Source organism: Thalassospira lucentensis MCCC 1A00383 = DSM 14000 (assembly GCF_000421265.1).
GTDB classification, from domain to species: Bacteria; Pseudomonadota; Alphaproteobacteria; order Rhodospirillales; family Thalassospiraceae; genus Thalassospira; species Thalassospira lucentensis.
In genome coordinates this window covers 1-57,671 of sequence record NZ_ATWN01000002.1, presented here as the reverse complement: position 1 = coordinate 57,671, position 57,671 = coordinate 1, and the positions used below count along the sequence as shown (strand labels likewise).

Sequence of the window (57,671 nt, the reverse complement as noted above, 5' to 3'; positions counted from 1 at the left end):
TGCGTGATCTTGCCCATCAGATCGTGCGCGACGGCGAAGGTGCGACCAAATTCATCACGGTAAATGTCACCGGTGCGGTCAGCGAAAAAGAAGCTAAGATTGCCGCCAAGGCGATTGCAAATTCGCCGCTGGTCAAAACTGCGATTGCCGGTGAAGACGCCAACTGGGGTCGTATTGTCATGGCGGTTGGGAAATGCGGTGTCACTGCTGATCCCAACAAACTGACCATTTCAATTGGCGGCATTGCCCTGGCCAAAAATGGCGAGCGCGTCGAAGATTACGATGAAACCCCGGTTGAGGCGCATATCAAGGGTCAGTACATCGATATCGTTGCCGATCTTGGGTTTGGTGATGGGGCGGCCACCGTCTGGACCTGTGACCTGACGCATGGTTATATTTCGATCAATGCTGATTACCGTAGCTGATCATCTTAACTGATCACTGGCCACGACCAACCACACAAACAAAATGCCGCCTTTGACAGGCGGCATTTTTCGTTTTGCGCTGGATCGATCAGAGGTGTGATCATCTGCGTCCGGGAATATTGCCGTTCAGAACCAAACCAACATTTGCCCCTTCAAGTTCAACGTCGCTTAAGTCTGTATCGCCAAAGGCAACCCCGGCAACGTTTGCCTTTGTCAGGTTGGAACCCTTCATTTGTGCTTCATCGAAAACCGAGTTCCGCAAATCGGCCTGTTCAAAATTCGTGTTTGTTAAGTCCGCGCGCCACATCGTACCTGTCTTGGCACCTTTTTTGTCGCGCTGATCAATCCCGCCGAACTTCACCCCTTGAAAAATGGCTTCGCTGCAATCGGAATTGGCCATTCGAACGCCATCCATCACAGCCCCATTCATACGGACTTTCTTCATGTCCGCGTCGCGCATGGAGCACATTGCAAGGATGGTATCGACGAACAATGCCCCGCGCAGGATACATTTATCAAAGCAGGCACCCGACAGGTCCAAACCGGAAAAATCAAGCCCGGTCAAATCCCGCCCAACCGCAATCATGGGCGCACCGTTTTTCCCGTCTGATAGCAGCCACTCGCTATGGCCATTTACCAGATCGCGAATATCGTCCACCAGTGGTGCTGACGACGTTCCACCACCGATTGAATTTGATGTATTGGATTGGGACAGGTCGACATTCGTCATGTCAACGTTGCGAAGGTTGGCCCCACTTAAATCCGCACCGACCAGATTACATTCCGCAAGTTTTGCCCCCTTAAGGTTCGCATTGCGTAGCTTTGCCCCATTGAGGTTACAGCCGGTTAAATCGGCACCTTCGAGGTTCACAGCAAACATATTCGCATCACTAAGGTCGGTCTTTGAAAGGCTCGCCCCTGACATTCTGGCACCGGTCAGGTTAGCCCCCCACATCATCGCCCCTTCAAGATCGGCACTGGTCATGTCAGCGGCCTTACTGACCGGGCGTTCCTGCGAACCTTCGACAATCACCATAATGCCTGCCCGCAGATCAATGCCGCTCAGATTGGCGTAGCGCAGCTTGGCGCGCGCCATGTTCGCACCGCGCAGATCAGCCCGCTGGAAACTCGACCCTTCAAGATCGGCCTCGACAAAGTTGGCGCCAAACAGATCACAAAAATCAAAACAGACTTTATGGGCAGTCGCTTGAATGAAATTCGCACCGGGTAGAATGGCGTCCTGAAGGCTGATTTTGCTCATTTTTATGCGCGACAGATTGGCACTGCGCATTTGCATGCGCCGCCCACCTGGCTTTTGATTGAGATACAGTTGATGCATTTTGATGGCATCAATCAGATCCGAACGCGAATCCATCTTGCAAATATTCCCCGACCACTAAATTACCATTTTTGAATTAAGCAGACAGAATGCAACAGTTTCGCGGTAACGCAATGCTTTTAACGCCTTGCAAAACCGTAATATTCCTTTGATGTCAGAGATTCGTTTTTAATCGGGCATCGCATGACACCCCGAAAGCCAGCAATAGCAAGGCACTGCCAGAGACCTATTCAGGGATGGTTCCCGTCAGGATTGCACCGATATTTGCACCGCTTAAATCAACATCGCCAAGATCAGTATCACCAAAAGAAACACCCGAAATATTGGCGTTCTTCAAGCTGGCACCTTTCATCTTCGGTGCATCGAAAACAGCATTGCGCATATCGGCTTTTGAGAAATCGGTACCGCTTAGGTCCGCACGCCAAACCGAACCGGTTTTTTTACCCTGACCATCAAGCTGCGCGACACCGCCAAACTTGGCGCCCTGAAAAACAGATTTGGCGCAAACTGCGTTTGACAGTCGAATGCCGTTCAAAATCGATCCGTTCAGCCGTGCACGTGATAAATCTGTATTGCGCATTGATGACATCGCAAGAATCGTATCAACGAACAACGCGTTGCGCAAAATACAGTCATCAAAGCAGGCCGCCGATAAATCCAGTCCGGAAAAATCCATTTCGGTCAGATCACGTCCGGTTGCATTCAAAGGCGTTCCGGTCTGTCCGTTGCTAGCCAGCCATTCGCTATGGCCATTGACCAATTCTCGAATATCATCGGGCAAGGGGGTAACGGCTTTGCTGCCAATGGAATTGGCGATATTGGCCTGTGAAAGGTCAACACCGGCCAAATCGACATTACGCAGGTTCGCCCCCGTCAAATCGGTGCCAACCAGAAGGCTGTCCTTAAGCCGTGCACCTTTGAGGTTGGCATTTTTAAGCTTCGCCCCCGACAGGTTACACCCGGTCAAATCCGCACCCGCAAGATTGACCGCAAACATGTTGGCGTCGCTCAGGTCTGCATCGACCAAGCGTGATCCCGACATGTTGCTTTCGGCAAAATTCGCCCCCGAAAGCATCGACCCTTCCATGTCCGCGTTGGCTAGATCGGTGGCGCGTTTGACTTTTCTTTCGCGCCCGCCGTCAACCACCACCATCACACCGGATCGAAGGTCAGCCCCCTTAAGGTTGGCATTGCGCAATTTGGCGCGCGCCATGTTCGCACCGCGCAAATCAGCCCGGACAAAGCTTGACCCTTCAAGGTCGGCTTCGACAAAGTTGGTGCCAAACAAATCACAAAAATCAAAACAGACGTCGCGGATGGTTGCCTGAATAAAATTCGCGCCTGGCAAAACGGCATCTTCAAGACTGATTTTGCTCATCTTGATGCGTGACAGGTTGCCATTGCGCAACTGCATGCGACGGCCCCCAGGCTGCTTCGTCACATAGAGTTGGTGCTTCTTAATGCCATCAATTAATTCTGCGCGTGATGTCATTTATTGGGCCGAATCCCCGGTCATTTAACAGTCGTATTCTACGTTAATTAGAATATTCTTTAAGTCTAGTCCTACTCGCGCATCAACAGTCTTACAAAATCTGACATTTACATAAAATATCGCGTATTTATAAATATTTAGCCGCCATATCATATACAAACGCGTAGGGCGGCAGCACCTTTGACAGCGCGACTATAGGCACAGCAGTCTCATAAACACGATATCGTTGCCACCACCCTATTTTACAGTGGTCCGTATTGGCGCGATTCGCAATAATCCCAAAGTCGCGGGTTCCCCAAGCCGTCTTGTCATACGTCTGATCAAGGACCATCTGCAAAAGATAGCTTTCTCCAAAATTGCAGCGCAGGGTCAATGCATCACATTCTGTTTGTCGACGACGACGCCAACGTTTTGCAGGGGCTCCGACGGCGCCTGACGTCTGTCCGGCCAGACTGGGAACTTCATTTCGCTCTTCGCGGTGCCGAGGCACTGGCCATGGCAAAAGATCAATCCTTTGATGTCATTGTCACAGACATTCAAATGCCGGAAATGGACGGGGTGACCCTGCTCGAAGAAATGCAGAAAATCCAGCCCGATGCCATGCGGATCATTCTGACCGGCCATGCCAGCAACGATTCCTATTTGCGCACTATTGGTCCGGCCCATCAGTTTCTGAGCAAACCCTGTAACAACCAGACCCTGATTGATAGCATCGAAAACGCCCTTGGCCTGCGCCAGCGGCTGCAAAGCCCGGAAATGCGCACATTGGTGGCAAATTCGAAAAGTCTGGCATCGCCGCCTGATACCTATCTTCAGCTTCAGACCTTGTTCGAGGACCCGAACTATTCACTCGACAGCCTGTGCGAGATTGTCGAGTCTGACATTGCCCTGACCGCCGAAGTCCTGAAACTGACCAATTCATCCTATTTTGCCATCACGCAAAAAGTGTCTTCGGTGTCCCATGCCGTGCGGATGCTGGGGCTGGAAACGCTTAAGGCGCTTGCGCTATTTGTTGGCATGTATCGGGGGTTTGACGGACCAAACAGCCAGATTACAAACCTCAAACGCCTATGCCATCGAAGCCAGCAAATCGGCGTCACCGCGGCCCTGATTGCCGAATATGAAAAACTGCCGCGCGAAGTGTGCCATGCCGTCCCATCAATCGGCATGCTGAGCCATATCGGTACCCTGATCCTCTATGCCAATCGCCCCGATGAAATGAAGCTGGTGACCGACCGGGTTGAACAGGAAAACATCCCGATTGAAAAGTCCGAAGAAGAACAGTTTGGTGCAGGGCATCCTGAAATCGGGGCATATCTTTTGGGGTTATGGGGGTTTCCTGCCCCGGTCATTCAGGCAGTTGCCTATCACCACCGCCCGATGGACTTGCCTCATAAGGAAATGAATGCAGTTACCGCAATCTATGTCGCGCAACATTTGACCCGCGAGATCGCCATTATTGATGCCGGGGGTGCGGTCGAAAGCGACATTGATTTGACCTATCTCGAACAGATCGGAAAAGCGTCACGTATCGAGGAATGGACCAGCATCGCGCGGATCGTCTCGGGAAAATACAAGCAACTGACCAACGATTAAGCCGCACGCGATCAACAAACGCCCAAGACCAACTGTGGTTAACGTGGCCCGAACAAAATGATCCCGGCCCCCAACAGGCAGACTACCATCCCGGTGATATCCCATCGGTCGGGCACGGCCCGCTCAACAGTCCAAAGCCAGAAAACAGATGCGGCAATATAGACCCCGCCATAGGCGGCATAAGCCCGCCCGGCAAAGGCCACATCAACACGGGTGAGCAACCAAGCAAAGATAATCAGCGACGCAATCCCCGGAATCACCCAAAGAACCGACTTGCCCGATTTCAGCCACGCCCAAAAGGCAAAGCATCCGGCAATTTCGGCAAGTGCTGCTGCGATATAAGCCGCAACGGTCTGCATCACGCCCCCTTTGGCTCAGTTCCTAAAATGCTGGGTGCAGGTCACCGGCATATTTTCCGGCCCAGTTGGTCAGAACCGGTGTCAGATATTTTTTTAGCGTTTCGGCCTTGGCATCATCAATCACGCCATGCTGACGCAGGATCGCGCCCATTGCGACCTCGGCACCGCGTTGCGTGCCATCATCGATTTTAAGTGCCACACCAAGTCCCTGTTTTGGGAAGGCGGCACAATAAACGCCCTCGGCTCCGACCTTGACCAGTGCGTCTTCACCGCATTCTTCCATGATCCCGGTACAGAAACGACCGGTCCCGGCCACCATAAACGGTGCTGCGGCACAGCCCTTACGGATGCGTTTGATCGCCTCAATGCGTTTGGCGTCCAGCCCCGATGGATCGGCCATCCGCGCCATGGCCAGACCAAGGTCACGCAACCGCATGCCAATCACCGGAATGCCACAGCCATCAATGCCGCGTGGAGTCGCAGACAAGTCGCAATCCCCCATCTCCTCAAGCACCTTGATCAGGCGTTGCTGAACCGGATGAGACTCGTTGATATAGCCTGCCGGGGTATCGCCCAGATGCTGGGCCGTCGTCAAGAACCCGGAATGTTTCCCCGAACAGTTGTTATGCGCCTTGGTCAAGGTGACCTGATCACCAGCTTGTTTGATCCCGGCGGGTGGATGGATAGAATAATGCGGCGCACATTCAAGCGTTTCGACCGACAACCCGATATGTTCAAGCCATGCCTTAACCGTAGTAGCGTGTTCTTCCTCGCCATTATGCGATGAACAGGCCAGCGCAATATGCTTGTCCTCAAGCTTGAACGCGTCCGCCGCCCCGCTTTCGACCAAGGGGATCGCCAGCAATGGTTTGATTGCGGAACGTGGATACATCAGCGCGTCAATATCGCCGCCCTCGGCCACCACCGTGCCATCGGCCTTCATCACGACATATCTCCCGCGATGGAAACTTTCGACCATCGATCCACGGGTGGCTTCGACAAGGATCGGGTTGGCTGCGTGCGACATCATTGTGCTCCGGCATTGGTGGGACAGGATCAGAACGTCATCTTCCTATGCCCAAACCCGCCCCCAAAAGCAAGCACAGCACACCATGCACGCCAAACTTGGCCAATGCGGTCAAATGGCCTTTGGCAAGGGGATTGCTGTGTGATTCTTATATTCTTTGAGCACCAAACTGGATTGCACATCGCGCACATTGGGCATTGAAAGCAACTGATGAGTGACAAAATCACCAAAACTTTCGATGTTGCTGGCCACCGCAACCAGCAGGAAATCCTGCCGCCCGGTCATAGCCCAGCAGGACAGGATTTCTGGAAGATCATTCATCGCATGGGCAAAATCCTCTGCCCCGGCTTCGGTGTGGCGTTGCAGGCGTACCTGAATGGTCGCCAGAACGCCAAGCCCGACCTTTTTGCGGTCCAACAGCGCCACCTGTCGGCGGATTACCCCGGATGCTTCAAGCTGTTTGACCCGTCGCAAGCACGGGGACGGCGACATGCCGACCTTTTCGGCAAGTGCGACATTGCTGATCCCGGCCTCATTTTGCAGAATCTGCAAAATACGGATATCAGTCACGCTTAAGCTCAGGTCGGTCATTATGCACCTTACATTATTAACTTTCGGTCACTTTCATTCAATCATAGCGCAAAATGGCATTTTATTCGCCAGAAAATGACATGGATTTTGATGTAAAATATCCGCTGTAAATTGGCATCAAAACCCGAAAGAGGACCAGCCATGACTCAGGGAAACGATCTGCGAGGCGATTACAGCCACATCGAAGATGACTATACCATTGCGCAAGACTGGCAAGCGTATCGCGAGGCTGAACATGACCTATGGCGTAAGCTTTATGCCCGTCAATCGGCCATTCTGCCCGGCTATGCCGCCGATGATTACATTGCCAATTTGTCAAAGCTGGATGCGGCCGACGGCATCCCGCATTTTGGCCGGGTCAGTGAACAGCTTTTTGCCGCAACCGGCTGGCAACTGGTTGCGGTTCCGGGGCTTGTGCCGGATGAGGTGTTTTTCGATCACCTTGCCAGTCGCCGCTTTCCGGTGACTGTCTGGCTGCGCACGCCAGAAGAAATGGATTATCTGGTCGAACCCGACATTTTCCATGATTTCTTTGGTCATGTGCCAATGCTCTATGACCCGGTCTTTGCCGATTATCTTGCTGCTTACGGTGCCAAGGGGCCGGAAGCCATTGCCACAGGCGGGCTTAAAAACCTTGCGCGGATGTACTGGTACATGGTCGAGTTTGGCTTGATCATGACCGATCATGGCTTGCGGGCCTATGGGGCAGGCATGTTGTCATCGCAAACCGAAACTATTTACTCGGTCACAGACCCGACGCCAAACCGGGTGGGCTTTGATCTTGAACGGGTGATGGCGACCGATTACGCAATTGATGATTTCCAGAAAACCTATTTCGTTCTGGACAGTTATGATCAGTTGTTTGATGCGATGAAAACGCCCCTCGCCCCGATCTATGAGCGATTGGTCAGCACACCGTCGATCAATCCAGAAACCACCTTATCAACGGATCGGCTGTATCACGTTCATGGTGATTCAAATCGCACCATCGAACTTGGCAGAGCCCGCCAGATGCAACAACGCCCTGCGTAACAGGCAGGGCGCGTTCGCGTCATGAGATCTGAATTGGCAAGGGTGTTAACAGGTGCTGATGGCTTTGCCGAGCACGCGGTTAAGCTGTTCAAGCACCACGGTCGGGCTGGCATCCTTGCTGATGAAGTCGGCCGCACCCAGCGCATCTGCCTGTGCGCGGGTATCGGAATCATAATGCGCGGAAAAGAAGAAGACCGGTACATTGGTCGCATTGGGATACCGGCGGCGGATTTCACAAAATGCTTCAAATCCGCTCATGCCGGGCATTTCGATATCCAGAATGATGGCGCGCGGATAAAGCCCGTCAAGCTGATCAATCAGATCATCGGCACAGTCAAAACTTGCCACGTCATATCCGGCACGGCGCAGCACCGTTTCAAGGGCTGCTTTGGCACTGGGACTGTCGTCGGCAAAGGCAACAAGCCCGTCAGGACTGGCTTGCGACGGCATGGCGCTGAGCGCGTTCATGGATGGCGATACTCCGAGAATTGGGACAAGCACAAATTGACAGATGAAAATGTCAAATTGGTTAAACCGCCCAAATATTTGCGCCTGCGTGCCCTATCTTTTCCATGTTCAGGCCAAAGTATAATGCAGACCGATGGCACGCGATCTGTTTGCTGCTGACCTTTTGGCACAAAAAGCAGCCGGAATTCCGCGACTTGACGCTACGGAACGAAGATCATTCGGCTTCCCCCTCCTTCTAAATAGGTATTTCCATGCCTATTTACGGAATTAAAGCCAGATGCTATAAACCGCCATGTCGCAACGACGATATGGCAATATGGTCGGGAATCCGGGCAACCGGTACGATTATGTGAATGCGGTTTGACCCTAGTATCATTAATTCGGAAACGTTCCGACCGGGAGAAAGCATGACAGACCCGCTTAAGCTGGCATCCGAATTTCCGTCTGCTGATTATGCAGCTTGGCGCACCCTCGCCGAGGAAGCCCTTAAAGGGGCGTCGTTCGAGAAAAAGCTCGTCACCAAAACACTCGACGGCTTTGCCCTTCAGCCGCTTTATACCAAGGGCGATCAGGATGCCGACACCCGTCTGATACACGACGTGCTCAGCGCGTCGGTAGAACCACGCGAAACAGTCGCCGGCTGGGACATTCGTCAACTTCATACGCATCCCGACCCCATCGTCACAAATGCCGCGATCCTCGACGACCTTGAAAATGGTGCGACATCCATCTTGCTTAAGCTTGATGCGGCCGCACGCAAGGGACGCGAAATCAGTTCGGGCGAGGTCGGCGTGGATGGCATTGCCATTCATTGTCTGGCCGATCTTGAATGCGCATTAAGCGACGTCTACACCAACCTTGCGACCATCGCACTTGATGGCGGGGCCGCCGCCATTCCAGCTGCGGCCATGTTGGCCGCCCGCATGACCGATGAAGATGGTGCGAGTGAAGCCGCCCCGGCCTTTAACATTGACCCCATCGGAACGCTTGCCAGCACCGGAACCCTGCCCTGCTCCACCGATGACGCATTACGCCAAACCGCAAACATCACTGCCGAACTGATTGATCTGTTCCCGATGGGCACGGCAATTTCGGTCAATGGCGCGCCCTATTACAATGCCGGTGCCACCGATGGTCAGGAACTTGCCTGTTTGCTGGCATCTGGTGTCGCCTATTTACGCGCGCTGACCGATACCGGCATGGCGGTGGATCAGGCCGCCGGTGCGATGGCGTTTAACGTCGCCATTGGCACGGATTTCTTTGCCGGGATTGCCAAGCTGCGCGCCTTGCGCCTGATGTGGACCCGCATTCTGGCCGCGTCTGGTGCCGAAGATGCATCAATTTCGATCAATGCCGTCTCGGCCGAAATGGCGATGAGTAAGGTCGATCCGTGGGTCAATATGCTGCGCACCACGGTGACAAGCTTTGCCGCGGGTCTGGGCGGGGCCGATAGTGTCGTCTGCCTGCCATACGATCATTTAATCGGCCTACCCGATGGGTTTACCCGACGTATTGCACGCAACACGCAATTAATCCTGCAAGAAGAAAGCAACGTTCACCGCGTGATTGATCCGGCGGGGGGCGCATGGTTTATCGAAAACATGACCCGCGATCTTGCCAAGGCCGCATGGGCCAAGTTCCAGTCGCTTGAAGCATCCGGTGGCATTGTCGCTGCCCTTGCCAACGGCAGTTTGAAAAAAGACATTGAAGCCGTTTGGCACACGCGTGAAGAACGCGTCGCAAACCGGCGCGATCCGCTGACCGGTGTTTCGGAATTCCCCAATATCTCTGAGACCAAAGTCACCTGCGATGCGCCCGACCTCGATGCCATTCAAACCAATGGCAAGGCCCGCCAAACCAAATACACCGAAACGGTTGGTGCGACACTTTCCAGTTTGATGGAAGCCGCACGTAAAGGTGCAACCATCGGCCATATGTATACCGATCTTTATGGCACCAGTGCCGCGACGACGGTTCCGGCCCTGACCCCGCATCGTTTGTCCGAACCGTATGAGACATTGCGCAAACGTGCGGATGGCTACAAGACCAAAACAGGCACCTTCCCGCAAATCTTTCTGGCCAATCTGGGCAAGGTTGCCCAGCACACTGCGCGCGCGATGTTTGCCCGGAACTTCTTTGAAGCCGGGGGGATTGAGGCGATCACCAATACCGGCTTTGCCGATGCCAAGTCAGTTGCAAAGGCCTTCACCGCATCGGGTGCCAAAATCGCGGTGATTTGTGGGTCTGACCCGCAATATGGCGATATGGCCGCCGATGTTGCCCGTACCCTTAAGACTGCCGGGGCATCACTGGTCTATCTTGCCGGTCATCCGGGCGATGCGCGGGCCGGATATGAGGCCGCGGGTATTGATGACTTTATTTACGTCGGCACTGACGTTCCTGATATCTGCCGAACGGCAATGGATCATTTATCTGGCGCACGGGGAGATAAATAATCATGACCCGCATTCCTGATTTCTCCGACCTTCCGCTATTTGACGGCGCAACGGCCGCGGCCAAAGACCCGTTTGAGGCAACGTCCTGGACCACGCCCGAAGGCATCGACGTCAAACCGACCTATGGCCCGTCTGATCTGGACGGTCTTGATCACCTTGATACCATGCCGGGCATGCCGCCGTTTTTGCGCGGGCCTTACCCCACCATGTATGTCCAGCGCCCCTGGACCATTCGCCAATATGCCGGGTTCTCGACCGCCGAAGAATCCAACGCGTTTTATCGCCGTAACCTTGCCGCCGGACAAAAGGGCCTGTCGATTGCCTTCGACCTTGCCACCCACCGCGGCTATGACAGCGACCATCCCCGTGTTGCCGGGGATGTCGGCATGGCCGGTGTGGCGATTGACAGCATCTATGACATGCGCACCCTTTTTGATGGCATTCCGCTTGATGAGATGTCGGTATCGATGACCATGAACGGTGCGGTTTTGCCGATCATGGCGCTTTATATTGCGGCGGCCGAAGAACAGGGCGTTGCGCGCGAAAAGCTTTCGGGCACCATTCAGAACGACATCCTCAAAGAATTCATGGTGCGCAACACCTATATCTATCCGCCCAAACCCTCGATGCGGATCATTTCGGACATCTTTTCGTTTACGTCGCAAAACATGCCGAAATTCAATTCAATCTCGATTTCGGGCTATCACATGCAGGAAGCCGGGGCGACCGCCGACCTTGAACTGGCCTATACCCTGGCCGATGGCATTGAATATGCCCGTGCGGGGCAAGCGGCAGGACTTCCGATTGATAAATTTGCGCCGCGTTTATCGTTCTTCTGGGCGACAGGCATGAATTTCTTTATGGAAATTGCCAAAATGCGGGCGGCGCGCATGATCTGGGCCAAGATGATCAAACAGTTTGATCCACAAAACCCAAAATCACTGTCGCTGCGCACCCACAGCCAGACATCCGGCTGGTCGCTTACCGCACAGGATGTGTTTAACAATGTCATCCGCACCTGCGTCGAGGCCATGGCATCAACCCAAGGCCACACCCAGTCGCTGCATACCAATGCCCTTGACGAAGCCTTGGCTCTGCCGACCGATTTCTCGGCACGGATTGCACGTAATACGCAGCTGTTTTTGCAACAGGAAAGCGGCACCACCAATGCCATAGATCCATGGGGTGGATCCTATTATGTCGAACGCCTGACCCGCGATTTGGCCGAAAAGGCATGGGCCCATATTGCCGAGGTCGAAGAACAGGGCGGCATGGCCAAGGCGATTGAGGCCGGCATTCCCAAAATGCGCATCGAAGAAGCCGCCGCACGCACACAGGCCCGCATCGATAGTGGTCGTCAGACCCTTGTCGGGGTTAATAAATACCGCGTTACTGATGACCGCCCGGTCGATGTGCTTCAGGTCGATAACGCTGAAGTCCGCCGTCAGCAGATTGCCAAGCTTGAACGTCTGCGGGCAGAACGTGACGATGGCGCGGTAAAAAGTGCGCTGACGGCGCTGACAAATGCCGCCGACAGTGGCGAAGGCAACCTTCTTGAACTTGCCGTTCAGGCCGCACGCGCCAAATGCACAGTCGGCGAGATTTCCGATGCGCTTGAAAAGGTTTATGGCCGTCATCAGGCGGTTATTCGCTCTATCGCAGGTGTCTATAAAACCGAAGTCGGTGCGGATAACGAGGCCCTTGCCAAGGTAGATCGCCTGATCAAAGTATTTGAGGAAAACGAAGGTCGCCGTCCGCGTATCCTGATCGCCAAAATGGGCCAGGACGGGCATGACCGGGGTCAAAAAGTCATTGCCACCGCCTTTGCCGATCTTGGCTTTGATGTCGATATCGGCCCGCTGTTCCAAACACCCGAAGAAGCCGCAAAACAGGCGGTCGAAAACGATGTTCATATTGTCGGTGCCAGCTCGCTTGCCGCAGGTCACCTGACACTGGTGCCGCAACTTCGTGCGGAACTTGATAAACTGGGTCGTGAAGACATCATGATTGTCGCGGGGGGCGTCATCCCGCCACAAGATTTCGACAAACTGTTCGAAGCCGGGGCCGAGGCGATCTTCCCACCAGGAACGGTGATTGCCGAAGCGGCATCCGACCTGCTAGAAAAGTTAAATCAAGCGGGCGACGAAGAGGCCGCATAGCAGTACAGTTACAAGGACAGGCGGTGAAAGAAACTCTGCGCACCATACCGGCGGGTTCGGGCGGCACTGTCAGCCCGCGCAAGGCTGTGCGCCGACGTGTTTTGACGACCGACCAGATTGTCGAAGGTGTGCTTGGCGGCAATCGCACGATTTTATCACGTGCCATCACGCTGGTCGAAAGCCGCAATGCCAAACATTTTGATCAGGCACAGGCCGTTCTGGCCCAACTGATGCCCCAAACAGGCGGGTCGCAGCGCATTGGCATTACCGGCGTTCCGGGTGTTGGCAAATCCACCTTTATCGAGGCCTTTGGCAAAAACCTGACCAAGACGGGCAAAAAAGTTGCCGTGCTTGCGGTTGACCCCACCAGCGCGCGGACCGGCGGGTCGATTCTGGGTGATAAGACCCGGATGAACGAACTGTCGATTGATCCAAACGCCTATATCCGCCCATCGCCCAGCAGCGGCTATTTGGGCGGGGTCAATCGCATGACCCGTGAAACCATTTTACTGTGCGAGGCCGCCGGGTTTGACGTGGTGCTGGTTGAAACCGTGGGTGCCGGACAAAGCGAAACCATGGTCGCCCAAATGACCGACTTTTTCCTTGTCCTCATGCTGCCCGGTGCGGGGGATGAGCTTCAGGGCATAAAAAAAGGTGTGCTTGAAATCGCCGATTTGATCGCGGTCAACAAGGCGGACGCCGATCCGGCAAAGGCGCGTGAAGCCAAACGTGAATATTCATCGGCCCTTCGCATCCTTCAACCAACCAGCAAACACTGGCGTCCACAATCGGTGATGGTATCAAGCCTGATCAATGACGGGCTTGATACCATCTGGGATCTGATCAATCAGCATCGGGTTGTGATGGACAAGGAAGGCGAATTTTCCGCCAAACGGGCCCGTCAACAACGCGATTGGATGTGGAGCATGCTGCGCGATCGCTTACTGGAAACCTTTACCAAGCGTGATGATGTCGCCGACCGGCTTAAAACGCTTGAGACCGATGTGCTTTCGGGCACCACCAACCCGACCGCCGCGGTCGAGGAAATGCTGGGCCTGATAAAACATCCAAAACACAATCAATAATTGTTTCCAGTGACTTCCGGTCTGCCTGCCGTATAGAACAATTGGGAATTCTTTAAATTATTATTTTGTGGACGAGGGACTGCTGCAAATGAACAAGAAGGTTTACGTCCTCGGCGGCTATGGCCTCATCGGTTCTGCGTGTATTCACAGACTTGTTTCTGCAGGCTTCGACGTAACGGGCGTCGGGCGATCCTTAGAAAAAGGAAGACGCAGCAACGATCAGGTCAAATGGCATGCGGTCGATATCGGGACAGCCTCCGCCGCCGAATGGAAAGAACGACTAAGGGATGCGGATATTATCGTCAATGCTGCTGGCGCACTTCAGGATGGTGCGCGTGACGATCTCAATGCGATCCATGTGAATTCGATTGAGAACATCACTCAAGCACTTGCAGGCACTGCCGTGACTTTCATTCAAGTATCAGCCGCCGGAGCAAGCGAACAGGCATCCACCGAGTTTATGAGAAGCAAAGCACGTGGCGACAACGTTCTGATGAACAGCCAACTAAACTGGCACGTTCTTCGCCCGACCCTTGTCATAAGTCGCGATGCGTATGGCGGAACAGCACTTCTACGAGCTGCGGCTGCATTTCCTTTGGTGAACATCCAGATATTTCCAGATGCGCAAATACAAACCGTATCGATTGACGACCTCACTCGCGCAATTACAAAGGCCGCAACTGGGTTACTTCCACAGAACACAATCGCAGATATTACAGAAGAAGAAAGCCAAGGCTTTGACGAACTTAAAATGGAGTTTCGAAGCTGGTTAGGCCTTAAGCCATGGTGCGTAACTCTCCCAGCCCCGTCCTGGTCAATCAAACTTATTGGCCTAATTGCTGATATGTTTGGCCAACTAGGATGGCGTTCCCCGTTGCGAACGACTGCTCTAGAGACACTCAAGAGTGGTATCTGCGGCAACGCTCAAACTTGGAAAATGACAGGCAACCAAAATTGCCGATCCATGAAGGAAACGATGGCGTCCATGCCCGCAACAATCCAAGAACGCTGGTTTGCAAAATTATACTTGGGGCTTCCACTTGCCATTACCGTTCTCGCAATTTTCTGGCTCGCCAGTGGCATTATCGGAATCGTGTCGTTTCCAACAGCGCAGGACGTATTAACAAAGCGAGGCATAAGCGATGACCTGGCACAACTTCTCATACTTTCAGGAATCATCGCTGACATCACATTGGGAGCAGCTGTTCTCGTTCGCAAATTATCTCGGCTTGCTTGTATTGGCATGATCACAATATCTGCAGCATACATCATAGCCAGCTTGCTCACCGCACCGGACTTATGGCTTGATCCGCTTGGCCCGATGATCAAAGTGATCCCTTCAATCGTACTTACAGTGTTCACTATTTCTATTCTTGAAGAACGATGACATACGAAATCCTCCTTTACTCTCATATCATTGGAGCCTGCGTACTTCTCGGAACGGGCGCAGGAATCGCATTTTTCTTCGTTATATCAAACCATTGGGGAAATACGGAGATGATTGCACATGTCAGTAGAATTGTCGTCTTGGCAGATACCGTGTTCACAGCAACTGCCGCTGCAATACAACCAATTACGGGTTACTTTCTCGCGCGTGAGGTCGGTTGGCCTCTGACCGAGCCATGGTTAATGGCATCAATCGGATTATACATCGTCGTTGGAGCATTTTGGTTGCCGGTGGTCTGGATACAAATCCGGTTGCGTGACATTGCAAATAAAGCAGCTTTAGCAAACAGCAATTTGCCTGAAACCTATCACCGGCTTTACCGCGTTTGGCTGGTGTTCGGTTTTCCAGCTTTTCTCTCTGTCTTGCTGATAGTCTGGTTGATGCTAACAAAACCAAGCTTCGAATAGAGGCCTTCGGCAACGACCTCTATTAGTCCACGATTATGCTACTGACTGTCTTTTTCCGCTTCAAGTTTCGCTTTCAAAACTTGAAGCTTTTCGACCGCCTCGTCAATTTCATGATCAAGATGGGCAAAGCTTTCGCGTTCGTCACCCGGCATAGCTTCGATCTCGTTGAGGGCTTTTTCAACAATATACAGCATTTCGGCTACCTCCTGCTGTGACGTGAAAAGTTTCATCCCATGAACGCGGGCGCGGGATGGAGGGTTCCATATAAACTTCGCTTATTGCTCGGACAAAGACGTCATATGGCACCCCGGCACACGTTCATGGCACGAAACCGGTATCAAAGCATTTCGTCAGGAAGCTGTCTGTTCGAGACGATCTTTGAGAACCTGAAGGCTCTCGGCGGTTGATTTTAGCACGATTTCAAGGCCAGACAGTTTCTCGCGGGCTTCGCGCGAAACAGCTTCAACTTCATCGAACGCACTTTCAAAAATATACAGCATGCTTTGTTACTCCTACCCGATACATATTGTCGGGCGTTTCATTATTGTTTTTGATGCTGTGAATGTATCCCCCGAATTCGCTGGAAAGGTGTCAGCAATACGCTTTTTCCGCCTTAATTCACTAATATGCGCCTCGCACGAGCAATGCTGGTCTGTGATTTTTCAACGGCATCAATCCCCGGTTTATGATAAAAGCCGCCAACTGATTTTATGAGACAGGATGACATCACAATGACGCAGCTGGTGCTTGCACCAATGGAAGGACTTGTTGATTGGCGCGTTCGGCAATTGCTGAGTGCGACCGGCGGGTTCGACCTGTGTGTCACCGAATTTATCCGGGTTTCGCAAAACCTGTTTCCCGCACACGTGTTTCATCGCTATTGCCCGGAATTGCTCAATGGCGGCAAAACCCTTTCAGGGGTGCCTGTTCTGGTCCAACTGATGGGACATGACCCGGAATTGATGGGTGAGAATGCGGCCTTTGCCACAACCCTTGGCGCACCGGGCATTGATATCAATTTCGGCTGCCCATCCAAAACCGTCAACAAGCATGAAGCTGGCGCATCTCTTTTGAAATGCCCGGATAATCTGTATCGGATCGTGTCGGCCGTGCGCCGCGCAGTTCCCGATCACATCCCGGTCAGTGCAAAGGTCCGGCTTGGCTATGCCGACAAGGAACTGTTCCTTGATAATGCGCGTGCGGTCGAGGCCGCCGGAGCACAACATCTGACGGTCCATGCACGCACCAAGCTTGAAGGATATAAACCGCCGGCCCATTGGGAATATCTGGCCCGTATCCGCGAGGCCATTTCAATCGGCATGACTGGCAATGGTGAAATTTGGGACGTCGCAGATTACGAAAAATGCCGGGATGTATCGGGCTGTGACAGCTTCATGATTGGCCGGGGCGCCATTGCTGCCCCCGACCTTGCCAAGCGCATCAAGGCATTTGAAAACGGCACGCAACGGCCCAAGGAATGCTGGGCCGATGTTTTGGCGATGCTGCTGTCTTATTGCGATCTGATGGATAAAGACGGATCAACGGAAAACCATCAGGCCGGACGCATCAAACAATGGATGGCCCTTATTCGCAAAAGCCACACACAGGGTGCTGCCTGTTTTGATGAAATCAAACGTATCCGCGCCATCGATGCATTGCGTGCCAAATTGCAGCACGACATGACCCTGCCGGAACATCAGCAACAGGACGTTGCGATTGCCGCCGAGTAAGCCGGTCACGATTTCTGACACCAATGCGACAAACGCGAACGGGGTGGTTCATTGAACCACCCCGTTTTCTTGTTGTGTCCGGTCCAAAGACCTTAAGCCTTAGGTCCCAAATCCAAAGTCATCCGCATCAAGATCATCGGGATCATGAACGCCCATCAGGGTGACCGATGCATCATTGCCAAGTTCGATCACGACGTTGCCATCGGTATCAAGATGCATGTCGTTCTGGATCTGGTTAAAGTTGTTATAGTTCCATTCCGACAAATCAATGATGTCTTCGCCCGGCGTGAAGTCCGTCACGATATCATGGCCATCCGCTTTGCCAATCTGGAATTCATCCCAGCCCGTGCCACCGGTCAGCGTGTCATCCCCGGCACTGCCATAAAGATGATCATTACCCGCCCCACCCAACAGCACGTCATCTCCGGCATTGCTCCAAAGCGTATCATTGCCATCGCCACCATCGAGCGTCACATCGCCGTAGCTATATGTATCACTGGTCAGATCGATGATGTCATTGCCATCACCGGCTTCGATCACTTCGACACCGCTGATGCGAACATCGCTGTCACCGTCGCTGACATCATCATGCAGGAACAGGGCATCGTTGCCACTGGTCATCTGCAGGGTATCGGTTCCGGCACCACCTTCGAACACGTCGTTGGACTGGTTATAGCCACCAAGATTGACGTATTCGCCAGTCCCGTCATCACCACCGTCGTGATGCCCCCAGCCGTTGCCATTGTGGTTGTCATGGCCCCAGCCATTATCGTGATTATGGCCATCTTCGCTTGGCGAGCCGTCATTAAGCGCGTACCAGCTGTTCCCCCAGGTGTCGTCTGCGTTGTATTGCAGGACGTCATCCCCGGCACCGCCATTGAGCACGTCTTCACCGTTGCCGCCCAGCAACGTATCGGCACCCGAACCACCCCAAAGGGTATCGTCGCCTTCGCCGCCATCAAGCACATCATCCCCGGCATTGCTCCAGACGATATCATCGCCTGTGCCGCCCAGAATGGTGACATCACCGTAAGACAGATCGTCACTGGTCAGGTCAATGATGTCATCGCCATTGCCCGCATCGATCACTTCGATGTTGGAAATGCGCGGGCTGGTCCCCGGATCGGTAATATCGTCATCAAGGAACAGGGCATCATTGCCACTGGTCATCGACAGGGTATCGGTCCCGGCACCACCGTCAAAGATGTCTTCGGAACGGTTATAGCCCGAAAGATTGATCTGCTCGTTGGTGCCAGCCATCCCCGGATCGCCAACGTTTTTGGCTGCGTGGCTGCCAGTCCAGGTCGCATCTTTCTGATATTCGATGGTGTCGTCACCGCCACCGGCATCAATCAGATCCGAACCGGAACCGCCATTGATCGTATCATCGCCAAGGCCACCCCAGATGGTGTCATCACCACCGTCACCACCCAGAACGTCATTACCATCAAGACCCGACAACAGGTTCGAACCATCATCACCAAACAGGTAATCATTGAAGTTCGAGCCAATCAGGTCTTCGATCGAAGACAGCTTGTCACTGCCATCGCCGCCGGTCGCGGTGCCGCTTTCAAGGCTGGCTGCAACCGATGACGTCGCATTGGCATAGCTTGCCGTATCACGGCCATCACCGCCGCTGAGCGTATCGTGCCCCTGACCGCCGATCAGCGTGTCATTGCCGTCATCGCCATACAGCTTGTCATCGCCATTGCCGCCAAGCAGCGTATCGGCACCATCGCCACCATAAAGCTTGTCGTTGTTTTCGCCACCATCAAGCACGTCGTTGCCGTCGCCACCTTTAAGGGTGTCATCGCCCGTGCCGCCTTCGATGGTGTCATTACCAGCTTCGCCGTACAGCTTGTCCTGGCCCTGACCACCCAGAACGGTGTCATTGCCGTTACCGGCCCAGACACGGTCATCACCCGATCCGCCGTCCAGCGTGTCGTCGCCGTCACCACCGGTGATGCTGTCCTGACCGCTGCCACCTTCGACAATGTCATTGCCAGCGTCACCCGACAGGGTGTCATCGCCATCACCACCATACAGGCTGTCATTGCCTTCCATACCAGACAACGTGTCCTGACCATTAAGGCCATAAACCGTGTCATCACCGGCAAGGGCGGCAATCGTGTCATTGTTGCTGGTGCCATAAAGCAGATCGTCATACGGGGTCGGGCCCGTTGACTGCTGCACACCGACAAACATGTCGGAATTCAGCTGGCTCATCGAAACACCAACCAGCGTCAAGGTGCCCTGACCATTAAGGTTAATGACGGTGTTGCCATTGACCTCGCTCATCAGGCCCTGAAGGTCGGCCCAGTCATCAACATCAAGCGACGCCAGATTGATCTGATCATCATTGACGTTAAAGTCGGTGACAACCTTATCGCCAGAATTGTTCGATACAAGAATCTGATCTTCACCGGCACCGCCGGTATAGGTGTCATCCCCGGCACCGCCATCAAGCGTATCATTGCCGGTTCCACCAATCAGGGTGTCGGCACCATCGGTCCCGGTCAGGGTATCGTTGCCCGCACCACCATCAAGAAGGTCATTGCCATTACCACCCGACAGGACGTCATTGCCGTCGCCTCCGGTCAGCGTGTCATTGCCATCCCCGCCAAGCAACGTATCGTTGCCCGCACCACCATCAAGGGTGTCGTTGCCGTTATCGCCCGACAGAAGATCGTTACCCGCACCACCCGCGATGCTGTCATTGTCGTCGCCGCCGTAAATGACGTCGTCGCCACCTTCACCATCAAGCTTGTCTTCGCCGGACGAGCCATAAATCGTGTCGGTTTCATCGCCACCGGTGATGGTGTCGTCACCTTCCATGCCGTCGATGTAGTCATCGCCACCGCCGCCATCCATGACGTCGTTGCCGCTGCCACCGACCAAGGTGTCATTGCCCGCGCCGCCCGCGATAACGTCATGGCCTTCGTTGCCATCAAGGGTATCGTCGCCGTCACCGCCCGATACAACGTCATTGCCGCTGCCGCCGGTTATGGTGTCATCGCCATCACCACCTGAAAGGTTGTCATCACCTTCCATGCCGTTGATGGTGTCGTCACCCGCACCGCCATCAACCACGTCATTTCCTGCCAGCGCGTCGATGTAATCATCTTCGCTGGTGCCGATCAGAATATCGTCAAACGGTGTTGCGCCACCGTCATTCTCAATCCCGACAAACATGTCGGCAGAAACATCGTTCAGGCGCACACCCAGCAACGTGACCGAGCCATTTTCGCCCAGATCAATGACCGTGTTGCCATTCACTTCCGACAGAAGCGGGGCCAGATCCGACCATGTGCTGATATCAAGCGCATCGAGCGAAATCTTATCAACGCTGGTGTTAAAGTCGGTGACGACTTTGTCGCCATCCAGACTGCTGACTTGGATAAGGTCCGCACCTGAGCCACCCGACAGGGTATCGTCACCCGAACCACCATCAAGCGTATCATTGCCATCACCGCCAATCAGGCGATCCGTACCAGCGCCACCGTCAAGAACGTCGTCGCCTTTTTCACCATTCAGGTAATCGTCGCCGTTGCCGCCAAACAGCGTATCTTCGCCGTCACCGGTCCAGATCGTGTCATTGCCTTCGCCGCCATCAATGGTATCGGTGCTGACGTCTGCTTCGACATTGTCAAACGTGTCGTCGCCATCGCCCAGATCGACTTCGTTGTTCTGACTGTTGCCATAAACGTAATCGTCATGGGCCGATGCGATGACTTTTTCAAAGTTGGCCAGAATGTCGCCCGCTGCGTCGCCATCATAGGCACGCCCCGCTTCACCGGGCGTACGGGCGTTGGCATCGGTTTCGCCAAGGTAAACCTCGACACCGTCATCTGTTCCTTCATAGCTGATGGTATCAACACCATCCCCACCATCAAGGTAATCACCGCCTGCACCGCCTTCGATGGTATCGTCACCCGCACCACCCAGAAGAGTATTGGCACCGTCAGACCCGGTCAGGATATCATTCCCGTCCGAACCAATAACGTTTTCAATACCGCTGATCGTATCGGATCCGGTCGCATCAGATGTCGCCGTACCCGCACCAAGATCAACTGTCGCGCCGTCGGCGGCAGTCATATCAAGAGTATCTTCGCCATCGCCACCAGCCAGCGTATCATCGCCTTCGCCGGCCAGAATATGATCGTCACCGGCACCGCCATCAACGATATCGGCACCTTCGCCGCCATCTAGGGTGTCGTTGCCGACACCACCGTCAAGAACGTCGTTCCCGGCATTGCCCGACAGCGTATCGTTGCCTGCACCACCGGTCAGGGTGTTATCACCATCCGACCCGGCCAGGGTGTCATCACCATCCGAGCCAATCAGGTTTTCGATGCTTGAAAGTTTGTCGGTGTCACCATTGGCAAGCTCGGCAATACCGGTCGAAAGATCGGCATCAACCGCAGCACTCGAATTGCTGTAATCAGCTGTATCCGTGCCATCACCCCCGGCAAGCGTATCATTGCCCGCACCACCGGCAAGCGTATCGTCGCCCGCACCACCGGTTAGGATGTTATTGCCCGTCCCACCGGTGATCGTGTCGTCATGATCGGACCCAACGACGTTTTCAATGGTGTACAGGCTGTCATTGCCCGCACCACCGGTGGCCGTGTAATTTGCAAGATCAACAGTCACACCCGACGTGGCGTCGTCATAAAGGGCGGTATCGTTATCGCCCTGACCCACCAGAATGTCGTTGCCTTCGCCGCCGCGCAGCTGATCGTTACCTGTTCCACCAACCAGCGTGTCATTACCAACACCGCCGTCGATCAGGTCATCGCCATAACCACCATCAAGATAATCATCACCGGCACCGCCATGAATATTGTCATGGCCAAGTTCACCACGGATCGTGTCATCGCCCGCATTGCCCCAAAGGGTGTCGGACCCCGAACCACCATTAATGGTGACATCGCCATAGGCAATCGTATCACTGGTCAGATCAACAACGTCATCGCCCGTACCCGCATTGATGACTTCAACCCCGTCAAGTCGGGCACCATCAGTGGTCGTATCTTGAACGACGGTGTCAAAGCTGATTGACCGGACGAAGTAATCGCTGCTGTCGGAACCGGACGTGCCATTGGCATAAGGTTCGCTTTCAAACGCGATATAGCGGAATTCAACCGGATTACCGAAATCATCGGTCACACTGATGTTGGCGGTGCCAACGCTGTTGTTGCTGTAATCAATTGTGCTGTCATCAAGCACGCCCGATGCAACAAGGTTACCTTCCGCATCAAAGGCCTGCCACGAACCAACTTCGCCGCCGCCTTCATTGGCCATCAGGTTGGAAACCTGAACCGTCGCCGTTGTGGCATTTGCCCCAAGATCGACAACGACGGCTTCGCTTTCGCCGCTGTTGCCATCATGGTTGATCTGGCCGCCCGCCGGGCTACCGCCGTTATTGCCAATACCGTTACCGTCAAAGGTCACGGTGTCGTCAGCAGCCGCAAGGTTCAGCTTGCCGTCTTCGCCAACATAGGATGTGCCAAAATCAAAGCCATACAGGTTTGCATCCGACCATGCGGCCTGTACATCGGCACTGCTTGCAGAATCTGTCAGGCCAAGGGTCCGGGTTTCAACGGTGCTGGTGTTGGTTTCACCATCGCCGAGTTTCGAACCGTCAAGGATCAGCGCATCGTTGCCATCGGACATGTTCAGGGTATCGGTGCCTTCACCGCCGATGAACGTATCGTCAGAAATATTTTTCCCGCCAATATCGGCAACATCGCCTGTGCCATCGACATCCGGGCTACCGGTATGTTCGGTGGTATCACCGGATTCTGCGGTGCCATCAGCTTCGAAGTTCAGAACATCGTTGCCGTCGCCACCATCAAGGGTGTCGTCGCCAGAACCGCCCGAAAGAACGTCGCTACCATCACCACCGCTAAGCGCATCGTCACCATCACCTCCCGAAAGGGTGTCGCTGCCCGTGCCACCATCAATGTCGTCATTGCCTGAACCGCCGGAAATCGTGTCGTCACCGCTGTTGCCCAGCAAGGTGTCGTCACCCGCACCACCATCGACAATGTCGTCCCCTGCAAGTGCATCAATGGTGTCATCACCATCCGTACCCTCAAGGAAATCGTCAAACTGGGTTGCGCCATCGGTGATGTTGTTGAAATCATCAGCACTCAGATCGCCAAGGCCAACACCAACCAGTGTCACCGTGCCGCCCGCAGGCAAGTTCAGAACCGCATCGCCGTTGCCATTTTCACTGAGCAGCGGCAACACGTCGCTCCAGCTTTCAAGGCCAAGGTCATCAATCGAAAGTTTGTCTTCGCCACGTGTAAAATCACTGACAACGTCGTGATCCGTGCCATCGGCAAAGATGAATGTATCGGAACCTTCACCACCGGCAACGGTATCATCACCGGCACCACCATCAATGGTGTCATTGCCTGCACCAGCCGCGATGTTGTTATTGGCACTCGACCCGGTGATTTGGTCATCACCAGAACCGGTTGTTACATTTTCAATGCTGGAAAGCTGATCACTGCCGGTTTCAGACGACTGTGCCGTCCCGGCAGAAAGGTCGACTTGCGCATCGCTAGACGCGCCGGACATATCAAGGGTGTCGGAACCTTCACCACCATCAAGGCTGTCATTGCCCGCACCAGCCACGACCGTATCGTCACCCGCACCGGCATTGACCAGATCACTGCCCGCACCATCGGAAATCACATCGTTGCCTGCACCAGCATCAATCAAATCGATGCCATCGCCACCATCAATGGTATCCGCACCGTCACCGGTCGAAATGGTATCGTCGGAACTGCTGCCCGTGATGGTGTCATCACCAGAGCCGGTTACCAGATTTTCAAATCCGGAAATAACGTCCGAACCGGTTTCGCTGCTGTTGGCCGTACCATCGGCAAGATTGACCGCAATGTCGCTTTGGACATCGGACATATCAAGCGTATCGGTGCCATCGCCACCCGAAAGGGTGTCGTTACCCGCATCGCCAACAACCGTATCGTTGCCTGCACCGGCATTTACAACGTCGTCACCGGCACCACCATTGAGGTGATCATTGCCATCGCCGCCGTCGATGCTGTCATTGCCCGCATTGGTCCAGACCGTGTCATCGCCAGTTCCGGCATCAACCGTCACATCGCCATAGGAATGATTTTCGCTGGTCAGATCGACAACGTCATCGCCATCGCCCGCATTGATGACTTCAACATCAATGATCGACGGGCCTGCTGTCCCGTTTTCATGATCACGATCAAGAATGATGGCATCGTCTCCGCTGGTGCCGACCAGTGTATCGGTATCCGCACCACCATCATAAACATCGTCGCTGAGGCCAAGTCCCTCAAGGTCGGCAACATCGCCGGTGCCATCAACGCCCGGGCTCCCGACATGGTCGGTACTGTCACCAGCCTGGCCGGTGCTATCGGCACCAAATTGCAGAACATCGTCACCTGCACCGCCGTCAAGGGTGTCGCTGCCTGAACCACCGCTCAGCGTATCGCCGCCGTCGCCGCCTTCAAGCGTGTCATCACCTTCACCGCCGCCGAGTGTATCACCACCATCACCACCGGTAACGGTATCGTCGCCATCACCGCCATCGATGGTGTCGTCGCCATCACCACCCGGAAGGCTGTCATTGCCGCCGGTCGGGATATTCTCCACACCTTCGAAGTCATCCGGGCCAAGATCAGCAACCGACACGCCCGAAAGTGTCACCGTGCCACCAGACGGCAAAGTAATCACCGCGCCGTCCGGGCCATCAGACAACATAGCCTGCAAGTCGGTCCAAGTCGTGACACCGCTGTCTGGCAATGAAATGCTGTCTTCGCCAATGGTGAAGTCCGTGACCAGATCATCATCAACGCCATCGTCAAAGACAAAGCTGTCCGTGCCCGTCCCGCCGGTCAGGGTATCATCGCCAAGGCCTGCATTGAGTGTATCGGCACCAGCGCCGCCATCAACCTGATCGTTCCCGGCACCACCCAACAGGATGTCGGAGCCCGCACCGCCGTCGATGACGTCATCACCAGCACCACCGTCAACCGTATCGTCGCCCGTTCCCGCAGCAATTTCGTTGGCCGCATCCGAACCGGTAATGACATCAGCACCGTCCGAACCGATAACATTTTCAAAACCGGAAATGGTATCGTCACCGGTTTCAAGGCTGCTTGCAGTACCCGCTGCCAGATCGACATCGGCACCATCCGCACCCGCCATATCAAGCGTGTCAGTCCCATCGCCACCGGCCAGCGTATCATCACCGGCACCAGCCAGAACCGTATCGTCGCCATCACCCGCGGCGATCGTATCGTCGCCAGCACCGCCATCAAGGACGTCGTTTCCGGCACCGCCATCAATTTCGTTTACACCGTCCGAACCAGTGATGGTGTCATCACCTGCTGAACCGGTTACGTTTTCGATATTGCTGATCGTATCGGACCCAAAGGCATCCGACTGAGCAGTACCGGCATCAAGATCAACCGTCACACCATCGGCATCCGACAGATCCAGAAGGTCCGTGCCATCGCCACCATCAAGGGTGTCGTTGCCAAGGCTGCCTTCGATCACGTCATCACCTGCACCGGCATTTACAACGTCATCGCCCGCACCGTCATGGATCGCATCGTTGCCATCACCGGCGTTGATTTCATCATCGCCTGCACCGGTCCAGACCGTGTCATCGCCAGTTCCGGCATTCACCGTCACATCGCCATATTCATGGATCTGGCTGGTCAGATCAACAAGGTCATCACCCGCACCCGTATCAATAACTTCGACATCACGGATGGTCGGATTTTCCGAGCCATTTTCATGATCGCCATCAAGGATGATCGCGTCACCGCCGGCCGTCCCGACAAGGGTATCGATGCCGGCACCGCCGTCAAATTCATCGTCACTCAAGCCAAGGCCATCAAGGTCGGCAACATCGCCAGTACCATCAACGCCCGGGCTACCGGCGTGATCGGTACTGTCGCCCGACTGACCGGTACGGTCTGCTTCGAACTGAAGAACATCGTCGCCATCACCACCCGACAGGGTGTCTGTACCGTCGCCACCGCTCAGGGTGTCGTTGCCGCCACCACCTTCGACTGTGTCATCACCGGCACCGCCGCCAACGGTGTCGTCACCGTCACCACCGTCGACCGAATCATTACCGTCGCCGCCATCAACGGTGTCATTTCCGCCGCCGCCACCAACAGTATCGTCACCTGATCCACCACCGACGGAATCTTCGCCGTCGCCGCCATCAATCGTATCGTTGCCGTCGCCACCGCCCAGCGTATCATCGCCCGGTGTGCCGATATTTTCGATGCCTTCAAAGTGGCTTGGCGTCAGATCATCAACCGCCACCCCGGCAAGGGTCACCGTACCACCAGAAGGCAGTGTGATGACCGCGCCATCCGGTCCATCCGACAGAAGAGGCTGCAAATCGGTCCAGGCTGAAATGGCCAAATCGGGCAGGGAAATCACATCGCTGCCAAGGTCAAAATCACTAACCAGATCGGCGTCATCGCCGTCTGCGAAGACGAAAGTATCACTGCCGCTGCCACCTGAAAGCGTATCATTGCCATCGCCTGCGATCAGTCGGTCATCACCCTCATCCCCGGTCAGGATATCGTCACCGGCACCACCATCAATGATGTCATCACCTGCACCGCCGTCAATGCGGTTGGCATCATCCGACCCGGTCAGAGTATCGTCATCATCAGACCCGATAATGTTTTCGAAATTGGCGACCGTGTCTGTACCGGTATTGGCACCACTTGCCGTGCCCGCAGCCAGATCAACCGTCACACCACCGGTGGTGTTGCCCAGATCAAGGGTATCGGTGCCGTCACCGCCATCAAGGTCGTCATTGCCTGCGTCCAGCGTGACCGTGTCATCGCCTGCACCGGCATCAATCGTGTTGTCGCCAGCCGATCCGGTGATGTCATCATTGCCGTCCGTCGCGATGACATTTTCAAACCCGTCGATGCTGTCGGTGCCGGTTGCGTCGCTGCTTGCGGTACCTTCGGCCAGATTGATGGTCGCCCCATCGGCACCAGACATATCAAGCGTATCAGCACCATCACCACCGGTCAGGACATCGTCGCCAGCCCCGGCCATGATCGTGTCATTTCCAGCCCCGCCGTCAAGAGTGTCAGCCCCTTCACCGCCATCAAGGATGTCGTCATCCGCACCACCGTCGATGACATCCGCACCGGCACCGCCATGGATGTTATCGGCACCATCACCGCCCGAAATGACGTCATCGCCGTCATTCGACCAGATCGTGTCATCCCCGGCACCACCATCAATGGTGACATCGCCATAAGAATGGGTTTCGCTGGTCAGGTCGACAACGTCATTGCCCGCACCCGCATCGATATTTTCGATATCAACAATCGACGGATTGGCTGCACCACCACCGGCATGATCCCGATCAAGAATGATGGCATCATCGCCATCGCCCGCGATCAGCGTGTCATTGCCGTCACCGCCGACAAAGCTGTCATCTGAGAGGTTCTTGCCGGAAATATCTGCGACGTCGCCAGTTCCATCGGTGGTCGGGCTTCCGACATGGTCGGTCGTGTCTCCATCTGCGGCAACACGGTCACCTTCGAACGACAGAACATCATCCCCGGCACCGCCATCAATAAAGTCGGCCCCGTCGCCACCGGCAAGGGTGTCATTGCCGTCACCGCCCAAAAGGCTGTCATCACCAGCACCGCCCGCAAGGACGTTATCGCCGACCGAGCCGATCAGCGTGTCATCCCCGGAACCACCGGTCGCACCTTCGATCCCGTCAAGGGTATCGGTGCCATCGGTCGCAATGCCTGTGCCGTTTTCAAGATCAACAACAACGCCGTCGGTCTGATCGGAATAATCAACGATATCATCGCCGGCACCGCCCACCAGCGTGTCATTGCCAGCACCACCCGAAAGCGTATCGTTTCCTGCACCACCATCGATGACATTATCCATGTCATCACCGGCAATGGTGTCGTCATGGTCCGACCCGATCACGGTTTCAAAACCGTCAATCACGTCATTGCCCGCACCACCAGTCGAGGTACCATTGGCCAGATCAACAGTCACACCTTCATCGGCATCGGCATAAGACAGAACGTCTTCGCCTTCGCCACCGATCAGGGTGTCATCACCGCCGTTGCCAATGACGGTGTCATTGCCTTCGCCGCCATTAAGGATGTTGGCGTTTTCATCACCGATCAGGATATCGTCGCCGTCGCCACCGGTAACGTTTTCAATGCTTTCAAGGGTATCGTCACCCGCTTCACCGGTTGCCGTTCCAGCACCCAGATCAACCGTAACCCCCGCGGTCGTGTCGGAATAATCGGCCGTGTCGCTGCCATCGCCGCCGCGCAGGGTATCGTCGCCCGCACCACCGATCAGCGTGTCATTGCCTTCATCACCGTAAATATCATCGTCGCCCGCCTGACCATCGATGATGTCATCGCTTTCAAGGGCGTGGATTTCGTCACTGATCTGGCTGCCGATAATATTGTCTTCGAACTCGGTGCCAATGATCACTTCATAGCCAAAGAAGTTACCCGGCCCAAGATCGTCAACCGACACACCTTCAAGTGTGATGCTTTCGCCGTCCGCCAGTGTAATGACCGCATTGCCATTTGCATCATCGGCCATCTGATCGCGCAAGGTGGCATAATCTTCGATGCCATAGGACGATAGATCAATCGTGTCTTGTGTCACATCAAAGTCGGCCGCGGTGTCATTGCCACCACCCGGCTTTAAGACGATCACATCTTCGCCGTCGCCAGTGATGATCACATCATCGCCCGCACCACCAAACAGCGTATCGTTGCCCGACCCACCATCAAGGGTATTAACCCCGTCACTACCAACCAGCGTATCGGCGTAATCGGTCCCGATGACACGCTCAAAGTTCCGAACGATATCGTTACCGCCACCACCCGACGCATACTGGTTTACAAGGTCAACCGTGACACCTGCGTCGAGGTTGGAATAGTCAACGGTGTCGATGTCATTCTCGCCATCACCGCCGTCAAGGATGTCGTCGCCGGTATCGCCGTAAACCCAGTCACTGCCAGCACCCGCCTCGACGATGTCATCACCTTCGCCACCAGAAAGTGTATCGTTGCCTTCTTCACCCAGAAGGACATCATTTCCAGCACCACCATCAAGGATGTCATTGCCTGCACCACCGGTGATTTCGTCGTCACCCGTTCCGGCATCAACAATATCGTCACCCTGGCCTGCATTGATTGCATCATTGCCTGCACCAGACGAGATCGTGTTGTTCCCGGCATTGCCGGTAATTTTGTCATTGAAGTCAGAACCAACGACATTTTCAATGTTGGTAAGGGTGTCCGTGCCCTCACCCGTTGCCGTTCCGGTCGAAAGATTGACGTCAACCGCATCGGTCGCGTTGCTGTAATCAACGGTGTCGGATCCATCTCCACCATCCAGCACGTCATCGCCACCACCGCCGACCATGACGTCATCCCCGTCAAGCCCGCTCAGCGTGTTGTTTTCGACATTCCCAATCAGAGTATCGTCATGAAGGGTGCCGGTGATGTTTTCGATGCTATCAAGCGTATCGTCACCATCACCACCCGTTACAGTTCCGTTTGCAAGGTCGGCTGTGATACCGGCACTTTCGGTCGAATAGTCTGCGGTATCGTTGCCTTCACCACCCGAAAGGACATCTGATCCGGCATTGCCGCTTAGCGTATCGTCGCCGGCATCGCCCGAAAGGGTATCATTCCCGTCGCCACCCATAATATGGTCGTTGCCGTCGCCACCTGAAACGGTGTCATCACCATCAAGCGCATCAATGACGTCATTGCCCGCACCACCGGCAATGTCATCGGCATCACTTGTGCCAAGCTGAATGACACCAGTGAAATTATCTTCACCAAGCTGGTCAGCGCTAACACCCTCAAGTGTAATGCTGTCACCACTATCAAATGTAATGGTCAAATTGCCGTCAGCGTCGGAGCCGAACATATGCTCAAGGCTGCCGTAGCCAGCAATCTTAAATGGCGTCAGGTCAATGACGTCATTGTTGACATCAAAATCAGTGATCGTGTCGTGGCCATCGCCCGGATTAAAGATGACCTGATCGGCACCCGTGCCAAGTGTTAGGGTATCATTGCCTGCACCCGCATCGAACGTATCGTCGCCAGCACCACCGATAAAGGTATCGTTATTAGCGCCACCCACAAAGGTATCGTCATAGCTCGATCCTTCGATGACTTCGATACCATCAAGGGTGTCTGTACCAGTTGAGTCACCGCTAACCGTGTTGTTCGTCGTGTCGACCGTAACCGCGGCATCTGAGTCGGCATAGCTGGCGCGGTCAATACCGTCACCACCAACCAGCACGTCATCGCCCGCACCCGACATTAGAGTATCGTTGCCGACACCACCGTCAATGGTATCGCTTCCTTCGCCACCGCTAAGCGTATCGTCGCCTGCACCACCAAGCAGAACGTCATCACCGCCGCGACCATCAATTACGTCATTGCCCGCATTACCGGCCAGGGTGTTTACACCACTGTCACCGCTCAGCGTATCATTGCCTGCAGAACCATCAATATTTTCGAAATTCGCAATGGTGTCGTTACCATCGCCACTGACCGTGCTGGTTTCAAGATCTGCGCGCACGCCGTTAGCATCGGCAAAGCTAAGGGTGTCTTCGCCGTCACCGCCATCAAGCGTATCATTTCCTGCACCTCCGGCAACGTAATCATCACCCGAGCCTGCAAGAATTGTCTCGGCACCGCTGCCGCCGACAATGGTGTCGTTATGATCGGTCGCGATGATCTGCTCGACGCCGCTTATGGTATCGGTACCAATGCCCTCGCCGGTCGCAGTATTGTTCGCAAGATCGATATTAAGACCCGATTGCGCATTGCTGTAATCCAGCGCGTCGGAACCTTCACCACCGACATAGGTGTCATCGCCCAACTCACCGACGAAGCTATCATCGCCATCACCACCGCTTAGAACATCGTTCCCTGTACCACCGGTAATGAAGTCGTTGCCATCGCCGCCATCAAGACGGTTATCGGCATCATCCCCGGTGATGGTGTCGTCATGCTCCGAACCGGTGACATTTTCAAATCCCGAAACGGTGTCATTACCATCAGCGCCAGTCGCAGTACCGTTCGCAAGATCAATATTCTGAGCACCATTGGCGTTGGAATAATCAAGCGTATCGGTGCCGTCGCCGCCCGCAAGGGTGTCATCCCCCTCACCGCCGGAAATCACGTCATCGCCAGCACGCCCATCAAGGGTGTCATCGCCTGCGCCACCGCGAAGTGTATTGGTACCAGACGAACCGGAAATCACGTCATCGGCATCCGAACCGGTAACGTTTTCAATGCTAGTTAGAACATCCGTGCCTGCGGCCTTATCGACACTGCCAATATCAAGGTCGACATCAACACCGGTTTGGCTGTTGCTGTAATCGACAGTATCAGCACCATCGCCACCATCAATGACATCGTCACCGGCACTGACGTTAAAGGTGTCATCGCCACCGCCACCCAGCATGGTATTATCGGCATCCGACCCGGTAATGTTGTCACCAAGAGTACTGCCGATAACATTTTCAACATTGAGAACCGTGTCGTCGGTCGTATCGTCTGTTTCACCCGTGGCAAGATTGATTTCAACCGCATCGCTCGCATTGGCGTAATCGACAGTATCAATGCCATCGCCACCATCAATCAGATCTGCACCGGCGCCGCCAACAAGGCTGTCATTCCCAGCACCGCCTAACAGCGTATCATTACCCGCACCGCCCGAAATCAGGTCATCACCGTCTCCGCCATCAAGAACGTTGGCCAATTGATTCCCGGAAATGCTGTCATCAAAATCACTGCCTGTCAGATTTTCAACGTTCAAAATCTGATCGTTGCCCATCCCTGAAACAGTACCAAGCGCAAGGTCAGCATCAATTGCACCACTCGCGTCGCTGTAATCAACGGTATCGCGACCCGATCCACCCGAAATCACATCATCGCCTTCGGTGGCAATCAGGATATCGTCACCCGCACTGGCGCGAAGTTCGTTGTCGCCAGCATCGCCTTTAAGGGTATCGGAATGGTTTGAACCGATAACATTTTCGATATCGCTGAGGGTATCGTTGCCGGCACCACCGGTGGCCGTCTGTTCAGACAGATCAACATTTACACCGCTGGTCGACGACGAATAACTGGCAGTATCTTCGCCATCGCCACCGATAAGTGTATCGTCACCATCCAGACCAGACAGAACGTCGTCACCAGCACCACCATCCAGAACGTTGTCGCCATTACTGCCGCTCAGGCTGTCATTCCCGGCACCCGCAACCACATTTTCAACATTACGTAACGTATCGTTGCCAGATGTCGCCGACACGTTCCCTGTTTTCAGGTCAACCGTTACGTCGTCTGTTTCATCACTGTAATCAGCGGTATCTATGCCATCACCGCCATCAAGAACGTCGTTCCCGTCCCCGCCGATCAGCGTATCGTCACCGGCACCACCCTGAAGAAGATCACTATCCTCAAGGCCGTAAAGCGTGTCGTTGCCGTCCAGACCAGACAAGGTGTCCTCGCCATTGGTCCCATACAACGTGTCGTCACCCGATGTGCCAACGATGTCGCGTACGCCAATGAAGTTGTCTGCCGAGATGTCGTCAATACCGACACCTTTAAGAACCATGCTGGTGTCGTCACCGAAATCGATGACAAGATCACCATTTTCGTTTTCCGACATCATCTCATAGAGCTGGCCATAACTTTCGACCGGCAATTCGGTTACATCAATCTTGTCGGACGACGCACTGAAGTCCGTGACCGTATCATTGCCATCGCCGATCGCGATTTTGTAAACATCAGCACCCGAACCACCGCTCAGGGTATCATCACCGGCACCGCCGCGGATCGTATCACTACCACCTCCGGCATTGATAACATTCACCCCGTCGTCGCCCGTAATGTCGTCAGCACCAGCGGAACCAATGACATTCTCGACACCGCTCAGGGTATCTGTGCCGCTTTCGCTGGTTGCTGTACCCTCGGCAAGATTGATCGTAACCGGTTCGCTTGCGCTATAATCGACAGTATCTGTGCCGTCGCCGCCTTCGATGATGTCATTCCCGGCACCACCAAGAAGTGTGTCGTCACCAGCACCGCCGTCTATCGAGTCATCACCCGCACCGCCAGAAATGACATTGCGACCATCATCACCGATCAAGGTATCGTTGTAATCCGACCCGGCAATGTCCTCAATATTGGAAAGCGTATCATTGCCAGCTGCACCAGATGCATTTCCCGCAACAAGATCAACGGTTACCCCACCTTCTGCATCGCTGTAATCAGCAAGGTCCGTTCCGCTGCCACCCGCAAGAGTGTCATCGCCTGCACCACCAGAAAGGGTGTCATCACCGGCACCGCCGTCAATCAGATCATTACCCCCACCACCGGCAAGGTCGTCACCACCAGCACCACCCCAGATGGTGTTGGACTGATCATCACCCGAAATGATATCGCGCTGTTCCGAACCGATGACATCTTCGATATTACTTAGGGTATCGGTTTCGCCACCATTACCCGAACCGGTACCGGCAGCAAGGTCAACTGTAACGCCAGTGGTCGCGCTGTAATCAACCGCATCTTGACCATCTCCACCATCAAGGATATCGCTGCCGTCGCCGCCCGACAGGGTGTCATCGCCAGCACCACCAAAGACAGTATCATCACCGTCGCCTGCCGAAATGGTGTCATTGCCACCAAGACCGTCAATAACTTCGTCAAAGTCGGTACCATTAATGACGTCGTCACCTTCGGTCGCACCAAGCGTTTCAAGGTCGACAAAATTGCCAACTGTCAGTTCTTCCGGCGAAACGCCTTCCAGGGTAAGGATCTGATCGTTGATCGTAATGACAGCATTACCATCATCGTCAATGCCGATCTTGTTCTGAAGGGCTTCCCAATTTGGAATACCAAAGCTGGAAAGATCAATTTTGTCTTCTGACGGATCAAAGTCCGTAACTTTGTCTTCGCCAGAAGTTTGATTAAACACAAAGGTATCCGCGCCAGCGCCACCAGTCAGAACATCTTGACCGGCACCACCGTCAATCGTGTCGTCGCCAGCACCACCAGAAAGGGTGTTTTTGGCAGCTGATCCGCGCAGAACATCGTCGTGATCAGAACCAATGACATTCTCGATCTCGCCAAGGGTGTCGTTCCCATCTGCACCAGTTGCGGTACCATTGCCAAGATCAACCGAAACACTGCCCGCAGCATCGCTGTAATCGACTGTATCCCAACCAGTGCCACCCAACAGGGTATCGTCGCCTTCACCACCGATCAGCGTATCATTCCCGCCACCGCCTTTAAGCGTGTTGACCTGATCATCCCCTGACAGAATGTCGTCGTAGCCCGATCCAGTAACATTTTCAAAATTACTGAGGGTGTCAGTATCTGTACCGTTTGTGCCGGTTCCAGCCTCAAGATCGACAGTAACGCCTTTGGTTTCGCCCTGATAGGAAACGGTATCCTGACCATCGCCGCCATCAAGGGTATCAGACCCCGTACCACCGTTAATCACGTCATTATCAGCACCGCCGTCAATAACGTCATTACCCGACCCACCACTGATGGCATCTTTTCCATCACCACCGGAAATCGTATCATTGCCAGCACCACCAAAGACGGTATCGTCACCACCCTTGGCGTCGATCACGTCACTGCGGTTGGTTCCGGTCAGATCGTCTCTTGCCTCTGTACCATCCAGTGACCGGATGCCGACAAAGTTCTTATAGGTCAGGCTATCCGCATCAACACCGTCAAGCGTGATAACCGCATCACCGATGGTGATCGTGGCATTACCGGCTTCGTCTTCGCCGATGAAATCAACGATATCGCCAAACAGCTCAAGATCTTCAATTCCCTGGATATCGATCACATCATTGGCTGGATCGAAATCGGTAATCAGGTCATTTCCGCTATCGGCACTGACAACAAAGGTGTCATCGCCCGCACCACCCGAAAGAGTATCATCACCGCCGCGTCCATCAATCATGTCATCCCCGGCACCGGCCAAAAGGATGTCATCGCCTGAGCTACCCAGCATGGTATCGTTAAAGGCTGAGCCTTCTACCTGCTCAAACCCGGAAATTTGGTCAACAAAGTCGCTGCCCGTTACAGTACCTGCCTCAAGGTCAACTTTGACACCCGGAGTATCGCTGCCAGACGAATAGCTCAATGTGTCCGAGCCATCTCCACCGATCAATGTATCGTTGCCCGCGCTGCCAAATACCGTGTCGTCACCAGCACCGGTATCAATCAGGTTGTCTTGTGAATCGCCACGAACAACGTCATTGCCGTCACCGGTCAGGACGTTTTCCATGCCCGACAGGCTATCACTGCCATCGCCGGTTGCCGTACCTTGTGAAAGGTCGACATTCATGTCACCCGATACATCGCGATAGTCAGCAGTATCAACACCATCACCACCGACCAGTGTATCGTCACCAGCACCACCTGACAGCGTATCATCGCCGCCAAGCCCCATCAGGATGTTATTGCCGTCATCACCCGTAATTGTATCGGCATTCGTCGAGCCACGGACATTTTCAAAATTGCTAATGCTGGACGTGCCGCTATCGGTGGTCGCCGTGCCGTCTGCCAGGTTTACATTCAAGCCGGTCTGGGAGTTGAAACTGACGGTATCGTTGCCTTCTCCTCCATCAAGCGTATCGCTTCCGCCACCGCCATCAACCAGGTCATCGCCAGCCCCAGCATTGAAATTATTATCGTCCCCGGTCCCCAACAACTGATCGTTACCAGCGCCGGTGATAATGTTTTCAATGCCTGAGACGTTATCAGTTTCACCTTTGGTGCTGTCTGAAACAACGCCCGTGCCAAGATTGACTTTCAGCCCACCTTCCCGCGCACTCAGATCCAGCGTATCGATACCGTCGCCACCGATATAGACGTCATTACCATCTTCACCGACAAACAGGTCGTCGCCCGCACCGCCGTCAAGCGTATCGTTGCCGCCACGCCCGACAATGGTGTCATTGCCATCGCCACCGCGCAGCACGTTGGTGCCACTGTCGCCATACAGCTCGTCGTCATGGTTCGACCCGATGACGTTTTCGATGCGATCGAGGATGTCATTGCCATCGGCACCGCTTGCCGTACCGGCCTCAAGATCAACCGTGACACTGCCATCCGCACCGGAATAATCAACGGTATCAATACCTTCCTGACCGCGCAGGGTATCATTGCCTGCACCACCCGAAACTGTATCGTCGCCATAGCCGCCCGACACGACGTCATCGCCGGCACCACCGCCAAGGGTGTCATTCCCGCCATAACCATAAATCGCGTCATTGCCGTCCGTGCCGTCCCCGGCATCGTCGCCTTCGGTTTCAAAGATGCGGCCAAAACCACGGAACTGGTCCGCAACAAGGCTGTCGCTGGTGACACTTTCAAGGGTCAGAACACCCTGATCACCAAAATCAATAACCGTATTGCCATTGCCGTCGTCACTCATCATTGACTGGAGCGTGGCAAAATCCTGAATGCCAAGCTGCGACAGATCGATAATGTCTTCGGAACCAGTAAAATCAGTAATCGTGTCGTTGCCGAAATTCTCGGTCAGTTCGAAATCATCTTTGCCCGAACCACCGGTCAGGATGTCATCACCCGCCCCGCCAGTCAGGGTGTCGACACCGGCACCGCCGTCGAGCACGTTATCGCTATCGTCGCCGGTAATGTGATCGTCATGATCAGAACCAACGACATTTTCAACCATCTGCACGATGTCGTTGCCGGCACCGCCGGTCGCGGTATTTTGCGAAAGATCAACAGTTACTGCGCCGGTTGCGTCGCTGTAGCTGGCTGTGTCGACACCATCACCGCCCTGGATGTGGTCATTGCCAGCACCGCCGCGCAGGAAATCATTGCCCGAACCGCCCTGCATGACATCGTCGCCAGCACCACCCACCAGAAGGTCATCACCCTGACCACCCTGCATGACGTCATCATCGGCACCGCCATACAGGCTGTCATTGCCGTCACCGCCCTGAAGCAAATCCTTGCCGTCTTCACCGCGCAGGACATCATCGCCAAGACCGCCCTGAAGGACGTCATCGCCGCTATTGCCATCAAGGCTGTCATCACCGCCGCCGCCCTGAAGCGTATCATCCCCGGCACCACCGCCCAGAATGTCGGCATTTTCCGTCCCCTGAACGACGTCTTTGCCAGATGTCGGGGTATTATCATAAATGTTTGAACTGTCTTCGCCGTCGGCAGTATCGGTTACGTCAGTATCGGTATCAGCTTCACCGTCGGCACCTTCACCGGTTTCTGCTTCATCCGTTTCAGACTCACTTTCGGTCCCAGTGTCATCTGAACTAGTGTCATCTGAACTAGTGTCATCTGAACTAGTGTCGTCGTCCCCCGATGCATCCTCACCAGACGCGTCATCGCCTTCACCAGCATCGCCAGTTTCGGTTTCTTCTGTTTCAGTATCGCCGCCGTCAGCCCCATCTGTCTCAGAGCCGTCTGTTTCGTCTGTTTCACCAGTTTCAGACTCATCGGACTCCTGACCGCCTTGCGCACCAGCTTCAAGACCGGGGGTCGTGTTGTCCTGTTCCGTCTGACCAGTTTCATCACCGGCTTCGTCGGTTGTCTCTTCTGATTCTTCGTCCGCACCGTCATCAACACCGGTTCCAGAAGTATCATCACCGGCACTTTCGTCACCGGTTTCAGTATCATCTTCGTCGTCCGCGCCGGTTTCATCTTCGGCTATGGTATCAGACGCGTCATCGCCTGCGGCCTCGTCTTCAGACTCCCCGCCATCCGTCGTTTCGCCGTCGGTCGCACCGGAATCGCCTGTACTGCCCGACCCGGTATCTCTGTCGTTCTCACCCTCGGAACCAGTGTCAGTGTCAGAGCCAGTGTCGCCATCGCCGGAGTCACTGCCATCCGTTTCGCCAGAATTCAGCGTATCATCGCCACCCGAACCGGATGTTTCGTCTGACCCGTTGTCCCCTGTCGTGCCTTCGCCGGTTGAACCTTCTTCTTCGGACTCAGTGCCAGTCTCATTGGCATCGTCGTCGCCCTCTAAAGCATCGGTGGTGTCACTACCTGTTGAACCACCGGTATTCTCTGTTTCGTCACCTGATCCGTTTTCCGTACCTGTGTCGGAATCGGTGTCGGGACCGGAATCGCCCCCGTCTTCCGAATCACCGGAATTGGCCTCGCCCGAGGGGGTATTTTCCGCTGTTTCAGAACTGCCTGACTCACCGGTGCTGTCATCTGCACCGGTCTCATCATCCGAATTTTCTGTGGTATCTGTGTCGGTGGCGTTGTCTTCGGCAGCATCATCGCCCGATCCAGATGCATCGCCGTCTGTACCCTCAGACGTGGTATCATCGGTCTCATCGGCTTCGCCGCCACTGGATTGCGTTTCGTCGCCATCTGAACTGTCGGACGAATCATCTTCTTGCGACTCACCTGACGCGCCATCACTACCATCGGTAGCACCTGCTTGATCACCACCCTCGGTCTCGTTGGTTTCGGTGTTGTCCCCGGAGTCCCCAGAAGCACTGTCATTGGTTTCGTCGACTGTCGTGCCCCCAGATCCGGTTTCATCGCCATCGCCGGAAGTAGCAGCATCACCAGACGTATCGTCAGACGAATTGCCCGACGTCTCGTCGCTGGCATCCGCGTCGGCAATGGTTTCGGCTGCACCGCTGTCCATATCAACATGGACACCCTGCTCGGCATCGCTGTAATCAAGCGTATTTTCGCCCGATCCACCGTCAATTACATCGCTGCCATCACTGGCGGTAAATGTGTCATCTCCGGCACCACCCGACAGGCTGTTGTCACCATCATCACCGCGCAGAACATCATTGCCCGATGTGCCACGCAGATTTTCAATGTCGCTAAATTCGACGCGATTCGCCCCTGAGACATCTGTCGCCCGGCCTTGCGCGATATCGGCATCCATGCCATCGGCGGCCCCGTCAAGCGACAGGGTATCTTCGCCGTCACCGCCACCAACAGTGTCCGCACCACCGCCAGACGAGATCACATCGTCGCCAGACGTTCCGGCAATCGTGTCGTCAACTGCTGTGCCGTCAATGACATTGGCGTCTTCGTCGGCCGCACCTTCGGCCCCGCCGTCTTCATTGGTCGAGTCGCTGGAAACCGAAACATCGGAAATCTGCGGGGCAGCCACCAACGAAACATTGGCAAGATCGGCCTTGCTGACACCTTGCAGAACCAGAATATCACCGGTCGCAAAGGTGATAACGGTATTACCCGCACCATCATCGACAGCAAGTGACATCAAATCATTAGCGTTATTCACACCAAGATCGGTCAGCGCCAGTTCGTCTTCGTCTATGGAGAAATCGGTAATTGTGGTTTTCGCAAAACCACTTTCGAGCACAAAGGTATCACGCCCGGCACCACCGGTAACTTCATCTTCGCCCTCGCCCGGCTCAAGAATGTCGTTACCATCACCGCCAACCAGCGTGTTGTCTTGTGAATCACCCACCAGAACATCGTCATAGGCCGTGCCGATGACGTTCTGAACATTGGTGAAAACCTGATTTGCAGAAGAAGGGGTGTTGCCCTCGCCCTGTGCGGAAGCCCCGGAATCAGAATTGCCCGCGCTGGAATTACCTTCCGCGCGGTCATCCAGGACCTGTTCGATATCTGTATCGGTGAGACCGACACCATCATCTTGATTGGCGGGCGAGGCCAAGACACGTACTCCCTACTTGGGAATTATGATTACCAAAACCACCCAGAAACTCAGGCAGCAAATTTATATACAGTAGTATAGATTAGAACAATCTATCCGGCAACCGCATATACGCAGCAGAATCTAATTAAGTAGGTTTTTTCATATTTCAGAGGAATTTGGAAGATGAATCCATGACCTGTCAGAATCTGTCAGGTTGTATAGTGCGGATATTCCACGCCGCATGGGTTCTGCATGCTTTATTGTTCGCGGAATGCGCGATCAAAGCTGGTGGTGATCGGCGAAAACAGGTACGCGAGAATCGTCCGTGCCCCGGTCACGATCTCCAACTGGGCGGGCATCCCCGGCGATAGGATCATGCCCTCATGCTCGGCAAGGCTGTCGGCATCAATCTCAATCATTGCCTGAAAATAAGACCGGCCTTCAGCATCGGTAAGACGATCGGGCGACACATCCGTCACCGTCCCCTTGACCGGCGCAAACCAGCGCTGGCTAAAGGCGGTGACACGGATATTCACGCCAAGTCCGGTCGAAACCACATCGATATCATTGGGCGAAACACGTGCTTCAATCACCAAACGGTCGTCAAGCGGGACAATTTCAAGCACCTTGGCACCGGGCGGAACAACACCGCCGACCGTAGTGAACTGCATATTGGTCACCGTGCCGTGGCGCGGCGCCTTGATGTCGGACCGTATCAGGATATCCTCGGCCGACCGAAGACGCTCATTCAGATCGGAAATCTCGCTCTGGATATCGCGAAGCTCGGTATTGATGGTTTGCAAGTTATCGCGCATCAATTGCGACTGACTGGCTTTGACCTGCTGAATTTGCTGCTCGATTCGCGCAACATCTGCCGAGAACCGCCCGATATTTCCAAGCGTCTCAACCAACCGGCTTTCAAGCTGTAACAACCGGGTGCGCCGGGCATAGCCAAGGTCGACCATCGGCTTAACCATGGCGAGCTCTTCCTTAACGATCCCGACCTGTTGCTCGGCGGCGGTCTTTTGCTCGCGCGTGGCGACAATTTCGCGGCGCAGCTCCTTGATCCGCTCGTCATAAAGCGCAAGCTCACCGGCAAAGGCGCTTCGGCGGCTGTCAAACAGGGTTCTTTGCGCATCCGTAATCGAAAAATAGCGCGGGTCTTCAAGTGGTGCTGGGAACACCAGACGATCCTGATTGCCACGCTCGGCAACCAATCGGGTCTGTGTTGCCAGCGCATTGAGATAGCGGTTATTAAGCAAATCAAAGCTTGCCCGTGCGCGCGTGTCATCCAGGCTGATAAGCACGTCACCGGCCTTCACCCGTGCCCCATTGCGCACCAGAATGTCGCGAATGATCCCGCCTTCAAGATGCTGAACACTTTGCCGCCCGGAAAAGGGTGCGACCACCCCACTTGCCGTTGCCGCCGAATTAACCTGTGCGGTTGCTGCCCACAGCAAAACCGACCCAAACCCAAGGATCAGGATCAAAAGCCCGATCCGCACCAACGGTTTCACATCGGTATCAAGTTCACGCGCAGTTGGCAGTTCCACTCCGGCCATCAAGCCCCACCACGTCGACGTTGTGCCGATCCTTCAACCACACGCAATTGCGGCCGTGCGCCGCGCGGACGAGCCGGTGGCGTGTCAACGGGTTGTTCGATCGCACGTCGCGGTCGCTTGGCATCGCGTTTGGCGGCTTCACGTTCGGCATCTTCGCGGAATTGACGCATCCGACTGGCGGCGGCTTCACGCGCGGCCATGACCGCTTGCGCGTCTGCTTTCTTACGTTCGGCCGCTGTCAGTTGCACCTGCTCACGCACGGTGCGTTTGGTGCTCAATGGTTTCTGCTTTGGCGACTCTGCCTCGGCGGCTTTTGCCGCCGGGCGTTTTGCCACGGCGGGCCTTGATGCCACTGGTGACTTTGGTTTTTTCGGTGCGGTTCGGGATGTCGGCGACGGCGATTTGGACACCGCGACATCTGCTTGTTTTTCCGCGACCGGACGCATGGTCATCATTGTGCCACCCGGCGTTGGCTGAGGCACCATTTTGGGTTTGGCAATCCCGGCGGCTTGTTTTGCCGCCTCTGCCCGCGCGGATCCACCTGCCGCACCATCCGATCCAAAGTCGGCAATTTCGGGCATTTCAACGTCGGGTTTCACCGCCGCAGGATGGGAGGGGGCAGCACTGTTTTTCTCAACAATCGGACGCGGCGCATCTGGGTTGGGCACAGCGATTTGTTTTGGCGTAATGCGCATCTGCCCGTCTGCTGGCGCGGGCTGTCTGGATGCCACGGGGGGAACTGCCCTTGAATTGCCTGATATTTCCGGCATTTCCGGCATTTCCGGCGCAGTGGATGCTGGAATTGACGTTCGGCCGGGTACAGGCACAACTTTAATCTGCCCATCCGCAAGGGCAAGGATCGCATCCGCACGGCTTAGAATTTCGCGCTCATGACTGACGATAAAGGTGGTAATGCCGTTGCGACGCAGAACATCCATCAGATCGCCAATATGAGCCACCCCATTGTCATCAAGGGCCGTCGTCGGCTCGTCAAGCAACAGCATGCGCGGCCGGGCAAACAGGGCCGCGGCAAGGGCAATCAATTGTCGCTGCCCGCCCGAAAGGTTTCGCCCACCGCGATCCACGCGCGTTTCATATCCATCCTGAAGGTCGAGGATAAACTGATGCGCCCCGGCAAGCTCGGCGGCCTGAATGATATCGCGCATGTCCGCTTTGCCCAGCCGGGCAATGTTTTCGGCAATCGTACCGGGAAACAGGAACGGGTTCTGCGACAGATACCCGATCTGCGTGCCGATATCGCCACGTTCAATCCGCGATGCCTCAACCTCGTCAAGCTTGACCGATCCCGATCCAGGCAACCAGATGCCCATGATCAGTTTTAAGAGTGCGGTCTTGCCCACCCCGTTAAACCCGGCAATCGAAATGATCTGCCCCGGTCCTGCCTTAAACGAAAATCCCTTAAACAGGACATTTCGGCTGTTGGGCGGCGCAAAAACAAGCCGGTCCACCGTCACCGCCATGCCACGACCGCGTGGCAAAGGGGCCGGAATGGTCGGCTTTTTATCAAGCAAAATCTTATTAAGGCGATCAAACGAACTGCGCGCTGAATTCCAGCTGCGCCACGCCGAAACCGCCCCGTCAAATGGGGCAAGCCCGCGCATCCCAAGGATCATGGAGGCCACCATAATCCCGATTGTGATGCTTTCGGACAAAACCAGATAAGCCCCAACCCCGATAAAGCACACCTGCATCGCGAGGCGAATGAAATGCGACAATGTGGTCGATGTGCCAACCCGGCGGCTTGCCTGTCCTTCCCAATAAAGCGAGTCGGATTGATCCGCCTGCCACCGTTGGCGGGCCGATGGCGTCATACCCATGGCTTCCATCGCCTCGGCATTGCGCACATAGGTTTCTTCCTGCGCGATGCCACGGTTCTGGCTTTCTTCGGACCGGTCGACGGAAATCTTCGATGCGGCCTCGTTGACAATCGCAATCACGATCAAAAGCACCGCCCCGCCGCAGGCCACCATGCCCAAACGGTAATCGAAAACAAACACCACGCCGATATAAACAGGCGCCCATAGGAAATCGATCAGCGCAAAGGGACCACTCCCGGTCAGAAACCCGCGCAGGCCATACAAATCGCGCAACGGGCGCTGACGCATGGGTGTTCCGCGTGCAGATTGCTGCACCACATGGGCAAACAGATCCCCACCCAGACGCAGATCAAGGGCCGTTCCGACCCGGATCAAAACCCGTGATCGCAATTGCTCCATAGAGGCAATGAACACAAGAACAAGCCCGATGCCGACGGTCAGAAGGGCCAGCGTATCGACACTGCGGCTTGAAAGCACACGGTCAAATACCTGCATGGAATAGATCGGAATGACCATGTTGAGCAGGTTGATCACCATGCTAAATCCGCCCACGAGCGCAATCGACCGCCAGAACATCCGTTCCAGCGGGGTCCGATCCCCTTCGCGTCCCGCATCCGCTTTGCGGTTTGGCCGGATTTTATCCAACAGGCCCATGATGTCCTTCCGGTTCACTTACCACTGTCATCAGTCATAGCACGCATAGCAATGGTCCCACGCAGGAGTGCTGCGACGGGTACCCTATCCAATTGCATACTCCCACTATTCTAGGTGAATATATAAGGATGCGTTAACAAATAGGCGCAAAACCCTTCATTTCATTAGGTTATGCGTCAATAAAATTACTCTGATCCGTCTGATACCCGTCCCCAAAGACCGATCAGGCGGTTCATCATGCCCCGAGTCTCAAATTCCGGCTTCGGAGTCTCATCGCCTTGGCGTGACCAATCGACGTTGCATTTTCAAAGCACACCCGATCACTTTATCCATCGCCTCCCTTGCCCCTAAGACCCCAACGCCACACCTTATTTATATGGCACTTCAACACGCAACAGCGCCACTTTGCATCAGTCAGGCCCTCTCAAAGCGCCCCGCTCCTTGATCACAATAAACCATCGCAAACAGTGAAAGTCCCCATGCCAGAGGAAAACTCACCACTTCCTGCTTTTATCCAGCGCTTTCTGGCCATCCATCCGGGTGGCGCATCCCACGCGGGGGCGCTTCTGATCTGTATGATCGGGGTTCTGGCAGGATGTGCATGGATGCTTGGCGGCTTTACCATGATTGTCTCAGCCGCACTTGCGGTTGCGATGATGCTGCTTTTCTCACCCATGGTCTCATCCGAATTTGTCATGAAGCTCCTGCGCGCCAAACCGCTTGATCCACACTTCTACGAAGCGACCCATGAAATGGTTGGGCTTCTGTGTGATCGCGCCGGGCTTACCGAACGGCCCAAGCTGTTCGTCCTACCGGGCAAAGGTGTCAATGCCATCACCACCGGCACGGACAAGGGCACCAGCATTGCCATTTCAAACGACGCCCTGCATGGCCTGTCACCGCGTCAGATGCGTGCCATGCTGGCCCATGAAATCGCCCATGCATGGCACGGCGATACGCGCATTTTGTTGATCACCGATGTGATCTATCGCGCGACATGGACGGTTGCGATTTTTGGTTTGGCACTGGCGTTGTTTGGCAACTTCAATCCACCGGGCTGGATGATTATTCTGTTTGGCATCATCCCGACCATCAGTTTCCTGTTGCAACGTGCGGTCATCCGTAATCGGGAATTTGCCGCCGATCACGGTGCGAGTGACCTTCTCAATGGCCCGGAAGACATGATTGACGCCCTACTCCATATTGATCAGATCAACAAAAAACGCCTGGGCCTTATCCCCTATCGCAGCACCCAGCCGCCCAGCATACTCGACACCCACCCCAGCATCCGCGCCCGGGTGAATGGGTTGCGCGCCCTAAAGCCCGGCACATGGCAAAAATTCTTTGAAAGCCGACGCATGCCCGGCTCATAATCATCCATGTCGTTTCAACCCGATCCCCAAAACAGTGCCGATCTTGGCCCCTGCCCGATCTGTGGTCGCCCGATGCATGCCGGACCAACGGTTGACCGCCATCACTGGACACCCAAATCACAGGGCGGAACAGAAACCCAATGGCTGCACCGGGTCTGCCACCGCATGATCCACCGGCTGTTTGACGAGGCCACCCTTGCCCGTGATTTTGATCAACCCGAAAAGCTGACACGCCACCCCGACATGATCAAATTCATCAAATGGGTGCGCAAAAAACCCGCCGACTACATCGACTGGCCTGAAAACAGCGGGCGATATGGCCGCAAACGGTCAAACCGGCGCTAAAGACCATTTTATCGGGACTGTTACCCCATCCCGGATATGTTTATCATTTACGCAAACGGGTCAGATCGGTACTAGAGCGTATTGCATTTAATCGGCACCAGTTTTGCCGGAGGTAACCTTCTGCCCTGCAAGGAAAGGGCAAAATTGGTGCCGATTAAATGCAATACGCTCTAGGATCGACACACCTGCATGTGACCAACCGGGGAAAACCAATGCCAAGTGCCGATATGCTCAATGACCTGATACCGGTCTTTGTCACCCTGTTCGTCATCATTGACCCGTTGGGACTGGTGCCGGTTTTCATCGTTTTGACGCAGGGTACAAGTGCCGCCCACCGTAGGCGCATGGCGATCCGCGCCTGTTTGACCAGCTTTTTCATTCTCGCGGCCTTCGCACTGATTGGCGAAGGATTACTGGGCATCTTTGGCATCCACATGCCAGCCTTTCGCATCGCAGGCGGCACGCTTCTTTTCCTGATCGCGCTTGAAATGCTGTTTGAAAAACGCAGCCAGAAACGCAACGAGCGCGCCGAACAGGTCCATCAGGAACTTGAAGACGACCACGACGGTGACAAGACAAAACCCAAAGCCGTTACAAAATCAAAAACGGACCAAACCATCCCCGACGACGAAGCCGACGATGTGTCGATTTTCCCGATGTCGATCCCGTTCCTGTCGGGTCCGGGCTCCATCGCATCGGTGATGCTGTTGATGGGGAAATTCGAAGACAACGTCGCCATGCAGGCCAGCGTCATTGGCGTTGTCGCCGTGGTAATGCTGATTGCCTTCGTCTTCTTCATGCTGTCAAACGTGGTCGCCAAACGCCTCAGCCCGACAGTTGCCACCGTCGTCTCCCGCCTGCTCGGCATGATCTTGGCCGCCCTTGCGGTACAATTCATCATCGACGGGATCAAGCAGGCGTTTTTCTGACAACCTGAGGCAGCACAGCCTCCACAACACTTGGGCCTGTGGTACACTCCCCGGTATACATTCACCCAGCTTGGTAGCTAAGACGAGGACACATGATGCGCAAAATCGCCATCGGTATTTTAACAAATGGATTATTACCAGCAGCCGTCGGAGCTATTGCAGGCAGCGCTATTACTGTAGGGCTAACATATTTCGCTGACCAGAAACTACAGCTTGCGGAATATCAATTACGCGAAATTAGCCGCATGCAAGTACGAGAATTCAGAGACCCTAACGGAGCTATCTTCGACGACGCAACTGCCCTGCTCCGATTAGCAGCTTTAATGCCCGCAGAGGTGATTGCGACCAATGCAGCTTCAACAAAATACTATTGTCACAATCAGTTGCCAGAAGAGTGTATCGATCAAACTGTCCATAGTTTGCAAGCACTACGAAAAGCTCTCGGCACCGGGGAAGTACAAGACGAGGTAATAGAAACCTACGTAAGAGCAGCTCAACGGAGATTGGCAGAGCTACCAGAGAATGTACCGAAGTATACGATCCAAATTCCTAAGAGCGACGCTCCTGTTCAACCCCAAAAGCAATAAAGAGAGGAAAACTGCCATCCCTTTCTTGCTTTCTATCATCTGTACGCGGTCACTTGATTAACGCCCAGCAAGTGCAGTGAGCTCCTCATGCAGCACCTTGGGAATCGTGACACCATTTTGGGCACTGCGTTGACGCGCCTCAAACCGTCGTTGGGATGGCAGGCGGGCACCCTGTTCAACAATCCGTTCAAACACGTCCTCGGCATGATCCAGATGCTTTTGTGCATCCGCCCCCAAAAAGGTTTCCGGGGAAAAGGCGATGATGATTTCGCCGTGATGCGGATTGCCCGGCGTATCCTCGGTTGCCGCATGGGTTTCATGGCCCAGCACATCACCGATCAACGGCCCGGCCAGAAGGCCAATCATGGTCGACAATGCCGATCCCTTATGCCCGCCAAAGGTCAGCATCGCACCGGCAAGGGCCTCTGCCGGATCGGTCGTCGGCGCACCTGTCTGGTCAACCGCCCATCCTTCGGGGATGGTTTTGCCCGCCCGTCGGTGCAGTTCAATGTCACCACGCGCAATCACGCTGGTCGCAAAATCAAACGTATAGGGCGTCGTACCCGGACGTGGCCAAGAAAAGGCAATCGGATTGGTTCCCAAAAGCGGTTTGGAGCCGCCGGCTGGTGCAACAAAGGCATGGGTTGGTGTCATGGCAATGCCAACCAACCCCTGTGCCGAAATCTGCTCGACCTCTGGCCAGAGTGCCGAGAAATGGAAACTGTTATTGATCGCCAGCACCGACACACCGCAATGGCGCGATTTTTCAATCAAATAAGGCAAGCCTTTCTCGAACGAAAGAAGCGAGCATCCCTTATGCGCATTGACCCGTGTGATCGCAGGCGCCTGATCCATGATTTCCGGTTCGGCATGGGTATCAAGTCCGCCATTGCGTGCGGCCTGCACACAGCCAATCAACCGATACAGACCATGCGAGTGGCATTCATCGGTTTGCGCAGCCACAACACTGCGCATGATTGCCGCGGCGTGATCATGGCTAAAACCGTTCCCTTCAAGCACAGCAAGACTAAGTCTTTCTGCCTGTTCGACTGTTAAAGTGACCGCATCGCTCATGGGGCATTCCATTTCATAGAGTCAGGGTGAAGTAACTTGTATTTACAAGTATGTAACATCCGAAAGGCACTGCACCAAGGCACAAGGACGGAAGCCGATGATACACTGCTCATATCCTGCGCACCGGGCAAAACGCTTTTGACTTTAAGGTTGCGTTGGGGAATTCAGCCCCGCATGCGCCAAGGCCGCAATCAGGTCGGTTCGGGTGACAATGCCAATGATTTTGCCATCCTCGATCACCGGCACAGCATCACAAGCCCCATCCGCCATTAATGGCAAAAGGGCCGCAATGGGTGTACTTGCTGTTGCGCGTGGTTCGGTCACCGACATGATCTCGATTGCGCGCACCGGGGCCGTGCGCCCCAGATCAATGAGCCGCGCCATCGCAGGCAACAAACCACGGTCCAGACGCAGCGCGTCTTCTCTGGCCCGGCGGATCAGATGTATTTGGAAAATCACACCGATATAGCGGCCATCCTTTTCGATAACCGGCAATGACTTGAAACCGTGACGCCGGAAAAGATCGGCAACTTCGCCAAGCGGCGTGTCAGCATCCACCGTCACCAAGTCCCGTGACATGATCTGCTTGGCGGTAATTGGCCCGGTGCGATGTGCCGCCACCTGAAATTCCGCCGCACTGATCAAACGTGCCAGGTCTTCAACACCAAGGTTCAACGACTGACGGTATTGCTGCAGGATGGCATTGAGTTCCCCCTCATCCAGTCCAAGACGCTCGATCGGCGGGCGGTCTGCGGTATCATGGGTACTCTTGTCGTCAAAATGCCGCAACGGATATGTCCGCCCCGTCGCGCGGGCATAAAATACCGCAATCAGAACAAGAATGCCTGTCACCACGCCAACCGGTGTGACGGCAAAGCGAAAGCCGAGATCAGTGACAAGATCGGGGTTCAGCGCCGCCACCATGGCAACCGCCCCACCCGGTGGGTGAACCGCGCGCAAAAGGATCATCGCCGTAATCGCGACGCCAACCGCCAAAGCCACACATAAAACCGGATCACTCACCACGTGACAAACGGCAATACCGGCCAAGGCCGACACACTGTTGCCGACAATCGCCGACCACGGCTGGGCAAGCGGGCTGTTGGGCACAGCAAATAACAACACCGATGACGCCCCAAACGGCGCAATCAGATAAAGACCAGCCCCCTGCAAGTCAAAGAACGACAGCAAGAAACCAGCAACACCCAAGCCAATTAACGCGCCCATTCCGGCACGCAAAGCTTCCTTTGGCGTGTTCATGGGCATCGCCGGATAAAGTCCGCGAAGACGTGTAAAATTCATAGGAACGTTTCACCACCCCGGCCAAGATTGAACATGGGGCTTTTGTTTATTTTTATAAAATGCGGATTTTTCTCGTACTTAGTTTCCAATCCATGGTCAACAATTCCCCACCGAAAACCAACAAAAAAGGGAGGGCACATTGCCCTCCCCTTACAGCACGATGGCTGGACCGCCTTAATCCCACCGCTTGGCTGCGCGCAGGATCGCATCCGTACCGATCTGGTAATGCTCATAAAGCGCAATGCTGTCCCCGCACTGGCCGAAATTATTCACCCCCAACGGGGCAACCGCATGTCCGCGCACCGAACCCAGCCACGCTAACGCCGCCGGATGACCATCAATTACGGTCACAAGGCGCGCATCGGATGCCAGCGGTTTAAGCAGGTTTTCCACATGCGACATCTGAGCATCCGCCTTGCCCTCAAGACGGGCCCGCTCAAGGTCCTGCCATTCGTTGTACAGACGGTCGGTCGAGGTCACGGCCAAAAGCCCCAAGCCCGGATGATCTTCCGACAGCTTTTCCCATGCGGCAATCGCTTCGGGCGCCATGGCTCCGCAATAGGCAATCACCATCTTGCAGTCATCGCCCGGCTCACGCAGCCAATAACCACCCGAAACAATATCGGATTTATCCGCATCCGAAAGATCACGCTCAGGCTGGCTCAATGGCTTGGTCGACAAACGCATGTAAATCGACCCGCCGTCCTCGGCCTGCATATGATCGAACGACCAGCCCATGATTGCGGCGACTTCATCGCCAAAGCTCGGCTCAAAGCTGGTCAGGCCGGGCTGGCCCATACCGATCATCGGTGTGCTGATCGACTGATGCGCGCCACCTTCCGGGGCCAATGAAATGCCGCTTGGTGTGGCGACAACCATAAACCGCGCATCCTGATAACAGGCGTAATTGAGCGCATCCAACCCGCGCGCAATGAACGGATCATACAGCGTGCCAATCGGGAACAATCGCTGCCCAAACAGACTGTGCGACAGACCAAGGGCGGCCAAATTCAAAAACAGATTGTTTTCGGCAATACCCAGTTCGACATGCTGGCCGCTTGGCGAACGTATCCATTTCTGGGCCGAAGGAACCTTGCGTTCGCGAAACTCATCGGCAAGGTCTTCGCGGCCAAACAACCCGCGCTGGTTCACAAACCCGCCAAGGTTGGTCGACACCGTCACATCGGGCGATGTGGTGACAATGCGATCAGACAGATCGCTTTTTTTCATCTTGGCCAGTTCATTGAGGATTTTACCAAACACTTCCTGCGTGCTTGATGTATCTGTCCGCGCATAGGGCATGTCGGGAATGGTAATGACATCCGCCTTTTTGTGGCGGGATGCGGCGTCATTGAATGGGGCATTTTTAATATAACTCCGGATTTTATCCTCTGATATATCCAATCCGGCGGCAAAATCCCACTCTTGTCCGTCTTCAACGCGGTTTTGTTCCTTAAACGTGTCCATCTGCGGCACATTCATCAGGCCCGCATGATTGTCCTTATGCCCCTGAAGCGGGGTGCCATATCCCTTAACGGTATAGGCGATAAAGATGGTTGGCTTGTCATTTGGCACCGCATCAAACGCGCTCAGCACGGCCTCCATGCAATGCCCGCCCAGATTAGTCATCAGGTCATGCAGCGCATCATCTTCATATTCGCCCAACAGACTGACCAACGCATTATCACCGGGCATATCGGATGTGATTTGTGCGCGCCATGCCGCCCCGCCCTGAAACGTCAGGGCCGAATAAATGTCGTTGGGCACGTCATTCAGCCATTTCTTAAGTGACTTACCCCCCGGCTTGGCAAAGGCTTCGTGCAATTTACGGCCATATTTAATGGTAATCACGTTCCAGCCCACAGCACGGAAAAACCGGCCAATCACGCGAAACAGATGCGCATCAATCATGCCGTCAAGGCTTTGACGGTTATAATCAATCACCCACCAGACATTGCGAATGTCATGCTTCCAGGTATCAAGCAGCGCTTCGTAAATATTGCCTTCATCAAGCTCGGCATCGCCGACAAGGGCGACCATGCGCCCCGGAACCTCGCCCTTGGGCAGCATATCCTTATATCGCAGGTAATCCTGCGTTAACGCGGCGAAGTTTGTTACCGCCGCGCCAAGGCCAACCGACCCGGTTGAAAAATCAACCTGATCGCCATCCTTGGTCCGCGATGGATAGGATTGCGCACCGCCAAATGACCGGAATTTTTCCAGCTTTTCCTTGGTCTGACGGCCAAACAGATAATTAATCGCATGGAATACCGGGCTGGCATGCGGCTTGACCGCCACCCGGTCCTGCGGACGCAGAACATTGAAATAAAGGGCTGTCATCAAGGTTGTCATCGACGCACAGCTGGCCTGATGCCCACCAACCTTAATGCCATCGCGTTTGGGACGCAGATGGTTGGCGTTATGGATGGTCCAGCTTGATAGCCACCGCACCTTTTTCTCGATCTGACCGAGCATCTCTAGATCTTCGGCCTTTACCTGACCGGTTGAGCTTGCTTCGATAATTTCACCGATTTCCGGGGTGGCATCTTGTGCGGACATCTTACGTAACACCTTTTGATGTGGGTTATGCACGGCGGCCATCCGGCTCACCGCAACATTCCGGTATTGAATTACCGATTTTTAAACAGACGGCGCAAAAATCAAGTTCCCGCCCCCAAGTTTCACACAAGATTCGGCGATTTCGACCGACCTGTGGAATCTGCTGCGACGAACCTGCCAAAACCTTCGAATTTCCCATCTGAAACAATATTTCGTGGTCTCAAAATGCGGTAACGCCAGCACGATTCGATGCCCCTTACAAATGCATGTACTTACTGAAATTCGGGCCCTTCCCAAGAGTCCCCCGCATCCGAACACAGATGGAAAATGTTGCCTCGGCGCTTTTCAAGCCCGGCGCACCAATTTTCGAACCAATTTACCTGCGTACTTAAGACATCGCTAACTGATTGAAAGGCTATATATAAAATCTACACATATGATTTTGACCGCTGTGCACACTCCAAACCCTGGACACTGTTTTCTCTTTCATGCTGCCGCCCATACCGCGACCAATCCTGAGTTTTCATGCCCGATGCACCGCCATTTTCAGGGCAGCAATGGTGGTGCTTGCGGTTGGCAACATGACCATATCGGCGGCCCACGCCGCAGATACAGGCACAGTACAAAGCCCTGTTGATGTCCGCCTGCCGATGGATACTACGTCCGATTACTGTCTCGGGCGCATTACATGGGATCAACATTCCGAATACCATGTTGACCTGTTGCGGTTGGCTTTGCGGCTCGGTCCCACGGACATTGCCATCACACCGGTCTGCGTTGAATACCCCACCGAAGAACGCCGTATTTCGATGCTGCAAACAGGTGATCAGATCAATACCGTTTTCTTTGGCACAACGCAGGACCGTGAAGACAAACTTCTGGCAGCGTACGTGCCGATTTACCTTGGCACCACAGGGCTCCGGCTTTTCATGGCACGTCCTGAAACGCGTACTGAATTGGCGCATATTCAAACGCTTGATGAACTTCGGAAATTTTCGATGGGGCAGGGGCTTGGTTGGCCTGACGGTCAAATTCTGATCGACAATGGCTTTAATGTAATCCCCGGACGTTACAAGACACTGCATCGGATGCTCGAATTCCGGCGCTTTGACCTATACCCAAGGGCCTATTGGCAAATTATCGGTGAATGGAACTGGATGAAGCAAGAGGCGCCAAACATTGTCGTCTCACCCGATATCGCACTTTATTACCCGCAGCCGATCTATTTCTTTGTCAGTCCGAAAACACCCCAACTGCGCGATGTAATCCAGACAGGTCTTGAACGGGCTTACTCAAACGGCATGCTATTGAACTTGCTGAAAAATCACCGCGAAACCACAGCATCATTTAAAGAAGTGAATCTGCGGAAAATCCATCTTTTACGCATAGAAAACCGTTCATTGCCGGAAAAATCGCGCCAGACCATGAAAAAATTCGGTCTTTTCGATTAAGGCCTAGAAAACGAACCGAACATTCAAACCCAAAATCAAATCGCCAACCGGACTCAATCCAAGATCCTTCGCGGAAATGAACATTCATCCGATTGGCGACAGTTGATCGTGCTTAGGATTGATGGCTCTATTCAGCCGCAATCGCCATTTCATCCCCATCAAGCGCCTGACCAAGATCGGCCAAAATATCGCCGATGCTTTCAAGCCCGGCGGACAGACGGATCAAACCATCGGTGATCTGATATTCCGCACGTTCTTCGGGGGTATAGGTCGAATGGGTCATCGATGCCGGATGCTGGATCAGCGTTTCGGCGTCCCCAAGACTGACCGCACGGGTAATCATATGAAGACCGTTCATCAATTTACGACCTTCTTCGATCCCGCCTTTCAGCTCAAACGCAATCATCCCGCCAAAACGGTCCATCTGCTTTTTGGCCAGCACGTGCTGCGGATCGCTTTCAAGGCCCGGATAAAAGACCTTTTCGACCTTGGGATGGTTCGCAAGGAAATCGGCAATTTTCTCGGCATTGTCACAATGACGTTCCATGCGCAGCTCCAGCGTTTTAAGCCCGCGCATAACAAGGTTGGCGTCCTGTGCGGATAAAACAGCACCGGTCATATCCTTCAAGCCGATCAATCGAACCTGCATCATGTCCTCGGTCGAACCAATCACCCCACCGGCCATAAGGTCCCCATGCCCGCCCAGATATTTGGTCGCTGAATGGACAACGATATCCGCACCAAGCTCAATCGGGCGCTGCAAATACGGCGTGCAATAGGTGTTATCGACAACAACTTTCGCCCCATGTTTATGGGCAATCTCGGAAATCGCTTCGATATCGACCAGACGCATGTTCGGGTTGGCCGGGGTTTCGAAGTAGACAATCTTGGTCTTGTCGGAAATCGCCTTTTCAAGCTCCGCCGGGTCGGTCAAGTCGACATGGGTGTGCTTGATGCCAAACTTTTCCAGGCCATGGCGGAAATAGGCAAATGTGCAGCCATAAAGCGTGCGATCGATAATGATCTCATCACCCGGTGCAATGAAGGTCCAGAACACGGACGTGATCGCCCCCATGCCCGATGCGGTCGCAACCGAAGCTTCCCCGCCTTCAAGCACAGCCAGGCGTTTTTCCAGCAAATCAAGCGTCGGATTGGCAATGCGCGAATAGATAAATCCCTGCTCGCCACCTGCAAAGAACCGCCCGCCCTGCTCGGCGGTTTCAAAGGCAAAGGTCGAGGACATATAGACCGGCTGGTTCAGCGCCCCATTGTGACTTTGCGGGTCATAACCATGATGAATGGCACGGGTGGCGAAACCGGTTTTGGCATTGGTTTTAAGGTCTGCAGACATGGTGGGCTCCCGAAATTGCGTTTGTTATCCCCACATACCCGCAAGGCCTGTGCCAGATGATCAAAAGTGCCGGTTTCAGGCATTTTCCCGTAAAATGCTCTCTTGCCATCTGTAAATAATAGTTTACAGACGATTGCTCACCAAAATTGAATAATCGGGGGAATTATGTGGATTTGCTGAAAACCCGCCTGTACACTATTATTTACAGTGTAAACCTATCGGTACAGTCATGCGGTTTGAAATTCAGGGCGAAAACAGGCTTGGTATTACCCGTGATGTGGTCAATGTGCTGACCGATCAGGGGCTCGATATCCGCGCCTTTGAGGTCACCACCCATTACATCTATGCCGACATCCCGGCCATCCGCCCGGAACGGTTTCCGCTGCTGTCCCATGCGCTTAAACAAATTCCCGGCATATCGGGCATCCGTGAAATTGACCGGCTGCCAACTGAACGTCGCCGTGCGCAGCTTCATGCGACCTTGGCCGCCTTTGGCAACCCGGTGATTGCGGTCGATGCCAATGGCCAGATTGCCCAAGCCAACCCGGCCGCACAGACGATTACCGGCACTTCCGAGAAAGATCTTCGTGATCGTGATATTTCTTTTATTTTAAGCGATCCATCAATTGAAGATTTACGCCAAAGTCATTTTCACCTGCCCGAGCGCGAGGTGATTCTGGGTGGCCAGACCTATTTGCTACAGGTCGAACCGATTGGCCATGTCGATGATGGATCCGACGCGGATGACACCACACCGTGGGGCGGGGTGATGGTGTTTCACCGGGCCGCCCGGCTGGGCCGGGTGATTACCGCCCTTCAGGATCGCAGCCACACCGGATTTGACGACATTATCGGCGAAAGCCGGGCAATGACGCGGGTTAAATCACAGGCCAAACGCCTTGCCGCGATTGACGCACCGCTTTTGATTTTGGGCGAAACCGGTACTGGCAAGGAACTCTTCGCACGCGCATCCCACCGGGCCAGTTCCTGCATTGACCAGCCGTTTTTGGCCTTGAACTGTGCCGCCATGCCCGAAGGTTTGGCCGAAAGCGAGCTGTTTGGCTATGCCGCCGGGGCCTTTACCAGTGCCCGGCGCGGCGGCAAACCGGGATTACTGGAGCTTGCCGATGGTGGCACGCTGTTTTTGGATGAAATCGGCGAGCTGACGCCTTATTTGCAGGCGAAATTGCTGCGTGTCTTGCAAGATGGCCGGTTCCGCCGGGTCGGGGGGACGGATGAAATCGCCGTTGATGTGCGGATCATCAGTGCAACCAACCGTGATCTTGAAGCCATGTCCCATGACGGGACGTTTCGCGAAGACCTGTATTTCCGCCTCAACGTGCTTGGCATTACGTTGCCCCCGCTCCGTGACCGGATTGAAGACATCAACGATCTGGCCCAGTTTTTTATCGACCGCACCGCCCAGCAAACTGAACGCGCCACACCGTATCTTGCCAATGATGCGCTTGCTTGGTTAACCCGCCATGACTGGCCGGGCAATGTGCGCGAATTGGAAAACACCCTGTTTCGCGCCGTCGCCCTGCTCGATGGCGATGTGCTAAGCGCACGCGATCTGACTGACGCGGCCATCGGCACCGCACCGCGCACCAACGAAACACCGACCTCGTACACACCCGATACCGCAGGCAGCAATATGCGCCCCGGCGCGCCCCAACAACCTGACATCATCACCAACGCCCTTGCCGCGCAGGATTTCGCCACCGGCATGACCATGATCGAGCGGGAAATGCTGGCCCGGCTTTATCCCGACTACCCAAGCTCACGCAAGCTGGCTGAACGGCTGGGCGTATCGCATACATCGATTGCCAACAAACTGCGCAAATACGGCATCGGCAGTTGATCGTGCGCCCCCCCCCCCCCCCAACATCGCCTGAACAGCACCGGACCCGCCTTTCTTTTGTCTGGCGTTGCGCTTTACATTGCGCTGCGGCATGATCCTCCTAAGTTAATAAGAGGCCCCAACGCCTCACCCTCAGGGAGAAGACATCATGCTGACAGGAAAACGCGCACTTGTAACCGGCTCCACCAGTGGCATTGGCCTTGCGATGGCAAAGGCACTTGCCGGGGCCGGGGCGGACATCATGCTTAATGGTTTTGGCGACAAGGACGAGATCGAAGCCACCCGAAAATCACTTGAAACCGACTTTGGTGTGACCGCCTATTACAATGGCGCGGACCTGTCCAAGCCCGATCAAATCGAAGCAATGATGAAAGATGCCGCCGATAAATTTGGCGGCGGTGCCGACATCCTGATCAATAATGCCGG

31 protein-coding genes (1 of these 31 running past the window's edge) are annotated in these 57,671 nt (G+C 54.7%); 16 read left to right on the top strand and 15 right to left on the bottom strand.

Translation table 11 applies throughout. The features are described 5' to 3' along the window. A protein-coding gene (argJ, locus tag K355_RS0104385; RefSeq protein WP_022730895.1) for a bifunctional glutamate N-acetyltransferase/amino-acid acetyltransferase ArgJ crosses the window boundary here: on the top strand, positions 1-425 show its final stretch. Its footprint begins 805 nt before the window's first position; the window shows 425 of its 1,230 coding nt (coding positions 806-1,230); the start codon falls outside the window, past its left edge; its stop codon occupies positions 423-425. A 100-nt stretch (positions 426-525) separates the two neighbouring features. Here the strand turns inward: argJ and K355_RS0104380 are convergent, their stop codons facing one another. After that, the gene (locus K355_RS0104380; protein ID WP_022730894.1) at positions 526-1,800 is read right to left on the bottom strand and encodes a pentapeptide repeat-containing protein; all 1,275 of its coding nucleotides are present in this window, start codon (positions 1,798-1,800) and stop codon (positions 526-528) included. Positions 1,801-1,990: 190 nt separating this feature from the next. Then, positions 1,991-3,256 (bottom strand): pentapeptide repeat-containing protein, encoded by a 1,266-nt coding sequence (locus K355_RS0104375; protein WP_022730893.1) that lies wholly within the window; start codon positions 3,254-3,256, stop codon positions 1,991-1,993. 372 nt (positions 3,257-3,628) lie between these two features. Between K355_RS0104375 and K355_RS0104365 the strand changes: the two genes are divergently transcribed. Beyond that, entirely contained in the window at positions 3,629-4,852 is a 1,224-nt protein-coding gene (locus tag K355_RS0104365) for a response regulator (protein WP_022730891.1), read from the top strand. Between the two features lie 38 nt (positions 4,853-4,890). On the opposite strand, the gene K355_RS0104360 is transcribed toward K355_RS0104365, so the two are convergent. The 3 genes from K355_RS0104360 to K355_RS0104350 all read right to left on the bottom strand — a co-directional run bounded on the left by K355_RS0104360 (position 4,891) and on the right by K355_RS0104350 (position 6,829). Continuing rightward, complete coding sequence (locus tag K355_RS0104360; RefSeq protein ID WP_022730890.1) at positions 4,891-5,211, bottom strand: YnfA family protein; 321 nt, start codon at positions 5,209-5,211, stop codon at positions 4,891-4,893. Between the two features lie 22 nt (positions 5,212-5,233). Beyond that, positions 5,234-6,238, bottom strand: coding sequence for an asparaginase (locus K355_RS0104355; RefSeq protein WP_022730889.1), 1,005 nt, complete (start codon positions 6,236-6,238; stop codon positions 5,234-5,236). 111 nt (positions 6,239-6,349) lie between these two features. Continuing rightward, a complete protein-coding gene (locus tag K355_RS0104350) occupies positions 6,350-6,829 on the bottom strand; it encodes an Lrp/AsnC family transcriptional regulator (RefSeq protein ID WP_022730888.1) in 480 nt (159 codons plus the stop codon). 141 nt (positions 6,830-6,970) lie between these two features. Here K355_RS0104350 and phhA point away from each other — a divergent pair, with 141 nt between their 5' ends. Next, entirely contained in the window at positions 6,971-7,861 is an 891-nt protein-coding gene (gene phhA / locus K355_RS0104345; RefSeq protein WP_028791320.1) for a phenylalanine 4-monooxygenase, read from the top strand. A 45-nt stretch (positions 7,862-7,906) separates the two neighbouring features. Here phhA and K355_RS0104340 read toward each other — a convergent pair whose 3' ends face one another. Next, positions 7,907-8,329: a response regulator gene (locus K355_RS0104340; protein WP_022730884.1), complete on the bottom strand. Its 423-nt coding sequence runs from the start codon at positions 8,327-8,329 to the stop codon at positions 7,907-7,909. A gap of 407 nt (positions 8,330-8,736) precedes the next feature. Between K355_RS0104340 and K355_RS0104335 the strand changes: the two genes are divergently transcribed. From K355_RS0104335 to K355_RS0104315, 5 genes are all read left to right on the top strand, one after another. Beyond that, positions 8,737-10,785, top strand: coding sequence for a methylmalonyl-CoA mutase family protein (locus tag K355_RS0104335; protein WP_022730883.1), 2,049 nt, complete (start codon positions 8,737-8,739; stop codon positions 10,783-10,785). A gap of 2 nt (positions 10,786-10,787) precedes the next feature. Continuing rightward, complete coding sequence (scpA, locus tag K355_RS0104330) at positions 10,788-12,944, top strand: methylmalonyl-CoA mutase (protein WP_022730882.1); 2,157 nt, start codon at positions 10,788-10,790, stop codon at positions 12,942-12,944. Between the two features lie 23 nt (positions 12,945-12,967). Continuing rightward, positions 12,968-14,029, top strand: coding sequence for a methylmalonyl Co-A mutase-associated GTPase MeaB (gene meaB / locus K355_RS0104325; protein WP_022730881.1), 1,062 nt, complete (start codon positions 12,968-12,970; stop codon positions 14,027-14,029). Positions 14,030-14,117: 88 nt separating this feature from the next. Then, on the top strand, positions 14,118-15,416 hold the full coding sequence (locus tag K355_RS0104320) for an SDR family oxidoreductase (RefSeq protein ID WP_022730880.1): 1,299 nt from the start codon (positions 14,118-14,120) through the stop codon (positions 15,414-15,416). Next, entirely contained in the window at positions 15,413-15,883 is a 471-nt protein-coding gene (locus tag K355_RS0104315) for a DUF2269 family protein (protein WP_022730879.1), read from the top strand. Before K355_RS0104320 ends, K355_RS0104315 begins: the two co-directional genes overlap by 4 nt. Before the next feature lie 38 nt (positions 15,884-15,921). Here the strand turns inward: K355_RS0104315 and K355_RS25515 are convergent, their stop codons facing one another. Then, positions 15,922-16,077, bottom strand: coding sequence for a hypothetical protein (locus K355_RS25515; RefSeq protein WP_022730878.1), 156 nt, complete (start codon positions 16,075-16,077; stop codon positions 15,922-15,924). 156 nt (positions 16,078-16,233) lie between these two features. Then, complete coding sequence (locus K355_RS25510; RefSeq protein WP_022730877.1) at positions 16,234-16,383, bottom strand: hypothetical protein; 150 nt, start codon at positions 16,381-16,383, stop codon at positions 16,234-16,236. Positions 16,384-16,614: 231 nt separating this feature from the next. On the opposite strand from K355_RS25510, the gene K355_RS0104300 reads away from it, so the two are divergent. Beyond that, entirely contained in the window at positions 16,615-17,613 is a 999-nt protein-coding gene (locus K355_RS0104300) for a tRNA dihydrouridine synthase (protein ID WP_022730876.1), read from the top strand. Between the two features lie 99 nt (positions 17,614-17,712). Here the strand turns inward: K355_RS0104300 and K355_RS26035 are convergent, their stop codons facing one another. The 3 genes from K355_RS26035 to K355_RS0104285 all read right to left on the bottom strand — a co-directional run bounded on the left by K355_RS26035 (position 17,713) and on the right by K355_RS0104285 (position 44,413). Then, positions 17,713-40,377, bottom strand: a complete 22,665-nt coding sequence (locus K355_RS26035) for a hypothetical protein (protein WP_022730875.1) — start codon at positions 40,375-40,377, stop codon at positions 17,713-17,715. Between the two features lie 239 nt (positions 40,378-40,616). After that, complete coding sequence (locus K355_RS0104290) at positions 40,617-41,921, bottom strand: HlyD family type I secretion periplasmic adaptor subunit (RefSeq protein WP_022730874.1); 1,305 nt, start codon at positions 41,919-41,921, stop codon at positions 40,617-40,619. Further along, the gene (locus K355_RS0104285; protein ID WP_022730873.1) at positions 41,921-44,413 is read right to left on the bottom strand and encodes a type I secretion system permease/ATPase; all 2,493 of its coding nucleotides are present in this window, start codon (positions 44,411-44,413) and stop codon (positions 41,921-41,923) included. Before K355_RS0104285 ends, K355_RS0104290 begins: the two co-directional genes overlap by 1 nt. Before the next feature lie 479 nt (positions 44,414-44,892). Here K355_RS0104285 and K355_RS0104280 point away from each other — a divergent pair, with 479 nt between their 5' ends. The 4 genes from K355_RS0104280 (at position 44,893) to K355_RS0104265 (ending at position 47,647) form a co-directional block, all read left to right on the top strand. Further along, positions 44,893-45,786 (top strand): M48 family metalloprotease, encoded by an 894-nt coding sequence (locus K355_RS0104280; protein WP_022730872.1) that lies wholly within the window; start codon positions 44,893-44,895, stop codon positions 45,784-45,786. Between the two features lie 6 nt (positions 45,787-45,792). Further along, positions 45,793-46,131 carry an HNH endonuclease family protein gene (locus tag K355_RS23085; RefSeq protein WP_022730871.1) on the top strand — a complete coding sequence of 113 codons (339 nt, stop codon included), beginning with the start codon at positions 45,793-45,795 and terminating at the stop codon, positions 46,129-46,131. Positions 46,132-46,289: 158 nt separating this feature from the next. Further along, positions 46,290-47,060 carry a MarC family protein gene (locus K355_RS0104270; protein ID WP_245562908.1) on the top strand — a complete coding sequence of 257 codons (771 nt, stop codon included), beginning with the start codon at positions 46,290-46,292 and terminating at the stop codon, positions 47,058-47,060. Positions 47,061-47,152: 92 nt separating this feature from the next. Next, positions 47,153-47,647, top strand: coding sequence for a hypothetical protein (locus tag K355_RS0104265; RefSeq protein ID WP_033368547.1), 495 nt, complete (start codon positions 47,153-47,155; stop codon positions 47,645-47,647). A gap of 57 nt (positions 47,648-47,704) precedes the next feature. Here the strand turns inward: K355_RS0104265 and K355_RS0104260 are convergent, their stop codons facing one another. From K355_RS0104260 to K355_RS0104245, 3 genes are all read right to left on the bottom strand, one after another. Continuing rightward, the gene (locus K355_RS0104260) at positions 47,705-48,721 is read right to left on the bottom strand and encodes an Ldh family oxidoreductase (protein ID WP_022730868.1); all 1,017 of its coding nucleotides are present in this window, start codon (positions 48,719-48,721) and stop codon (positions 47,705-47,707) included. A 144-nt stretch (positions 48,722-48,865) separates the two neighbouring features. Then, on the bottom strand, positions 48,866-50,023 hold the full coding sequence (locus K355_RS0104255) for an HPP family protein (RefSeq protein ID WP_022730867.1): 1,158 nt from the start codon (positions 50,021-50,023) through the stop codon (positions 48,866-48,868). 174 nt (positions 50,024-50,197) lie between these two features. Then, positions 50,198-52,582, bottom strand: a complete 2,385-nt coding sequence (locus tag K355_RS0104245; protein ID WP_033368577.1) for a transketolase — start codon at positions 52,580-52,582, stop codon at positions 50,198-50,200. A 581-nt stretch (positions 52,583-53,163) separates the two neighbouring features. Between K355_RS0104245 and K355_RS0104240 the strand changes: the two genes are divergently transcribed. Next, complete coding sequence (locus tag K355_RS0104240) at positions 53,164-54,033, top strand: substrate-binding periplasmic protein (RefSeq protein WP_147250364.1); 870 nt, start codon at positions 53,164-53,166, stop codon at positions 54,031-54,033. A 127-nt stretch (positions 54,034-54,160) separates the two neighbouring features. Here K355_RS0104240 and K355_RS0104235 read toward each other — a convergent pair whose 3' ends face one another. Then, the gene (locus tag K355_RS0104235; protein ID WP_022730863.1) at positions 54,161-55,384 is read right to left on the bottom strand and encodes a methionine gamma-lyase; all 1,224 of its coding nucleotides are present in this window, start codon (positions 55,382-55,384) and stop codon (positions 54,161-54,163) included. Between the two features lie 229 nt (positions 55,385-55,613). Between K355_RS0104235 and K355_RS0104230 the strand changes: the two genes are divergently transcribed. Together K355_RS0104230 and K355_RS0104225 are read left to right on the top strand one after the other, a co-directional pair. Continuing rightward, on the top strand, positions 55,614-57,245 hold the full coding sequence (locus K355_RS0104230) for a sigma 54-interacting transcriptional regulator (protein WP_022730862.1): 1,632 nt from the start codon (positions 55,614-55,616) through the stop codon (positions 57,243-57,245). Positions 57,246-57,393: 148 nt separating this feature from the next. After that, positions 57,394-57,671 (top strand): SDR family NAD(P)-dependent oxidoreductase (locus tag K355_RS0104225; protein WP_022730861.1); only part of this gene is annotated, 278 nt, incomplete at its 3' end.

Excerpts from the sequence above, each read along its gene's own strand:
- K355_RS0104380 (WP_022730894.1), bottom strand. The coding sequence starts at position 1,800 with ATGGATTCGCGTTCGGATCTGATTGATGCCATCAAAATGCATCAACTG.
- K355_RS0104375 (WP_022730893.1), bottom strand. The coding sequence starts at position 3,256 with ATGACATCACGCGCAGAATTAATTGATGGCATTAAGAAGCACCAACTC.
- K355_RS0104365 (WP_022730891.1), top strand. The coding sequence starts at position 3,629 with ATGCATCACATTCTGTTTGTCGACGACGACGCCAACGTTTTGCAGGGG.
- K355_RS0104360 (WP_022730890.1), bottom strand. The coding sequence starts at position 5,211 with ATGCAGACCGTTGCGGCTTATATCGCAGCAGCACTTGCCGAAATTGCC.
- K355_RS0104355 (WP_022730889.1), bottom strand. The coding sequence starts at position 6,238 with ATGTCGCACGCAGCCAACCCGATCCTTGTCGAAGCCACCCGTGGATCG.
- K355_RS0104350 (WP_022730888.1), bottom strand. The coding sequence starts at position 6,829 with ATGACCGACCTGAGCTTAAGCGTGACTGATATCCGTATTTTGCAGATT.
- phhA (WP_028791320.1), top strand. The coding sequence starts at position 6,971 with ATGACTCAGGGAAACGATCTGCGAGGCGATTACAGCCACATCGAAGAT.
- K355_RS0104340 (WP_022730884.1), bottom strand. The coding sequence starts at position 8,329 with ATGAACGCGCTCAGCGCCATGCCGTCGCAAGCCAGTCCTGACGGGCTT.
- K355_RS0104335 (WP_022730883.1), top strand. The coding sequence starts at position 8,737 with ATGACAGACCCGCTTAAGCTGGCATCCGAATTTCCGTCTGCTGATTAT.
- scpA (WP_022730882.1), top strand. The coding sequence starts at position 10,788 with ATGACCCGCATTCCTGATTTCTCCGACCTTCCGCTATTTGACGGCGCA.
- K355_RS0104320 (WP_022730880.1), top strand. The coding sequence starts at position 14,118 with ATGAACAAGAAGGTTTACGTCCTCGGCGGCTATGGCCTCATCGGTTCT.
- K355_RS0104315 (WP_022730879.1), top strand. The coding sequence starts at position 15,413 with ATGACATACGAAATCCTCCTTTACTCTCATATCATTGGAGCCTGCGTA.
- K355_RS25515 (WP_022730878.1), bottom strand. The coding sequence starts at position 16,077 with ATGCTGTATATTGTTGAAAAAGCCCTCAACGAGATCGAAGCTATGCCG.
- K355_RS25510 (WP_022730877.1), bottom strand. The coding sequence starts at position 16,383 with ATGCTGTATATTTTTGAAAGTGCGTTCGATGAAGTTGAAGCTGTTTCG.
- K355_RS0104300 (WP_022730876.1), top strand. The coding sequence starts at position 16,615 with ATGACGCAGCTGGTGCTTGCACCAATGGAAGGACTTGTTGATTGGCGC.
- K355_RS0104290 (WP_022730874.1), bottom strand. The coding sequence starts at position 41,921 with ATGGCCGGAGTGGAACTGCCAACTGCGCGTGAACTTGATACCGATGTG.
- K355_RS0104285 (WP_022730873.1), bottom strand. The coding sequence starts at position 44,413 with ATGGGCCTGTTGGATAAAATCCGGCCAAACCGCAAAGCGGATGCGGGA.
- K355_RS0104280 (WP_022730872.1), top strand. The coding sequence starts at position 44,893 with ATGCCAGAGGAAAACTCACCACTTCCTGCTTTTATCCAGCGCTTTCTG.
- K355_RS23085 (WP_022730871.1), top strand. The coding sequence starts at position 45,793 with ATGTCGTTTCAACCCGATCCCCAAAACAGTGCCGATCTTGGCCCCTGC.
- K355_RS0104270 (WP_245562908.1), top strand. The coding sequence starts at position 46,290 with ATGCAATACGCTCTAGGATCGACACACCTGCATGTGACCAACCGGGGA.
- K355_RS0104265 (WP_033368547.1), top strand. The coding sequence starts at position 47,153 with ATGATGCGCAAAATCGCCATCGGTATTTTAACAAATGGATTATTACCA.
- K355_RS0104260 (WP_022730868.1), bottom strand. The coding sequence starts at position 48,721 with ATGAGCGATGCGGTCACTTTAACAGTCGAACAGGCAGAAAGACTTAGT.
- K355_RS0104255 (WP_022730867.1), bottom strand. The coding sequence starts at position 50,023 with ATGAATTTTACACGTCTTCGCGGACTTTATCCGGCGATGCCCATGAAC.
- K355_RS0104245 (WP_033368577.1), bottom strand. The coding sequence starts at position 52,582 with ATGTCCGCACAAGATGCCACCCCGGAAATCGGTGAAATTATCGAAGCA.
- K355_RS0104240 (WP_147250364.1), top strand. The coding sequence starts at position 53,164 with ATGACCATATCGGCGGCCCACGCCGCAGATACAGGCACAGTACAAAGC.
- K355_RS0104235 (WP_022730863.1), bottom strand. The coding sequence starts at position 55,384 with ATGTCTGCAGACCTTAAAACCAATGCCAAAACCGGTTTCGCCACCCGT.
- K355_RS0104230 (WP_022730862.1), top strand. The coding sequence starts at position 55,614 with ATGCGGTTTGAAATTCAGGGCGAAAACAGGCTTGGTATTACCCGTGAT.